This window comes from Rhizobacter sp. (genome assembly GCF_046595475.1).
GTDB lineage: Bacteria > Pseudomonadota > Gammaproteobacteria > Burkholderiales > Burkholderiaceae_C > Rhizobacter.
On the sequence record NZ_JBKJOQ010000010.1, the window covers coordinates 55,355 to 111,840 of the forward strand.

General features: G+C 66.0%; 51 protein-coding genes, 1 tRNA gene and 1 pseudogene (2 of these 53 running past the window's edge). 25 read left to right on the forward strand and 28 right to left on the reverse strand.

Annotated elements, in window-relative coordinates; translation table 11 throughout:
• The 4 genes from AC30QB_RS02140 to ubiA all read left to right on the forward strand — a co-directional run.
• Positions 1-671 carry the 3' portion of a 5'-methylthioadenosine/S-adenosylhomocysteine nucleosidase gene (locus AC30QB_RS02140; protein WP_489544542.1) on the forward strand. It extends 334 nt beyond the left edge of the window, so the window shows 671 of its 1,005 coding nt (coding positions 335-1,005); the start codon falls outside the window, past its left edge; the stop codon is at positions 669-671.
• Positions 668-1,696 carry a purine-nucleoside phosphorylase gene (locus tag AC30QB_RS02145; protein WP_489544543.1) on the forward strand — a complete coding sequence of 343 codons (1,029 nt, stop codon included), beginning with the start codon at positions 668-670 and terminating at the stop codon, positions 1,694-1,696. Before AC30QB_RS02140 ends, AC30QB_RS02145 begins: the two co-directional genes overlap by 4 nt.
• Before the next feature lie 66 nt (positions 1,697-1,762).
• Positions 1,763-4,054 (forward strand): TonB-dependent receptor, encoded by a 2,292-nt coding sequence (locus AC30QB_RS02150; protein WP_489544544.1) that lies wholly within the window; start codon positions 1,763-1,765, stop codon positions 4,052-4,054.
• 38 nt (positions 4,055-4,092) lie between these two features.
• Positions 4,093-4,989, forward strand: coding sequence for a 4-hydroxybenzoate octaprenyltransferase (gene ubiA, locus AC30QB_RS02155; RefSeq protein WP_489544545.1), 897 nt, complete (start codon positions 4,093-4,095; stop codon positions 4,987-4,989).
• Positions 4,990-5,025: 36 nt separating this feature from the next.
• On the opposite strand, the gene AC30QB_RS02160 is transcribed toward ubiA, so the two are convergent.
• The 4 genes from AC30QB_RS02160 to AC30QB_RS02175 form a co-directional block, all read right to left on the reverse strand.
• Complete coding sequence (locus AC30QB_RS02160; RefSeq protein WP_489544546.1) at positions 5,026-6,297, reverse strand: Glu/Leu/Phe/Val family dehydrogenase; 1,272 nt, start codon at positions 6,295-6,297, stop codon at positions 5,026-5,028.
• 172 nt (positions 6,298-6,469) lie between these two features.
• Positions 6,470-7,279 carry a pyrroline-5-carboxylate reductase gene (gene proC, locus AC30QB_RS02165; protein WP_489544547.1) on the reverse strand — a complete coding sequence of 270 codons (810 nt, stop codon included), beginning with the start codon at positions 7,277-7,279 and terminating at the stop codon, positions 6,470-6,472.
• Positions 7,280-7,299: 20 nt separating this feature from the next.
• Positions 7,300-10,296, reverse strand: a complete 2,997-nt coding sequence (locus AC30QB_RS02170) for an L-glutamate gamma-semialdehyde dehydrogenase (RefSeq protein ID WP_489544548.1) — start codon at positions 10,294-10,296, stop codon at positions 7,300-7,302.
• A gap of 101 nt (positions 10,297-10,397) precedes the next feature.
• Positions 10,398-11,072, reverse strand: coding sequence for a YggS family pyridoxal phosphate-dependent enzyme (locus tag AC30QB_RS02175; protein WP_489544549.1), 675 nt, complete (start codon positions 11,070-11,072; stop codon positions 10,398-10,400).
• A gap of 71 nt (positions 11,073-11,143) precedes the next feature.
• Between AC30QB_RS02175 and AC30QB_RS02180 the strand changes: the two genes are divergently transcribed.
• From AC30QB_RS02180 to AC30QB_RS02195, 4 genes are read left to right on the forward strand one after another with little or no spacing between them, the layout of a single operon-like run.
• Positions 11,144-12,187 (forward strand): type IV pilus twitching motility protein PilT, encoded by a 1,044-nt coding sequence (locus AC30QB_RS02180; protein ID WP_489544550.1) that lies wholly within the window; start codon positions 11,144-11,146, stop codon positions 12,185-12,187.
• Positions 12,188-12,224: 37 nt separating this feature from the next.
• Positions 12,225-12,872: a cyclic nucleotide-binding domain-containing protein gene (locus AC30QB_RS02185; protein ID WP_489544551.1), complete on the forward strand. Its 648-nt coding sequence runs from the start codon at positions 12,225-12,227 to the stop codon at positions 12,870-12,872.
• Positions 12,873-12,909: 37 nt separating this feature from the next.
• Positions 12,910-14,046, forward strand: coding sequence for a PilT/PilU family type 4a pilus ATPase (locus AC30QB_RS02190; protein ID WP_489544552.1), 1,137 nt, complete (start codon positions 12,910-12,912; stop codon positions 14,044-14,046).
• A 7-nt stretch (positions 14,047-14,053) separates the two neighbouring features.
• Entirely contained in the window at positions 14,054-14,947 is an 894-nt protein-coding gene (locus AC30QB_RS02195) for an NAD(P)-dependent oxidoreductase (RefSeq protein ID WP_489544553.1), read from the forward strand.
• 23 nt (positions 14,948-14,970) lie between these two features.
• On the opposite strand, the gene AC30QB_RS02200 is transcribed toward AC30QB_RS02195, so the two are convergent.
• From AC30QB_RS02200 to AC30QB_RS02210, 3 genes are all read right to left on the reverse strand, one after another.
• Positions 14,971-15,606 (reverse strand): BON domain-containing protein, encoded by a 636-nt coding sequence (locus tag AC30QB_RS02200; protein ID WP_489544554.1) that lies wholly within the window; start codon positions 15,604-15,606, stop codon positions 14,971-14,973.
• On the reverse strand, positions 15,603-16,199 hold the full coding sequence (locus AC30QB_RS02205) for a phosphoheptose isomerase (RefSeq protein ID WP_489544555.1): 597 nt from the start codon (positions 16,197-16,199) through the stop codon (positions 15,603-15,605). The genes AC30QB_RS02200 and AC30QB_RS02205 overlap by 4 nt, the downstream gene beginning before the upstream one ends.
• Positions 16,200-16,265: 66 nt before the next feature.
• Positions 16,266-16,655, reverse strand: coding sequence for a YraN family protein (locus tag AC30QB_RS02210; protein ID WP_489544556.1), 390 nt, complete (start codon positions 16,653-16,655; stop codon positions 16,266-16,268).
• Here AC30QB_RS02210 and rsmI point away from each other — a divergent pair.
• Entirely contained in the window at positions 16,648-17,559 is a 912-nt protein-coding gene (gene rsmI, locus AC30QB_RS02215; protein WP_489544557.1) for a 16S rRNA (cytidine(1402)-2'-O)-methyltransferase, read from the forward strand. The genes AC30QB_RS02210 and rsmI overlap by 8 nt on opposite strands.
• Here rsmI and AC30QB_RS02220 read toward each other — a convergent pair.
• On the reverse strand, positions 17,517-18,494 hold the full coding sequence (locus AC30QB_RS02220; protein WP_489544558.1) for an NmrA family NAD(P)-binding protein: 978 nt from the start codon (positions 18,492-18,494) through the stop codon (positions 17,517-17,519). The genes rsmI and AC30QB_RS02220 overlap by 43 nt on opposite strands.
• A 90-nt stretch (positions 18,495-18,584) precedes the next feature.
• Here AC30QB_RS02220 and AC30QB_RS02225 point away from each other — a divergent pair, with 90 nt between their 5' ends.
• Entirely contained in the window at positions 18,585-19,478 is an 894-nt protein-coding gene (locus AC30QB_RS02225) for a LysR family transcriptional regulator (RefSeq protein ID WP_489544559.1), read from the forward strand.
• Here the strand turns inward: AC30QB_RS02225 and AC30QB_RS02230 are convergent.
• Positions 19,468-19,806: a hypothetical protein gene (locus AC30QB_RS02230; RefSeq protein ID WP_489544560.1), complete on the reverse strand. Its 339-nt coding sequence runs from the start codon at positions 19,804-19,806 to the stop codon at positions 19,468-19,470. The genes AC30QB_RS02225 and AC30QB_RS02230 overlap by 11 nt on opposite strands.
• A gap of 163 nt (positions 19,807-19,969) precedes the next feature.
• Between AC30QB_RS02230 and tldD the strand changes: the two genes are divergently transcribed.
• On the forward strand, positions 19,970-21,445 hold the full coding sequence (gene tldD, locus AC30QB_RS02235; RefSeq protein ID WP_489544561.1) for a metalloprotease TldD: 1,476 nt from the start codon (positions 19,970-19,972) through the stop codon (positions 21,443-21,445).
• A 9-nt stretch (positions 21,446-21,454) separates the two neighbouring features.
• On the opposite strand, the gene AC30QB_RS02240 is transcribed toward tldD, so the two are convergent.
• Positions 21,455-21,889, reverse strand: a complete 435-nt coding sequence (locus AC30QB_RS02240; protein ID WP_489544562.1) for a hypothetical protein — start codon at positions 21,887-21,889, stop codon at positions 21,455-21,457.
• A gap of 489 nt (positions 21,890-22,378) precedes the next feature.
• On the opposite strand from AC30QB_RS02240, the pseudogene AC30QB_RS02245 reads away from it, so the two are divergent.
• Positions 22,379-23,405, forward strand: a pseudogene (locus AC30QB_RS02245) (3-deoxy-7-phosphoheptulonate synthase).
• Positions 23,406-23,407: 2 nt separating this feature from the next.
• Here AC30QB_RS02245 and AC30QB_RS02250 read toward each other — a convergent pair.
• The 10 genes from AC30QB_RS02250 to AC30QB_RS02295 form a co-directional block, all read right to left on the reverse strand.
• Positions 23,408-23,989: a cob(I)yrinic acid a,c-diamide adenosyltransferase gene (locus AC30QB_RS02250; protein ID WP_489544563.1), complete on the reverse strand. Its 582-nt coding sequence runs from the start codon at positions 23,987-23,989 to the stop codon at positions 23,408-23,410.
• A 12-nt stretch (positions 23,990-24,001) separates the two neighbouring features.
• Positions 24,002-24,574 (reverse strand): DUF805 domain-containing protein, encoded by a 573-nt coding sequence (locus tag AC30QB_RS02255; protein ID WP_489544564.1) that lies wholly within the window; start codon positions 24,572-24,574, stop codon positions 24,002-24,004.
• A gap of 77 nt (positions 24,575-24,651) precedes the next feature.
• Complete coding sequence (locus AC30QB_RS02260) at positions 24,652-26,007, reverse strand: DUF58 domain-containing protein (protein WP_489544565.1); 1,356 nt, start codon at positions 26,005-26,007, stop codon at positions 24,652-24,654.
• A 16-nt stretch (positions 26,008-26,023) separates the two neighbouring features.
• The gene (locus tag AC30QB_RS02265) at positions 26,024-27,016 is read right to left on the reverse strand and encodes an AAA family ATPase (RefSeq protein WP_489544566.1); all 993 of its coding nucleotides are present in this window, start codon (positions 27,014-27,016) and stop codon (positions 26,024-26,026) included.
• 38 nt (positions 27,017-27,054) lie between these two features.
• Positions 27,055-28,314, reverse strand: a complete 1,260-nt coding sequence (locus AC30QB_RS02270) for a DUF4350 domain-containing protein (RefSeq protein ID WP_489544567.1) — start codon at positions 28,312-28,314, stop codon at positions 27,055-27,057.
• On the reverse strand, positions 28,311-29,051 hold the full coding sequence (locus AC30QB_RS02275; protein WP_489544568.1) for a DUF4129 domain-containing protein: 741 nt from the start codon (positions 29,049-29,051) through the stop codon (positions 28,311-28,313). Before AC30QB_RS02275 ends, AC30QB_RS02270 begins: the two co-directional genes overlap by 4 nt.
• Positions 29,041-29,769 carry a hypothetical protein gene (locus tag AC30QB_RS02280; protein WP_489544569.1) on the reverse strand — a complete coding sequence of 243 codons (729 nt, stop codon included), beginning with the start codon at positions 29,767-29,769 and terminating at the stop codon, positions 29,041-29,043. Before AC30QB_RS02280 ends, AC30QB_RS02275 begins: the two co-directional genes overlap by 11 nt.
• Positions 29,759-30,793, reverse strand: coding sequence for a stage II sporulation protein M (locus AC30QB_RS02285; protein WP_489544570.1), 1,035 nt, complete (start codon positions 30,791-30,793; stop codon positions 29,759-29,761). The genes AC30QB_RS02280 and AC30QB_RS02285 overlap by 11 nt, the downstream gene beginning before the upstream one ends.
• Positions 30,790-31,503 (reverse strand): RDD family protein, encoded by a 714-nt coding sequence (locus tag AC30QB_RS02290; RefSeq protein WP_489544571.1) that lies wholly within the window; start codon positions 31,501-31,503, stop codon positions 30,790-30,792. Before AC30QB_RS02290 ends, AC30QB_RS02285 begins: the two co-directional genes overlap by 4 nt.
• An 11-nt stretch (positions 31,504-31,514) precedes the next feature.
• Entirely contained in the window at positions 31,515-32,027 is a 513-nt protein-coding gene (locus tag AC30QB_RS02295; RefSeq protein ID WP_489544572.1) for an RDD family protein, read from the reverse strand.
• An 88-nt stretch (positions 32,028-32,115) separates the two neighbouring features.
• On the opposite strand from AC30QB_RS02295, the gene AC30QB_RS02300 reads away from it, so the two are divergent.
• The 6 genes from AC30QB_RS02300 to AC30QB_RS02325 all read left to right on the forward strand — a co-directional run bounded on the left by AC30QB_RS02300 (position 32,116) and on the right by AC30QB_RS02325 (position 38,960).
• Entirely contained in the window at positions 32,116-33,543 is a 1,428-nt protein-coding gene (locus tag AC30QB_RS02300; RefSeq protein ID WP_489544573.1) for an FAD-binding oxidoreductase, read from the forward strand.
• Positions 33,544-33,798: 255 nt separating this feature from the next.
• Complete coding sequence (gene rsmB / locus AC30QB_RS02305; RefSeq protein WP_489544574.1) at positions 33,799-35,124, forward strand: 16S rRNA (cytosine(967)-C(5))-methyltransferase RsmB; 1,326 nt, start codon at positions 33,799-33,801, stop codon at positions 35,122-35,124.
• 7 nt (positions 35,125-35,131) lie between these two features.
• Positions 35,132-35,743: a DUF4390 domain-containing protein gene (locus tag AC30QB_RS02310; RefSeq protein WP_489544575.1), complete on the forward strand. Its 612-nt coding sequence runs from the start codon at positions 35,132-35,134 to the stop codon at positions 35,741-35,743.
• A gap of 100 nt (positions 35,744-35,843) precedes the next feature.
• Positions 35,844-38,126 carry a sensor histidine kinase gene (locus AC30QB_RS02315; protein WP_489544576.1) on the forward strand — a complete coding sequence of 761 codons (2,283 nt, stop codon included), beginning with the start codon at positions 35,844-35,846 and terminating at the stop codon, positions 38,124-38,126.
• 6 nt (positions 38,127-38,132) lie between these two features.
• Complete coding sequence (locus AC30QB_RS02320; RefSeq protein ID WP_489544577.1) at positions 38,133-38,825, forward strand: response regulator; 693 nt, start codon at positions 38,133-38,135, stop codon at positions 38,823-38,825.
• 59 nt (positions 38,826-38,884) lie between these two features.
• Positions 38,885-38,960, forward strand: a tRNA-Phe gene (locus AC30QB_RS02325).
• A gap of 113 nt (positions 38,961-39,073) precedes the next feature.
• Here AC30QB_RS02325 and AC30QB_RS02330 read toward each other — a convergent pair.
• The 4 genes from AC30QB_RS02330 to AC30QB_RS02345 form a co-directional block, all read right to left on the reverse strand.
• Positions 39,074-40,477 (reverse strand): HipA domain-containing protein, encoded by a 1,404-nt coding sequence (locus AC30QB_RS02330; protein WP_489544578.1) that lies wholly within the window; start codon positions 40,475-40,477, stop codon positions 39,074-39,076.
• On the reverse strand, positions 40,474-40,776 hold the full coding sequence (locus AC30QB_RS02335; RefSeq protein WP_489544579.1) for a helix-turn-helix domain-containing protein: 303 nt from the start codon (positions 40,774-40,776) through the stop codon (positions 40,474-40,476). The genes AC30QB_RS02330 and AC30QB_RS02335 overlap by 4 nt, the downstream gene beginning before the upstream one ends.
• Positions 40,777-41,063: 287 nt before the next feature.
• Positions 41,064-41,453: a response regulator gene (locus AC30QB_RS02340; protein ID WP_489544580.1), complete on the reverse strand. Its 390-nt coding sequence runs from the start codon at positions 41,451-41,453 to the stop codon at positions 41,064-41,066.
• A gap of 32 nt (positions 41,454-41,485) precedes the next feature.
• Positions 41,486-42,001: a pyridoxamine 5'-phosphate oxidase family protein gene (locus AC30QB_RS02345; RefSeq protein WP_489544581.1), complete on the reverse strand. Its 516-nt coding sequence runs from the start codon at positions 41,999-42,001 to the stop codon at positions 41,486-41,488.
• Between the two features lie 284 nt (positions 42,002-42,285).
• On the opposite strand from AC30QB_RS02345, the gene AC30QB_RS02350 reads away from it, so the two are divergent.
• The 5 genes from AC30QB_RS02350 (at position 42,286) to AC30QB_RS02370 (ending at position 50,217) form a co-directional block, all read left to right on the forward strand.
• On the forward strand, positions 42,286-43,629 hold the full coding sequence (locus tag AC30QB_RS02350; protein WP_489544582.1) for a histidine kinase: 1,344 nt from the start codon (positions 42,286-42,288) through the stop codon (positions 43,627-43,629).
• A gap of 40 nt (positions 43,630-43,669) precedes the next feature.
• The gene (locus AC30QB_RS02355) at positions 43,670-44,476 is read left to right on the forward strand and encodes a LytR/AlgR family response regulator transcription factor (protein ID WP_489544583.1); all 807 of its coding nucleotides are present in this window, start codon (positions 43,670-43,672) and stop codon (positions 44,474-44,476) included.
• 117 nt (positions 44,477-44,593) lie between these two features.
• The gene (locus AC30QB_RS02360) at positions 44,594-47,926 is read left to right on the forward strand and encodes a response regulator (protein WP_489544584.1); all 3,333 of its coding nucleotides are present in this window, start codon (positions 44,594-44,596) and stop codon (positions 47,924-47,926) included.
• Position 47,927: 1 nt separating this feature from the next.
• The gene (locus AC30QB_RS02365) at positions 47,928-48,515 is read left to right on the forward strand and encodes a response regulator (RefSeq protein ID WP_489544585.1); all 588 of its coding nucleotides are present in this window, start codon (positions 47,928-47,930) and stop codon (positions 48,513-48,515) included.
• Between the two features lie 148 nt (positions 48,516-48,663).
• Complete coding sequence (locus AC30QB_RS02370) at positions 48,664-50,217, forward strand: methyl-accepting chemotaxis protein (RefSeq protein WP_489544586.1); 1,554 nt, start codon at positions 48,664-48,666, stop codon at positions 50,215-50,217.
• On the opposite strand, the gene AC30QB_RS02375 is transcribed toward AC30QB_RS02370, so the two are convergent.
• The 3 genes from AC30QB_RS02375 to AC30QB_RS02385 are packed head-to-tail and all read right to left on the reverse strand — an operon-like array spanning position 50,207 to position 52,564.
• Positions 50,207-50,854 (reverse strand): lysoplasmalogenase, encoded by a 648-nt coding sequence (locus tag AC30QB_RS02375; protein ID WP_489544587.1) that lies wholly within the window; start codon positions 50,852-50,854, stop codon positions 50,207-50,209. The genes AC30QB_RS02370 and AC30QB_RS02375 overlap by 11 nt on opposite strands.
• A gap of 52 nt (positions 50,855-50,906) precedes the next feature.
• The gene (locus AC30QB_RS02380) at positions 50,907-51,698 is read right to left on the reverse strand and encodes a molybdopterin-binding protein (RefSeq protein ID WP_489544588.1); all 792 of its coding nucleotides are present in this window, start codon (positions 51,696-51,698) and stop codon (positions 50,907-50,909) included.
• A gap of 2 nt (positions 51,699-51,700) precedes the next feature.
• A complete protein-coding gene (locus tag AC30QB_RS02385; protein WP_489544589.1) occupies positions 51,701-52,564 on the reverse strand; it encodes a cytochrome b/b6 domain-containing protein in 864 nt (287 codons plus the stop codon).
• A gap of 186 nt (positions 52,565-52,750) precedes the next feature.
• On the opposite strand from AC30QB_RS02385, the gene AC30QB_RS02390 reads away from it, so the two are divergent.
• Entirely contained in the window at positions 52,751-53,485 is a 735-nt protein-coding gene (locus AC30QB_RS02390; protein WP_489544590.1) for a hypothetical protein, read from the forward strand.
• Between the two features lie 211 nt (positions 53,486-53,696).
• On the forward strand, positions 53,697-54,905 hold the full coding sequence (locus tag AC30QB_RS02395; protein ID WP_489544591.1) for a glycoside hydrolase family 5 protein: 1,209 nt from the start codon (positions 53,697-53,699) through the stop codon (positions 54,903-54,905).
• Positions 54,906-54,965: 60 nt separating this feature from the next.
• Here AC30QB_RS02395 and AC30QB_RS02400 read toward each other — a convergent pair whose 3' ends face one another.
• A protein-coding gene (locus AC30QB_RS02400; RefSeq protein WP_489544592.1) for an ATP-dependent helicase crosses the window boundary here: on the reverse strand, positions 54,966-56,486 show its 3' portion. The gene runs 534 nt beyond the window's last position; 1,521 of the gene's 2,055 nt are visible here — the last part of the coding sequence; its start codon lies off the right edge, out of view; it ends in the stop codon at positions 54,966-54,968.

The following is a 56,486-nucleotide window of genomic DNA, read 5'->3' on the forward strand; positions in this document are numbered from 1 at the left end:
TGGTGATGAGCGGCATCGCTGGCGGCATCAACCCGGCGCACCACGTGGGCGACGTGACGGTGCCCGACCGCTGGGCGATGCCCATGGAGGTCTACTGGAACGCCGACGGGCAGACACCCGCTCCCTGCGGTGCGGCCGGCGAGGTGGGTTGTCTCGGGCTCAAGCTGGCAGCGCAGCCGCCGTTTCGCGGTTGGTTCCTGCGCGAAAACCACGTGCTGAGCAGCGCCAGCGCGCCGCAAGGTGAATACAGGCTCGACTACCCGGTCGATGCCGAAATGCTGCAGGTCGTGCGTGCGTTGGCGCCAGCGCTCGCGCGTTGTGGGCCCAAGGGCGCCTGTGTGAGCGAGCAGCCGCGGCTGGTGGTGGGTGGGCGCGGCGTGTCGGGCACGGCCTTTCTCGCCAACCCGGAGTACCGCGCTTACCTGTTCGACACGCTGCAGGCCGAGACCGTCGACATGGAGACCGCGGCGCTGGCCCACGTGGCGCTGAGCAACGGCGTGCCCTACATCGCGTTTCGCAGCCTGAGCGACCTGGCGGGCGCCACCGAGTTCAACGCCGACGTCGGTGCCTTGTTCTCAAGCGGCCTGGCCGAGGCCAACGAAGCGGCCGTCACCCTCGCCTTCCTGGATGCATGGAAGAAGCGCACCGCCACCCGAAAGGCCAAGCCATGAAGTGCACACCTCTTCTTTTGGTCTCCTGCATGGTGGGCGCACTCGCAGCTGCGCCGGCCGTCGCCGCGCCACGCGAGATCAAGGCCCTCGTCATCACCATGTTCGGCCCCGAGGCCGAGCTCTGGACCAAGAGCTTCAATCTCTCGCAGGAGATCACCGTTGCGGGCCTCTCGCCCGACTACCCGGCGTTGCGTTGCAACGCCGATGACGTGTGCCTGGTCACCACCGGCATGGGCCACGCCAACGCAGCCGCGTCGACGCTCGCGGTCACGCTCGACCCGCGCTTCGACCTGCGCAAGACTTACTTTTTCATCACCGGCATCGCCGGCATCGACCCCGCGCAAGGAACGCTCGGCACTGCTGCCTGGGCGCGCTGGCTGGTCGATGTGGGCATTGCGCACGAGATCGACGCGCGCGAGATGCCCAAAGGCTGGAAGACGGGCTACTACGGACTGTTGACCAAGGGGCCAGGTGAGAAGCCCAAGCTCGAGTACCGCACCGAAGTGGCGCGTGTCGATGAGGCGCTGCTGCAGAAAGCGCTGGCCCTCAGCAAGAATGCCGTGCTGCAAGACAGTGACGCCGCCAAGGCTTACCGTGCCAAGTACCCGCAGGCCCCGGCCAACCAGCCGCCGCGCGTCACGCAATGCGACACGCTCGGGGGCGACACCTGGTGGCATGGCCATCGGCTCGGCGAGCACGCGCGCAGCTGGACCAAGCTGCTCACCGACGGCCAGGGCACCTACTGCACCACGCAGCAGGAAGACAACGCCACGCGCAACGCACTGGAGCGCGCCGCCGCCGCCGGCAAGGTCGACTTGAAGCGACTGGCCGTGCTGCGCACGGGTTCGAACTTCGATCGCCCCCATCCGGGGCAGAGCGCGCACGCTTCGCTGCTGGCGTCGACGACCGGCGGCACCGGCGGCTTCATGCCCGCGACGCAGAACCTGGCCATCGTGGGGGGCATGGTGGTGCGCGACATCGTGGCGAACTGGGCGCAGTGGCGCGAGGGCGTGCCTGCACCGTGATGTGAGCGTGCCCATGGCACGCTGATTGCGAAACGTGTTCCTCCGCAACCCCGGAAGGAACCGTCCATGCTCACCCGCCACGCCCACAAGGCCTTCGTGGTCCGCCCGCTCGTCATCGCGTTGGCCACTGCCTTTGCGACCTTGCAGCCGGCACTCGCGCAAACCACCGAGCCTGCCGCTCCCGCCGCAGCAACCGCCGCCCCGGCTAGTGCGCCCGATGCCGCCAAGCTGCCCACCGTCACCGTCACGGCCGAGCGTCGCAGCGAGAACGCGAAGGACGTGCCCATGGCCATTTCCACCCTCAGTGGCGAGAAGCTAGACGTGCTCAATTCGTCGGGCGAAGACGTGCGCATGCTGTCGGGCCGCGTGCCCAGCCTGAACATCGAGTCTTCATTCGGGCGCGCGTTTCCGCGCTTCTACATCCGGGGTTATGGCAACACCGACTTCCGCCTCAACGCCTCGCAGCCGGTGCTGCTGGTGTACGACGATGTGGTGCAGGAGAACCCCATCCTCAAGGGCTTCCCGGTATTTGACCTCGACCAAATCGAAGTGCTGGCCGGGCCGCAAGGCACGCTGTTCGGGCGCAACACGCCGGGCGGGGTGGTGAAGTTCGACTCGGCCAAGCCACGCAACAAGTTCGAGGGTTACGGCAGCCTCTCGTACGGCAGCTTCAACGCCATCAATGCCGAGGCTGCGATCAACGTGCCTTTGTCTGACACCGTGGCCGCGCGCGTGTCGCTGATCTCGCAGAACCGCGACGACTGGGTGGACAACACCAACCCGGCCGGCCCGACGAAGGAGTTCGAGGGCTATCACGACACCGCCGTGAGGGCGCAGCTGCTCTATGCGCCGCATAAAGACTTCAGCGCGCTCTTCAACCTGCATGCGCGCGACCTCGACGGCTCAGCGCGCCTGTTTCGCGCCAACATCATCAAGCCCGGCAGCAACGACCTCATCGGCGGCTTCGACGAGAAGAAGATCAGCCTGGACGGCGCGAACGAGTCCAAGCTCAAGACCCAGGGTGCCAACGCCAGGCTGAGCTGGAAGCTCGACGGCGTGACCCTGCATTCCATCACCGGCTACGAGTCGCTGGACACCTACAACCGGGGTGACATCGACGGCAGCGCAGGGCCCTACTTCGGCCCTGGCCAGATCCCCTTCCCGTCCGAGACAGCAGACGGCATCCCCAAGCACCGCCAGCTCTCGCAAGAGCTGCGGCTGGAGTCGAGCGACAGCGCCCCGCTGGGCTGGCAGGCCGGCGCGTACTACTTCGATGAGGACTACACGCTGGAGTCTTTCAGCTACGACTCTCTGGGCGGCGGCGCTCAGAATGCGTACTCCAAGTCACAGCAGAAGAACAAGGCCTATGCCGTGTTCGGCGCGCTGAAGTACGCGGTGACGCCCGCCTTCACCGCACGCGGTGGCTTGCGCTACACCCACGACGAGAAAGACTACGCGCTGCAGGAGTACAACAGCGCGGTGTTCGGCACGCCGGCCACCCTGGCCGATCTGCAGGCGGCTGGCCCCGTGACGGCTTCGCTGTCCAAGAGCAAGGTGAGCTGGGACCTGAGCGGTACCTACAAGCTCACGCCCGACCTGAACGCCTATGCGCGCCTGGCCAACGGCTTTCGCGCGGCCAGCGTGCAGGGCGCGGGGCAGTTCAACGGCCAGTCGGTGGCCGAACCCGAGACCAACACCTCGATCGAGGCTGGCATCAAGGCCGACCTGATGGACCACCGCGCACGAGTCAACTTCAACGTCTTCCACTACACCGTGAAAGACCAGCAGCTCACGGCCGTGGGGGGTGGCAACAACAGCGTTCGCCTGCTCAATGCCGAGAAGACGGTGGGCCAGGGCTTCGAGCTCGACTTCCAGGGCTACCTGGCCGAAAACCTGCTGGTCACGCTGACCGGCAGCTACAACGACACCAAGATCAAGGACGCAGGCCTGGGCGTCGGCGTGTGTGCCTCATGCACCGTCACCGACCCGATGTCGGGTGGCTTCGCCCTGATCGACGGCAACCCCTTGCCCCAGGCTCCCAAATGGACGGCCAACTTCACGCTGCGCTACGGCATGCCGATGGGCGAGGGCGGCGAGCTCTTCGTCTACACCGACTGGGCCTACCGCAGCAAGGTCAACTTCTTCCTCTACGAGTCGGTCGAGTTCACCGGCAAGCCCTTGACCGTTGGCGGCCTGCGCGTGGGCTACAACTGGGGCAACGGCAAGTACGAGGCCGCGCTGTTCGCACGCAACATCACCAACCAGATTCGCGTCACGGGCGGCATCGACTTCAACAACCTGACCGGCTTCATCAACGAGCCGCGCGTCTTGGGGGCGCAGTTCAAGGCCACGTTCTGAAGCGTGGGGGCGGTTCTACGCGGTTCTAAACTGCGGGCATGACCGCGCCGACCCCTTCAGCCCCTGCTCGCGCACCTACTCGCCTTTCGCTCTACCTCGACCTCATCCGCTGGGATCGCCCGGCCGGCAGCTACCTGCTGCTGTGGCCCACGCTGTCGGCGATGTGGATCGCGGCGGCGGGCTTTCCGGGCTGGCATTTGCTCATCGTGTTCGTGCTCGGCACCTTCCTGATGCGCAGCGCCGGGTGCGCCGTCAATGACGTGGCCGACCGCGATTTCGACAAGCACGTGAAGCGCACCGCACAGCGGCCCGTCACCAGCGGAGCGGTCAGCACGAAAGAGGCGCTGCTGCTCGGTGCCGCGCTCGCCTTCGTCGCCTTTTTGCTCGTGCTCACCACCAGCGCGGTCACCGTGGCCTGGAGCGTTGCCGCGCTGGCGGTGAGCATCTTCTACCCGTTCACCAAGCGCTTCTTCTCGATGCCGCAGGCGGTGCTGGGCGTGGCCTTCAGCTTCGGCATCCCGATGGCGTTTGCCGCGGTGCAAGGCGAGGTGCCGGCTGTGGGCTGGTGGCTGCTGCTGGGCAACCTGTGCTGGGTGATCGCCTACGACACCGAGTACGCCATGGTCGACCGCGACGACGACCTGAAGATCGGCATTCGCACATCGGGCATCACGCTCGGCCGCTTCGACGTGGCCGGCGTGATGGCTTTCTATAGTCTCTTCATCGCGATCTGGGGCGTGCTTGGCGCACAGCTGGGCCTGCACTGGCCTTTCTTCACCGGCCTCGCTGTCGCCGCGGGCGTCGCGGCCTGGCACTACACGCTGATCGGCACCCGCTCACGCGAGGGCTGCTTTCGTGCCTTTCGCCTCAACCACTGGCTGGGGTTTGCGGTGTTCATCGGCGTCGTGATCGACTTCATGATCGCCGGCCGATAAAGCGCCAACCTCGCGCGAGCGCTGCGTCTCAGAGCCTCACGGATACAAACCCCGCTCCTCACGCGCAGTCAAGATGCGCTCGCAGGCCACCGCGAAGGTCGCTGTGCGCAACGTGATCTTGTGGTGGTCGGCGGTGTCCCAGATGTGGCGCAGCGCGTCGACCATGATCTTGTCAAGCCGCACGTTGATCTCGTCTTCGCTCCAGAAGAAGCTGCTGAAGTCTTGCACCCACTCGAAGTAGCTCACCGTCACGCCGCCGGCGTTGCAGATCACGTCGGGCACCACCAGCACGCCGCGCTCTTTCAGCACATCGTCGGCCTCGGGCAGGGTGGGGCCGTTGGCGCCTTCCAGCACCAGCTTAGCCTTGATGCGCTGTGCGCGTGGCACGGTGATCTGGCCTTCGAGTGCGGCGGGGATCAGGATGTCGCAGTCGACGTTCCAGAACTCTTCGTTGTCCACTCGCTCGGCGTCCTTGTAGCCGGCGATGCCGCCTTCACGCTTGAGCACCTCCATGGTGTCGGCCATGTCGAAGCCCTTGGGGTTGACGAGGGTGCCGGTGTGGTCTTGCACCGCCACCAGGGTGGCGCCCGCGCCGACGAAGAGCTCGGCCGCGGCGCTGCCCACGTTGCCCATGCCTTGCACGGCGATGCGGGCGCCGTTGAGGTCGAGCCCGATGCGGCGCGCCGCTTCACGGCCGGTGACGAACACGCCGCGCCCGGTGGCCTTCACGCGGCCCAGTGAGCCGCCCAGGTGCAACGGCTTGCCGGTGACGACGCCGGTGGCCGCGGTGCCGGTGTTCATCGAATAGGTGTCCATCATCCAGGCCATGATCTGGCCGTTGGTGTTGACATCAGGCGCGGGGATGTCGCGCTGCGGGCCGATGATGATGCCGATCTCGCTGGTGTAGCGGCGCGTCATGCGCTCCAGCTCTTTCAACGACAGCTTCTTCGGGTCGACGCGTATGCCGCCCTTGGCGCCGCCATACGGCAGGTTGACCGCGGCGCATTTCACAGTCATCCAGGCGCTGAGTGCCATCACTTCTTCCAGCGTCACGTCGGGGTGGTAGCGCACGCCGCCCTTGCCGGGGCCGCGCGACAGGTTGTGCTGCACGCGGTAGCCCTCGAAGTGGGCCACGCTGCCATCGTCCATTTCGATCGGCACGTCAACAATCAGCGCGCGCTTGGGCCGCTTCAGGGTTTCAGACCAATGCGCCAGGTGGCCCAGGTAGGGCAGCACGCGGTCGACTTGCGACAGGTAGGTGTGCCAGGGGCTGGTGGCGCTGGGGGTGACGTAGGACAGGTAACTCATGGGAACAGTCTCCGTGGGTGGGTTCATGCTCGGATCAACGCGCACTCGTGATGCGCGGCACCGGCATGGGCCGAGACTGTAGGCGCGGCGATGGCCGATTTGCGCGCGTGGTCATGCTGCCTTTGCATGACCGCGCGCATAGCGCGGGGTTCGTTGCGCGTTTCGGTGCAGGCTAGCGGCCGAACTCGTCACCCAGCTCGGCAGCGCGGCGCTGCGCCGCCTTCAGCGCCTTGACGATGGCGGGCTTGATGCCGCTGGCTTCCATGGACGTGAGCGCGGCGTAGGTGGTGCCGCCCTTGGAGGTGACGCGCTCGCGCAGCAGCGAGGGTGGGTCGCTGGACGCTGAGGCCAGGGCTGCCGCGCCCGAGAAGGTGGCCAGCGCGAGGGCCTTGCCTTGCTCTTCGCTCAGGCCCATCTCGACCGCTGCCTGCACCATGGCTTCGACGAAATAGAAAACGTAGGCCGGGCCCGAGCCCGAGAGGGCGGTGACGGCATCGAGGTCGGTCTCGTTGGCCACCCACAGCGTGCGGCCGGTGGGTGCGAGCAAGCGCTCTATGTCCTTGCGCTCGTCGGCCGTCACGGCTTCTCGCGCATACAGCCCGGCGATGCCTTGGCCGATGAGCGCTGGCGTGTTGGGCATGGAACGCACGATGCGCTGCGTGCCGAGCAGCTTGGCCATGTCGTCGCTGCGTATGCCCGCCATCACGCTGAACTGCAGCGCCGTGCCGATGTGCTCCAGGTTGGCTTCTGCAGCGGCCTTGAAGCTTTGCGGCTTGATGGCCCACACCACGATGCCGGCGCGCTGCAGCACCGAGCCCGGCGCTTCGAGCGTGATGACTTGCAACTCGCGCTGCAGCTTGGAGCGCTGCTCGGCATTGGGCTCAAGCACCAGGATGTCCCCCGGCGCGCGGCCGCTCTTGAGCAGGCCGCCGATGATGGCGCTGGCCATGTTGCCGCCGCCGATGAATGCAATGGTGTTCATGCGGTCAGTGTAGAAGTTCCTCAGGTCTTCAGGCCCACCAGCAGCGCCGCGTTGCCGCCCGCCGCTGCGGTGTTGATGGTCACCACCTGTTCGCTGCAGAAGCGATACAGGTAGTGCGGGCCGCCGGCCTTCGGGCCTGTGCCGCTCAAGCCCTCGCCGCCGAAGGGCTGCACGCCGACCACCGCGCCGATCATGTTGCGGTTGACGTAAACATTGCCGATGCGCGCCGCTTGCGCGAGCCTCAACGCGCGGCTGTCGATGCGCGTCTGGATGCCCAGCGTGAGGCCGTAGCCAAGAGCATTGATCTGCGCAATGACCGAGTCGACCTCGCCACCCCAGCGCACCACGTGCAGCACCGGGCCGAAGATCTCTTGCGTCACATCGGCGATGCGTGGCAGCTCGAAGGCGATGGGCGCGATGAGGCGCGGCACCGCATGGCCGGCAGGCGCTTCGCCGATCAGCGTGGCCTCGCGGCGCAGTCGGGCGATGTGGCGGGTGATGGCGGCCCAGGCTTCGTCGTCGATCACCGGGCCCACGTCGGTTGCGAGCACCGATGGGTCGCCCACACTCAGCTCTTGCAGGGCGCCTCGGATCATCTCGATCACGCCGTCGGCCACCCCTTCATGCACGCACAGCAGGCGCAGCGCCGAGCAGCGTTGGCCGGCAGAGCGGAAGGCGCTCTGTACCACCGCGTCGACCACCTGCTCGGGCAGTGCGGTGCTGTCGACAATCATCGCGTTGATGCCGCCGGTCTCAGCGATCAGCGGCACGATGGCGCCGTCTTTCGCGGCGAGCGCGCGATTGATGTGCTGGGCCACGGCGGTCGAGCCAGTGAAGCACACGCCGGCGGTGCGCGCATCGGCCACCAGCGCCGCGCCGATGGTGGCCCCCGGGCCGTGCAGCAGGGCGAGCGCATCGGCGGGCACGCCGGCTTGGTGCAGCAGCGCGACCATGCGCTGTGCGACCGCGGGCGTCTGCTCGGCCGGCTTGGCGGCCACGCTGTTGCCGGCCACCAGTGCGGCCACCACCTGGCCCGCGAAGATGGCGAGCGGGAAATTCCAGGGGCTGATGCAGACGAACACGCCGCGGCCGTGTAGCTGCAGCTCGTTGGTCTCGCCGGTGGGGCCGGGGAGGGTTTGTGGCGCCAAGCGCTCCTCGGCTTGGTTGGCGTAGTAGCGGCAGAAGTCCACTGCTTCGCGCACCTCGGCCACGCAGTCGCCGAGCGTCTTGTGGGCTTCTTTTACCAGCAGGCCGCAGAACTCGGGCTGGCGCGCTTCGAGGGCATCGCCTGCACGGCGCAGCATGGCGGCGCGGTCGGCCAGGGGCGTGTGGTTCCAGGCGGCAAAGCCATGCTGCAGGCGCGCCATGGTGGTGGTCACGGAATCGACAGTGGCTTCGCTTACCGCGGCCAACTGCGTGGTGGCGATGGCCTGCTCCAAGGGGCTGCGCTGCTCCAGGCAGGCCAGGTCGGCGCCTGTCGAGTTGACGCGGCCCGGCCCGTACAGCGCCACCGGCATCGGCAGACCGGGCACCCTGGAGGGCGTGAGCGGCGAAGCCAACAAGGCGTCGACGTCCACCGCCTCATCGGTCAGTTGGTGCACAAAGGACGAGTTGGCGCCGTTCTCAAGCAGGCGGCGCACCAGGTAGGCGAGCAGGTCACGGTGCTCGCCCACCGGCGCGTAGACGCGCACCGGCACGCTCGTGTCTTTCATTACCTCGCGGTACACGCCTTCGCCCATGCCGTGCAGGCGCTGCATCTCGAAGGCGGCGCCCGCTTGCCGCGCCATCTGCAAAATGGCCGCAATGGTGCCGGCGTTGTGGGTGGCGAACTGCGGGTAGATCACGTCGGCATGGCTGATCAGCGCGCGGGCGCAGGCGAGGTAGGCGATGTCGGTGTGGTGCTTGTGGGTGAAGACGGGGTAGCCGGCCAGGCCCATCTCTTGCGCGCGCTTGATCTCGCCATCCCAGTACGCGCCCTTCACCAGCCGCACCATGAAGCGCAGGCCGTGTTGGCGCGCGATGCGGGCCACTTCGTCCACCACCTGCAAGGCACGCGTCTGGTAGGCCTGCACGGCCAGGCCGAAGCCGCGCCACTGCGGGTAGGTGCTGGCAATGCGCACGGCCAGCATGTCGAGCACGTCGAGCGACAGCTCCAGGCGGTCGCTCTCTTCGGCGTCGATGGTGAGGTTGAGGTTGGCGCGAGCAGCACGCTCGATCAATTGCCAGACACGCGGCAGCAACTCGGCGAACACGCGCTCGCGTTGGGCGTCTTCGTAGCGCGAGAAGAGCGCGCTCAGCTTGATCGAAATGCCGTCGGCGGCCATGGGTGCTGCGGCCACGCGGCTGGCCGCAATGGCGTCGACCGCGTTCAGGTATGACGCGAGGTAGCGCTGTGCATCGGCCTCGGTGCGTGAGCCTTCGCCCAGCATGTCGTAGCTGAAGCGCAGCGCGGGCTGGGCGCTGCGGGCCGAGGCCGCCTCGGCCATCGCCTCTTGAATCGAGCGGCCCAGCACGAACTGGCGGCCCAGCAGCTGAATGGCGCGCACCGTGGCGGCCACCACCGTTTGCGCGCCCAGGCGCTGGAGCAAGCCCGATTCGCCGGCCGCGTCGGGCAGGAATTTCTTCGACATGCTGATGGCGCTGGCCGACAGGCTGGCCAGCATCTTGTGCGGGCCTTTGTGAGACCCACTGGCGCTGGCTTCGAACGAGGCCTTGCCCAGTTGGTCGGCGGTGAGGGCGACGGCGGTTTCGGTGTCGGGCACCCTGAGCAGGGCTTCGGCCAGGCGCATCAGCGCCAGCCCTTCGGCGCTGGAGATGGGGTACTCGCGCAGCAGCGATTCCATGGCCCAGAAGGGCGCGGGCTTGTCGCGCACCGCCTGGACCCAGGGCCGGGCGGCAGCAGCAGCGGCGGGCCAGTTCAGCTGGCCCGAGAGGGCGGGCAACCAGTCGGCCAGCACCTGGGTTTCAGGGCGATACGGGGAGGGCAGGCGTGCGTGAGGTGGGGCGGTGGCTGGCATGGAAAGCCCGTTCGTTGGGATAAGTTGCTAAGGTATTCCCTTCGATGCGGAACTTTTCACCAAAAAATAAACTCGGCGCAGTTGAATCAACAGGTAACTGCCTATCGCAGGCCGAAGATGGCGGTGCCCACGCGTACCAGCGTGGCGCCCTCGGCGACAGCCGTCTCCAGGTCGGCGCTCATGCCCATCGAAAGGGTGTCCAGCGCCAAGCCCTCGCCTTGCAACTGCAGCAGCAACTCGCGCAGGGTGCGGTGCGGCGACGCGCCCGTGTCGGGCTCAGGAATGGCCATGAGGCCGCGCAGGCGCAGCCGCGGCAACGCTGCCACGGCGTGAGCGAGGGCTGGCACCTCGGCGGGGTCGGCGCCGCTCTTGCTGGCCTCGCGGCTGATGTTGACCTGCAGGCAGACCTGCAAGGGCGGCCAGTGGGGTGGCCGCTGCTCGCTCAGGCGCTCGGCAATCTTGAACCGGTCCACGCTGTGCACCCAGTCGAAGTGCTCGGCCACTACGCGTGTCTTGTTGCTCTGCAAAGGGCCGATCAGGTGCCACGCGATCTGATCACGCAAGTCGCTCAGTGCCGCAATCTTGTCGACACCTTCTTGCACATAGTTTTCACCAAAGGATCGCTCGCCGGCCAGGAAGGCTGCACGCACAGCATCGGGGCTGAAAGTTTTGCTTACGGTTAGCAACGTGACGCTTTGCACGGGCCGTTGCGCCGCTGCACAGGCCCGGGCGATGCGGTCGCGCACTTGTTGTATGTTCGCTGCAATCGTCGCCATAATCCCGCGAGCCTATATCAGCGGCGCTTGTCGACGGCGCATGCAGGCCCGCAACCCCCTCTAAGAGACACATGGACATCACTCAACTGCTGGCGTTCTCGGTCAAGAACAAAGCGTCTGACTTGCATTTGTCAGCTGGCCTGCCGCCCATGATCCGTGTGCACGGCGATGTGCGCCGCATCAACGTCGACCCTCTGGAGCACAAGCAAGTGCACGAGATGGTCTACGACATCATGAACGACTCGCAGCGCAAGGCGTATGAAGAAACGCTGGAGGTCGACTTCTCGTTTGAGATCCAGGGCCTGGCGCGTTTCCGCGTCAACGCCTTCAACCAGAACCGCGGCGCCGGTGCCGTGTTCCGGACCATTCCCTCGAAGATCCTGACGCTCGAGCAGCTCAATACGCCGAAGATCTTTGCCGAGCTGTCGCTGAAGCCGCGCGGTCTGGTGCTGTGCACCGGCCCCACAGGCTCGGGCAAGTCGACCACGCTCGCGGCCATGGTCAACCATCTGAACGAAAACGAATACGGCCACGTGCTCACGGTCGAAGACCCGATCGAGTTCGTGCACGAGTCCAAGAAGTGTCTGATCAACCAACGTGAAGTAGGCCCGCACACGCTGAGCTTTGCCAACGCCCTGCGCTCCGCCCTGCGCGAAGACCCTGACGCCATCCTGGTGGGCGAAATGCGCGACCTGGAGACCATTCGCCTCGCGCTCACCGCGGCCGAAACCGGCCACTTGGTGTTCGGTACGCTGCACACAAGCTCGGCCGCCAAGACCATCGACCGCGTGGTCGACGTGTTCCCTGCGGCCGAAAAAGAAATGGTCCGCTCGATGCTGTCTGAGTCACTGGTGGGCGTGATCTCGCAGACGCTGTGCAAGCTGAAAGATGGCAGCGGCCGGGTGGCGGCGCACGAGATCATGCTGGGCACTGCGGCCATTCGAAACCTGATCCGCGAAAACAAGATCGCGCAGATGTACTCGTCGATCCAGACCGGCAACACCATGGGCATGCAGACGCTAGACCAAAACCTGTCTGACCTGGTGCGGCGCAACATCATTGCGCCCGTCGAAGCGCGCGCCAAGGCCAAGTTCCCCGAAAACTTCCCAGGCTGATCCAGTCCATCCTCAAACGCGAGCGAGGGCTGCAGCCTTGAAAAAACTGTTTGATCGACTCAAGCGACCAGTCCCGGCCGAGCCCGCCGCCGAAGACAGCCACCCCGCCGATTCAGGCTTCTTTTCCACCCAGTTTTCCGAGCGCGGTGACGAGGTGCAGACCCTGGCCACCTGGGCCGTGCGCGCCGCTGAAGTGAGCGCGCAGCCGCTAGAGCGCAAGCAGGCCGAGCCGCTGTTTGCCAAGCTCTGGGGTGCCGACCGTTACGTGGCGGCGCTGAGCCCCGACGAGCTGCTGCGCATGAGCCAGTACCTGCAGTTCGTGACGGTGCCGGTCAACCAAGAGGTGATCGGGCAAGACGAGCAGGGCGACTACATGCTGATCGTGCTTGAAGGCACGCTGGCGGTCGACCGCGTGCAGCCCTGGGGCGGGCGCGCCCGCTTGGCCGAGGCCCGCGCGGGCGATATGCTGGGTGAGATGTCTCTGCTCGATGCGGGTGCGCGCTTTTCGGCCTGCACCACGCTCACGCCGTGCACGCTGGCGGTGATCGATGCGCAGCGACTCGATGAGATGATCATGTTCGAGCCGCGATTGGGCCTGGCCTTGTTGGCCTCGCTGTCGCGGCGCCTGTCACTGCGGTTGCGGCAGGTGAGTGCGCGCCTGAGTGCATTGCTGTCGAGCAACTAGTGTGAACAGGCCCTAGCCGCAGTCACGGAGAGAAATCATGGAAAGAGACCAGGCATCCAAGTTCGTCAACGACCTGCTGCGACTGATGGTGTCGCGCAATGGGTCCGACCTTTTCCTTACGGCCGACTTCCCACCTGCGATCAAGGTCGACGGCAAGGTAACCAAGGTGTCGCCGCAGCCGCTGACCAGCCAGCACACGCTGGCCCTCACGCGCTCGGTGATGAACGACAAGCAGGCCGCCGAGTTCGAGCGCACCAAAGAGTGCAACTTCGCGATTTCGCCGCAAGGCATCGGGCGCTTTCGCGTCAATGCCTTCGTGCAGCAAGGCCATGTGGGCCTGGTGTTGCGGACGATCCCGCAGACCTTGCCCACCATCGACACGCTCAACCTGCCGCAGGTGCTGAAAGACGTGACCATGACCAAGCGTGGCCTGGTCATCTTTGTGGGCGCCACCGGCTCGGGCAAGAGCACCTCGCTCGCGGCCATGGTCGACTACCGCAACGAAAACTCTTACGGCCACATCATCACCATCGAAGACCCGGTGGAGTTTGTGCACCCGCACAAGAACTGCATCATCACGCAGCGCGAAGTGGGCCTGGACACCGAAGGCTGGGGCCAGGCACTGAAGAACACATTGCGCCAGGCGCCTGATGTGATCCTGATGGGCGAAATACGCGACCGCGAAACCATGGAGCATGCGGTGGCCTTCGCCGAAACCGGCCACTTGTGCATGGCCACCTTGCACGCCAACAGCGCCAACCAGGCGCTAGACCGCATCATCAACTTCTTCCCTGAAGAGCGGCGCGCTCAGCTGCTGATGGACTTGTCGCTCAACCTGAAGAGCCTGGTGTCGCAGCGCCTGCTGCCGCGTCAGGAAGGCCGCGGCCGCATTGCCGCGGTTGAGGTCTTGCTCAACACGCCGCTGATATCCGATTTGATCTTCAAGGGCGAAGTGGCCGAGATCAAGGAAATCATGAAGAAGTCGCGCGAGCTCGGCATGCAGACCTTCGACCAGAGCCTGTTCGACCTCTACGAAAACCACATGGTCACGTACGAAGATGCGTTGCGCAACGCCGACTCGGTGAACGACCTGCGCCTGCAGATCAAGCTCAACAGCAACCGCGCGCGCAGCTCTGACTTGTCAGCTGGCACCGAGCACTTGACCATCGTTTGACGCCGCCATGAGCACCAAAGCCTACGAAAGCATTGCTGCAAGGCGTGTCGCCTTTCTCGGCCTGGGTGTGATGGGCTACCCGATGGCCGGGCACCTGCAGCGTGCGGGGCACCAGGTGACGGTTTACAACCGTACGGCCGCGAAAGCATCGCAGTGGGTGGGCGAATACGGTGGCGCGAGCGACGCCACGCCCGAGGCTGCGGTGCGCGATGCTGACATCGTGTTTGCCTGCGTCGGCAACGACGATGACCTTCGCGCCGTGACGCTCGGCGAGCGCGGGGCCTTCGAGGGCATGAAGCCGGGCGCCGTTTTCGTCGATCACACCACGGCGTCGGCCGAGATTGCGCGCGAGCTGGCTGCTGCGGCGACTCACCGCGGCCTGCACTTCATTGACGCCCCCGTGTCGGGCGGCAACCTCGGCGCCGTGAATGGTGCGCTCACCGTGATGTGTGGTGGCGAGGCAAAAGCGTTTGCCACCATTCAACCGGTAGCGATGGCGTTTTCGAAAGCCGTGACCTTGCTGGGCGAGAGCGGTGCGGGCCAGCTCGCCAAGATGGTCAACCAGATCTGCATTGCTGGCCTGGTGCAAGGCCTGGCCGAAGCGATCGCCTTTGGTGACAAGGCCGGGCTGGACATGAAAGCCGTGCTCGGCGTCATCGGCAAGGGCGCGGCCCAGAGCTGGCAAATGGACAACCGCGGCCCGACCATGGTCGAAGGCAAGTTTGATTTCGGCTTTGCAGTCGACTGGATGCGCAAAGACTTGGGCCTGGTGCTCGACGAGGCCAAGCGCAACGGCGCACGCCTGCCCGTGACGGCGCTGGTGGATCAGTTCTACGCCGACGTGCAAGCGCAAGGCGGCCAGCGATGGGACACGTCGAGCCTGATCACCCGACTGAAATAACTGATTCCCAGTCGCTGATCCGTTCAGGGCTTGGGTTTCGGTGCGTTGCGCGGGTCGATTTCGGCCAGTTCGGCCTCGCTGACCACTTCGAGTACGCGCACCACCTTCTGCACGCCGCCGATGCTGCGGGTGAGCTCGGAGGCACGCTCGGCTTCACGCTCTGTCACACGGCCCATCAGGTACACCGTGCCACGCTCGGTGACGACCTTGAAGGCGTTGGCCGAGATGTCACCCGCGTCGAGCAGCGTGGCTTTCACCTTGCTGGTGACCAGCGCGTCGTTCGAGCGGTTGCTCAAGGAGGTGGCGGTCATGGGGGCCAGCTCGTTGACAGTGGAGCGCACGCCGTCGACCTTGGCCACGCTTTGCTCGATGGCGGCCTTGTCGGCCTCGGTCGGCACCTCGCCGCTGATCAGTACCAAGCGGTTGTAGCTCGTGACGCTGACATGGCCACGGTCGCCTAGGATCTCGCGCACACGGGTCTTCGACTTCATCTCGATGGCCTGGTCTTCGATCTGAGCACCCGAGGTGCGGCGATCGGTGACGAGCAGCGAGCCACCCACCATGGCGCCACCCACCAGCAGGGCTGCGCAGCCCGTCAAGGCGGTGGTGGCCACCAGCGTGACCACCACGGCGGCACGGCGAAGGGTCATTCGGGTCATGTGTTTTCCTGTTCTCCGAGCAATTGCAGGTCAACGGCATCGCACAGGCAATGCAACGCCAGAATGTGCACCTCCTGAATGCGTGCCGTGCGTTCGTGAGGCACACAGATGTGCACATCTGTTTCGGTCAGCAGGTCATTCATCTTGCCGCCCCCGCGGCCGGTGAGCGCGACCACCGTCATCTCTTTGGCACGCGCCGCTTCAACCGCTGCCAATACGTTGGCCGAGTTGCCGCTGGTGGTGATGGCGATCAACACGTCACCGGGTTGGCCCAGTGCCTGCACCTGCTTCGAGAAAATCTCAGTGAAGCTGTAGTCGTTGCCGATGGCAGTGATGATGGAGGTGTCAGTGGTGAGCGCGATGGCCGCGAGGCCCGGGCGTTCGCGCTCGAAGCGACCAATGAACTCGGCGGCGAAATGTTGGGCGTCGCTGGCCGAGCCGCCGTTGCCGCAGGCGAGCACCTTGCCCCCGGCGGTGATGCTGCCCACCACGGCGCTCACGGCGTCGGCAATCGGGCGTGAAAGGATTTCAGCGGCCGCGTACTTGAGGTCGGCGCTGTCGAAAAACTGTTGTTGTATGCGTTGTTCAAGCATGGGCATGGATCATATGACACGGTCTTGTGGCAGCGGGTTCCCAGCGTGGGTACTTACTCGGCGCTGTCATTCGGTGTTGAACGCCGCGCGTAACCACTGCAGGCTTTCAGCCTCGATCGCCACCACATCGAAGCGGCACGGCGGGGGCGAGGCGAACTGCATCAGGTAATGCTGCGCTGCATAAATGACACGCCGTTGCTTGGTGAGGGTCACGCTGCCAGCCGCGCCGCCATGGCTGGCCGTTCTGCGGGCGCGCACTTCCACGAAGACGAGGGTGCCGTCACGCTCGCGCACAATCAGGTCGACCTCGCCGCCGCGGGCGTTCGGGCCGGCCGCCACCCGATAATTGCGCTGCACCAGCTTGAGGCCGTGCTGCGTCAGGTGGGCCAGGGCCTGCGCTTCGGCCTCGTCCCCTGCCCCTTTTGTGGATTTCGTGGACTGCACCACCGTGACCATCGCTTCCTCATTGATGCTGCAGGCGGCCCTTGCGGCCGCTGGCACACAGCAGTATCCCGCAGGGGCGCTCTACGTCGTGGCCACGCCCATTGGCAATTTGGCCGACATGAGCTTGCGCGCCATCTACGTGCTGTCGCTGGTTGACGCCGTGGCCTGCGAAGACACGCGCCACAGCGCACCTTTGCTGCGCCACCTGGGTATCGACAAACCGCTGCTCGCCGTGCACGAACACAACGAGCGTGAAGCGGCGGGCAACGTGCTCGCGCGTCTGGCGCGAGGCGAGCGTGTGGCCTACATCAGCGATGCCGGCACGCCAGCGGTCAGCGATCCCGGTGCGGCCCTGGTTGCGGCGGCGCAGGCGGCGGGCTACCGCTGCATTCCGCTGCCCGGTGCCAGCAGTGCGCTGGCGGCGTTGAGCGTGGCCGGCGATGTGGTTGGCGCGGGCTTCGTGTTCACTGGGTTCTTGCCCACGCGCGGGGCCGAGCGCGCCCAGGCCTTGAAGGCGCTTGCCGCGCGCGATGACACGCAGGTGCTCTTCGAGGCGCCGCACCGCATTGAGTCGCTGCTGCAAGGCCTGGCCGAAGTGTGTGGTGAGCGCGCTGTCACGCTGTGCCGCGAACTGACCAAGCAGTTCGAGACGGTGCACACCTTGCCGGCCTCGCAGCTGCCGGGCTGGCTGGCGGCTGACGCGAATCGCTTGCGCGGTGAGTTCGTTCTGGTGGTGCATGCCCTCAAACCGTCTGCCGGTGACGACGGCCTGGCCGCGCACGATGCCGCGTTGCGCACCCTGATGGCCGAGCTGCCCCTCAAGCAGGCCGTGGCCCTGGCAGCTGAGTTGACGGGTGCGCCGCGCAATGCGCTTTACGCGCGCGCCTTGGCGCTGAAAGCCGACACCGAGGGCTGAGTCCGCAGGCCCAGTTCGGCCAGCGAGGCATTCACCGCCTGCTGCAATGGCGTGTGCGGCAGTGTGCCCACCAGGGCTTGCAGCGCGCTGCCGTCGATCTGGTGCGCGCGCTGCCAGAGGTAGCGCATGGTCAGCATCTCTCGCCACATGGGCATCACCAAGGCACCCACCCGCATCACGCCCCATGGCAGGGTGGACGGGCGCAGTGAGCGGCCGGCGCCAGCTTCCATCGCTGCGCGCATCTGCTGGCCGGTGAGCGTGTGGCCGGCAAAGTGCAGGCGGTGGTGGCCCCGCAGCTGCGCATGCTGCTCGGCCACACGCACGAAGGCCTGCGCCAGATCGGGCAGGTAGGCCCAGGCGTGCAGCGTGTCGAGCTCGGCGGGGTAGACGAAGCGGCCCTTGGCCACACCCGAGGCCAGGCCCATGTCGAACCACGAGCCGCGGCCCGGGCCGCCGAAGAAGTCGCCGGCACGGATCACCACGCTGTTCAGCCCTGGCTCCGCGGCCATGCGCGCTTCGGTTTCGATGCGAATCCGGGCCTTGGGCGTGTCACCACGCTCGGGCGTGCTGGTCTTCAGCAATGTGGGCAACTCGCGGCCGAAGTTGTAGACGTTGCCGGGCAGCATCAGCAGAGCGCCACTCTTGCGTGCCACCGAGATGGCGATGTCGGCCAGCGGCAGTGCGAGCTTGTTCCACTCGGTGTAGGGCGGGTTGAGTGCGTGAATCACGACCTGCGCGCCGCGTGCCGCTTCGTGCAAGGCCTCGCGATCGTGGGCCTCGCAGTGAATGGTCTGCACCCGCGGGTGGGCGCGGAGCGCCGCAGGCATTGCCTTGCGTGCCTGGGCCCGCACGGTCCAGCCGGCATCGGCGAAGGCGTGGGCCAGGGCTTGCCCGATGCGCCCTGCGGCGCCGAGGATGAGGACAGTGTTGTTCATGAATCTGCGCCAGTGGTGAAGGAATGAATGAATTCTTGGGCCTGGGCTGTTTCATCGGAAGACGTATGAATGCATGGTTATCATCCAAATATGAATAGCAGAGTGGCGCAACCCGAACCCGATTGGTCCTTGCTGCGCGCCTTTCTGGCGGTGGCCGAAGCCGGCTCGCTCAGCCGGGCGGCCGTAGAGCTGGGCAGCAGCCAGCCCACGCTCAGCCGGCAGATGAACGAGCTGGAAACGCAGATCGGCCACGCCTTGTTCGAGCGCACGCGGCGCGGCGTGCGCCTTACAGAGGCAGGCGAGGCCTTGCGCCTGCCGGCGCAGCGCATGCGTGAGCACGCGCGTGAATGGTCACTGGCGGCGGCGGGGCGGGTGACGTCATTGGCCGGCACCGTGCGTGTCACGGCCAGCGAAATGGTCAGCGCCTACTTGTTGCCCGTGGTGTTGCGCGACCTGCGAGCGGCGCACCCCGAAATTCAGATTGAGCTGGTGCCCAGCGACAAGGTGGAGAACCTGCTGGAGCGCGAGGCCGACATTGCCTTGCGCATGGTGCGGCCGACGCAGGCGGCCCTGGTGGCGCGCAAGCTGGTGGACTTGCCCATGCATGCCTATGCCCACCGTGACTACCTGAAGGCCCACGGCAAGCCGACGATGGCCAATTTTCAGTCACACCAGTGGGTGGGCTTTGACCGATCCGACCAGATGCTGCGTGGCTTTCACGCGGCGGGTTACCGGGGGGTGACGCGAGAGTTCTTTGGCTTTCGCTGCGACAACCAGATCGTGGCCTGGCAAGCCGTGCGCGCCGGAATTGGCCTGGGCGTTGGCTTGGATGTCGTGGCGCGGCAGATGCCTGAGTTGGTGCGTGTCTTGCCGGAGATCCAGATCCCGGCCCTGCCCATGTGGATCACGGCGCACCGCGAACTGCGCGGTACGCCGAGGCTCAAGCTGGTGTTTGAAGCGCTGGTCTCAGCGTTCAAGGCTTAGCGGTTTGGGCATCGTGCTTCTGGGCATGGATGTCTTTGCTGGCGGCGTCCTGCATTTTGTGCAGCTTGCGGCGCTCATGCTTGGTCACCTTGCCGTCGGCCTTGGCCTTGGTTTCGGCCTTGTTGATAGCGGCTTGTTCCTTTTCGAGGCGGTAGGTTTCCTTGGCGTTCAACTGGCCCGAGGCCACGCCTTGCTGAATGCGCTTGTCCTGGTTCACTTCACGCTGGTCGACGCGCGGGGTCGCCGGCGCCGTTGCGACTTGGGCAAAGGCGCCAAGGCTGGAGATGGCCAGGGTGGCGGTAACCGCCAGGGTCTTGAGGTTCATCATGGTGTGGTCCTTGAAAGGTGTCTGTTGTGAGGTGGTGTGCGGCACCCTCCCACAACGAGAACCGGCTGGCCGCAGCCGACAAGGCGAAGGTAAAGATCTGTGAAACGGCACAGCAGGGTCTTTGCCCCGCCTGCCGGCGCATCGCCACTCCTACAATGGTTTGATGATCTCCCGCGAACCCACCCTCGAGCGTCTGGCGGTCGCCAGATCGCTGTTGCTTGAACCCTTCGGCCTGACCGATGCCACGCTGTCTCGCGCGCTGGCCACGATCGCTGAGCACCGGATCGACGACGCCGACCTGTACTTTCAGTACACGCGCAGCGAAGGCTGGAGCCTCGAAGAGGGCATCGTCAAGTCGGGCAGCTTCGGCATCGACCAGGGCGTGGGCGTGCGGGCGGTGGCGGGTGAGAAGACGGCCTTTGCCTACTCTGACGACATCTCTGAAGCGGCTCTGCTCGACGCCGCGCAAACCGTGCGCACCATCGCTGCGGCCGGCCAGAGCAAGAGCGTGAAGATCACCGGCAAGCATCGCGTGGCAGGCAGTCGCGTGTTGTATGCACCCATGGACCCGATCGCCACGCTCGACAGCACGCAAAAGGTGGCTCTGCTCGAAAAGGTGGAGAAGCTCGCACGTGCCAAAGATCCGCGCGTGAAGCAGGTGATGGCCGGCGTGGCCGCCGAGTACGACGTGGTGCTGGTGGCGCGTGCCGATGGCACCCTGGCCGCCGACGTGCGCCCGCTGGTGCGCTTGTCGGTCACCGTGATCGCCGAGCAGACCATCAACGGCGAAGTGCGGCGTGAGGTCGGCAGCGGCGGCGGCGGCGGGCGCTTCGGCCTCGGCTACTTTCACGACAGCATGATCGAGAGCTATGTGCAAGACGCGGTCAATGCGGCCCTGACCAACCTCGATTCACGCCCGGCCAAGGCTGGCGAGATGAGCGTGGTGCTTGGCCCGGGCTGGCCCGGCGTGCTGCTGCACGAAGCCATCGGCCACGGCCTGGAAGGCGACTTCAACCGCAAGGGTTCCAGTGCTTTCAGCGGGCGCATCGGCCAGCGCGTGGCGGCCAAGGGTGTGACGGTGCTCGACGATGGCACCATCCCCGACCGCCGCGGCTCGCTCAACGTCGACGACGAAGGCAACGCCAGCCAGCGCAACGTGCTGATCGAAGACGGCATCTTGAAGGGCTACATACAAGATTCGATGAACGCCCGCTTGATGGGCGTGGCACCCACCGGCAACGGCCGGCGCGAAAGCTACGCCGCCGTGCCCATGCCGCGCATGACCAACACCTACATGCTGGGCGGCGACAAGGCCAAGGAAGAAATCATTGCCGGCCTCAAGCGCGGCCTCTACGCCACCAACTTCGGCGGCGGCCAGGTCGACATCACCAGCGGCAAGTTCGTGTTTTCCGCCTCAGAGGCGTTCTGGGTGGAAAACGGCAAGATTCAGTACCCGGTGAAGGGCGCCACCATCATCGGCAACGGCCCCGACGCACTCACGCGCGTCAGCATGATCGGCAACGACATGAAGCTCGACACCGGCGTGGGTGTGTGCGGCAAAGAAGGCCAGAGCGTGCCCGTGGGTGTGGGCCAGCCGACGCTGCGCATCGACCGGCTGACCGTGGGTGGAACGGCTTAACGCGCTCTGTTAGCGCGCCTTGGCCACCAGCACTGCGCCTGGGTTGCGCGTGGCAGGCTGCGACTCGGGGGTGCTGGTCGTGGCTTCATAGCTGTCGACCACCAGGCCATCGGCGGCGGCAATGCGCGACACGATCTGCATGCCAACCCGCTCGTTCAGCTGTGCACTGATCAGGCCGTCAGCTTCCACGAGCATGGCGACTGCATATTGCTGTGCGTCGGCGCGCATGTCGTTGGTGATGAGGCCATCGGCTTGGGCCAGCAGGGCCACGTCGCGCATGTCGCTCCACGCTTGCAGGTGGGTGGCGACCAGGGCATCGGTCGAGGCCAGGCTTTGCGCGGCGCGCAGGTCGTCGTCGCTCGCGGTGCCGGCCAGGCTGGCGCCGGAGACGACCAACGATGCAAAGCTCAGGCTCAGGGTGCGAAACAGGTGGCTGCGGTTCATGGTGGAGTCCCTCGTATGTGTTTGGTGCCGGTTGTGGGGCGGACGGCGCCCCCTCGGGTGAGGGGGTGTCATCAGGTGAAACCATCCTAGGCAACGCCGTCTGCGCCGAATAGGAACAAGCGCACGGTTCACATCTTGTAACGACGTGGAGTTCCCCATTCAGTCGCGCAAGTCGTTGAAAAGTGCGCGCTTGACGACCGCGTGAGGGCCCGTGCTACATTCGCGGCCATGCGTTTCGCCAGCTTTTTCTTTGCCTACTTTTGGTTCTCGCACCGCACCGGCGGCGGAGAGACGAGCGCGTAGGCTAAAGAAAACGCACCGAACTCACCCAACCGCCGGAACACCCGGCGGTTTTTTTTTTGCCATCCAGAAATCAACGCCAACGCGAGGAGAGCCGCCATGAATGCCAAGTCCACCAGCGCCGCCGAGGGTTGGTCTGCACCTGTCGACAAGACCGGACAGACCGACGACGAAAGGATCAAGGACGTGATGCCTCTGCCCCCCCCTGAGCACCTGGTGCGCTTCTTCCCGATACGCGGCACCGCCGCCGAGACGCTGATCGCCGAGACCCGCCAGCGCATCAAGCACATCATGTCGGGCAAGGACGACCGCCTGCTGGTCATCATCGGCCCCTGCTCCATCCACGACCCTGCTGCCGCCGTCGAATACGCCCGCCGCCTGCGTGAGCAGCGCGAGAAGCACGCCGACACGCTCGAGATCGTGATGCGCGTCTACTTCGAGAAGCCACGCACCACCGTCGGCTGGAAGGGTCTGATCAACGACCCCTACCTCGACGAGAGCTTCCGCATTGACGAAGGCCTGCGCATCGCGCGCCAGCTGCTCACCGAGATCAACAAACTGGGCGTGCCGGCGGGCAGCGAGTTTCTTGACGTGATCTCGCCGCAGTACATCGGCGACCTCATCAGCTGGGGCGCGATCGGCGCACGCACCACCGAAAGCCAGGTGCACCGCGAGCTGGCCTCGGGCTTGTCGGCGCCCATCGGCTTCAAGAACGGTACCGACGGCAACATCCGCATCGCAACAGACGCCATCCAAGCCGCAGCCCGGCCGCACCACTTCTTGTCGGTGCACAAGAATGGCCAAGTCGCCATCGTCGAAACCAAGGGCAACAAAGACTGCCACGTTCCTGCGCGGCGGCAAGGCGCCCAACTACGACGCCACCCATGTCGAAGCCGCTTGCAAGGACCTCGACGCCGCCAAGCTGCCCACCACGCTGATGGTCGACTGCTCGCATGCCAACAGCAGCAAGCAGCACGAGCGCCAGATCGACGTGGCGCGCGACGTGGCGGCCCAGCTCAAGGCCGGTTCGCGCCGCATTTTTGGCGTGATGGTCGAAAGCCACTTGAAGGCGGGCGCGCAGAAGTTCAGCGCCGGTAAGGACGACCCCGCCAAGCTCACCTATGGCCAAAGCATCACCGACGCCTGCATAGGCTGGGACGACTCGCTCACCGTGCTCGACGTGCTGAGCGAAGCGGTGAAGGCCCGCAGGGGCTGAGCTCAGTCGGCGGCGTTGTCGCGGGCCAGCTTTTCGCTGTGCCAATACACGTCGTCACCGCCCAAGCCGTCGAGGTTGGCGCGGTTGAGCACCCGGGCCAGCACGAACAGCAGGTCACTCAGGCGGTTGAGGTACTGGCGCGGCTCGGCCCGTACTGCGTCCACTGCGGCCAGCGCCACCACCGCACGCTCGGCGCGGCGCGCCACGGTGCGGCCCACATGGGCGAGCGCCGCACTGCGGGTGCCGGCCGGAAGAATGAATTCCTTCAGCCGCGGCAGCGTGGCGTTGTGCTGCGCCAGGGCCTCATCGAGGCGCAGCACGGCCGCCTCTTTCAGCAGCTCGTAGCCCGGGATCGACAGCTCCCCGCCCAAGTTGAAGAGCTCGTGCTGGATGACGACCAACAGTTCGCGCACGTCGTCAGGCAAAGGCTCGGCCAGCAACACGCCGAGCTGCGAGTTCAGCTCGTCGACGTCGCCCATGGCTTGAACACGCAGGTGGTCTTTGGGGACGCGCGTGCCGTCGCCCAGGCCGGTGGTGCCATCGTCGCCGGTGCGGGTGGCGATCTGTGTGAGTCGGTTGGCCACGGGCAGTGATCCTTACTGCTGCGAAGGTGGTGTGGCCTGCGGTTGTTGTTGCAGCTGTGTCTGCATCGCCTTTGCGCGAACGGTGTACTGCTGGTACGCCGGCAGCGCGATGGCCGCCAGGATGCCGATCACGGGGATGATCGCCGCAGCCCAGGCGCCGATGACAACGCCTGTGCCGTTGGGCGGTGGCGGTGGACCAAAGCGGTTTTCACCGGGCGTGCCGCCTTTGATCAGCCAGATCAAAGACAGGAAAGGGATCAGCAGCAAGAAGATCGACCAGCCGGTCCAGTCCATGTCGTGTGCGCGCTGAATGGCGCACAGCACCGACAGCACGCCATAGGGGATGAGACCCACCACGGCCGCAACGCCGATGAGCGCAGGGCTGTTGGACGCGACCCCCAGGCCGGCGACGACGGCGATGGCCACCACCAAGGCGAGGTAGCCCACCATCATGTAGGCCAGGTAGCGCACGCGCCCGATGCGCCCGCTGGCCGACCACACCTTGGGTTGCGAAAATTCGGTCGTCTCGCTCTGAACGTCGGACACTTGAGCGCGCGGCGGGGTGTATGGATTGACTGCTGACATGGGAAACCTCCTCCAATTTTGTTTAATGACGGTGCGCCGCTGCATGAGCGACGCTGCATGTTAGCCAGCAGCTTGTGCTACAGCAACCCGGCACGCTTGACCGCGTGATAGCGGTTCACCAGCGCCACCGCCAGCGCATCGGGCTCCACATCCACCGATAGCGCATCGTGCCCCACCACACGCGCAAACGCATCGCTGCGTGCTTGCGAGAAGAGGTGCGCCCCGGCCACCTCGATCGCATGCCGGTCTTGCGTGATCGCCTGCTCGCCGATCTGGCGCAGCACGCGCTCGCGCAGGCTGGCCACCAGCACCAGGTGGCGGGTGCGCAGCAGCTTCAGCGCAGGCGCGAGCTCGGCGGCGTCTTCGTCGCGAAAGTTGGTGATGACGATCACCAGCGCACGCTTGTGTTGTGCGCGCAGCAGGTCTTGCGCGGCCACCAAATAGTCGGAATGCGTGGCACTGGGCTCGATGTCGTAGAGCCGCGCCATCAGCGCGTTCAGCGTGGCGCCGCCCTTGCGCGGTGCAAAGCGGCGCTGCTGGCCCGAGGGGTTTCCGAAGGTGAGGGCCCCTACCTCATCGCCTTCTTTCAGCGCCACATAGCTCAGCAGCATCAGCGCGTTGAGGGCTTGGTCGAAGTGGCTGCCGTCGGGGCTTTGCACACCCTCGTCGGCGCGCATGCGCCGCCCGCAGTCGAGCAGAAAGATCACGCACTGGTCGCGCTCGTCTTGAAACTCGCGCACGATGGGCCGCTGGTGGCGCAGCGTGGCCTTCCAGTCGATGTGGCGTATCGGGTCGCCCTGTTTGTATTCCGACAGCTGCTTGAAGTCGGTGCCCATGCCGCGCTTCGGGTAGGTCTTGATGCCGATCTGCGCGAGGCGGCGGTCACCGGCCAGCCAGGCATAGCGCGCCACCGCGGCGAAGTTGGGGTAGACGTGCAGGCGCTGCCCAGCGCCTATGGTGCGCAGCAGCTCGAAGCAGCCGCCGAGCGAGCGCAGCCGCAGCTGCGTGGCACCCATCTGCACCGGCCCACGCTGGCGCGGTGTCACGGTGTAGCGCAGCTCCAGCTTCTTGCCGGCGGGCAAGTGCAGGTGTTGCGGCAGGCCTTCGAAATCGAGACGCGGGTCGACTTCGTCGAACACGTCGACCGCCCAGGCCACGGGCCCATCGTTCACCAGCGTGAGCGGCAGCGCGCGTGGCACGCCCAGCGCCAGTGCGTCGGGCAGGGCGCGCTCGGTGCGCAACGGGTGGCGCTGCCAGGCGCGCAGGCTGCGCCACAGGTCGGCCACCGCCCAAGCCGCACCCAATCCCAAGGCCACGCCACCTGCCTGCGCCACGGCCTGCAGCGGCGCGCCCGCGCCCAGCGCGGCGGCGCACACCGCGGCACTGGCCGTCAGGGCCAGCACCGTTGCGCGGCTGGGGATGATCTGGCGCATGCGCAACGCGGCCGGTTTACAGCCGTGGCGCTTCGACGCTGTCGAGCGCCGACGCCAGCAGCTCGCCCACCGCGCGCCCTTCAAGCTGCGCGTCGGGTGCCAGCATCACGCGGTGGCGCAGCGCGGGCAGGGCGTGCTGCTTGACGTCGTCGGGCGTCACGAAGTCACGGCTTTGCATCAGCGCGGTGGCGCGGGCGGCACGCACCAGCGCGATTGCACCGCGCGGCCCCGCGCCCGACGAGAGGCCGGGCCAGCTGCGTGTGCTGCGCACGATGCGCACCGCGTAGTCGAGCACCTTGTCGTCGACGCGTATGAACGCTGCCATGCGCTGCAGCGCCAGCACCGAGCGCTCGTCCAGCCGCGGCGTGAGCGCGTCTAGCGGGAACTGGTCACCGGCCTGCATGTCGGTGGTGCGCTTGACGATGGCGGTTTCTTCGTCATGCGGCGGGTAGCCGATGTCAATCTTCAGCAAGAAGCGGTCGAGCTGCGCCTCGGGCAGCGGGTAAGTGCCTTCGGTGTCGATGGGGTTCTGCGTGGCCAGCACCATGAAGGGCCGTGGCAGCGCGAGCGTCTGGCCTTCCAGCGTGACCTGGTACTCCTGCATCACTTCGAGCAGCGAGCTTTGCGTCTTGGCTGGTGCGCGGTTGATTTCATCGGCCAGCAGCAGGTTGGTGAACACCGGCCCGCGGTGCACGCGCAGGGCGCCTATGGGCGTGCCTGCATCGCCTCTTGCCTCCAGCACGGTGTGGCCCGTGATGTCAGACGGCATCAGGTCGGGCGTGAACTGCACCCGTGCGTAGGTGAGCGACATGGCCTTGGCCAGCGAGCGCGCCAGCAGCGTCTTGCCCAGGCCCGGCACGCCTTCGATCAGCACATGGCCCGAGGCGACCAGCGCCACCAAGATCTGGTCGACCGCCTGCTGCTGGCCGACCACCGCTTTGCCTACCTCGGTGCGCAGCTCATGAAGCAGCTCTGCGGCGCGTGTCAGGTCTGTGGGTTTGATCTGCATGGGTGTCGTCCTTTACGTGCTTGCGTAGCTTGTGTGGTTTATGTGCGAGGGCTGGGCTTGCGCTGCACCAGCAGCCGGCGCGCGGTTTCGAGCAATTCAAGGGTGGCCGGCAGGTTCACGCGTTGCCGTGCCAAGCCCTTGTCGAGTGCCAGGCCAAGTGCTCGGGCGTCTTGGCCGGTCATGTGGGCGATGGCTGCTGCGCGCTGGCTGCGGTCGAGCTTGTCGTAGTGGCGCACGTGGTTGCGCGCGGCCGCTTCGAGCGCGCGAATCTGCGCCGACAGCAACGCCTCTGGCCCTTGGCGCTGCAGAAATTGAGAGGTGCCGGTGATCTGCTCGACCATCGAGCGGCGGCCCGGCGGGCGCGTCGCCATCAGCGGGCCGAAGCGCCGCGCGCCACGCCACAGGGCAAGCACCAGCGCGAGCGCCCCCAGCACCACCACCACCCAGGCTTCGCGCCACAGCCAGGCGTGTAGGGGCGGGCGCGATTCTTCTGTCACGAACCAGATCTGCGCACCGGGCCGCGCCTGCAGTGCCGCCACCACGGCGAGGCCGTTGTCACCTTTGAGCACACTGTCGTTGTCGAGCAGGCCTAAGGACCGGATGACGGTGACCTGCCCCTGGCCGCGCGACGCGCGCAGCAGCAGCGGGCCGCCGGGCCCTTCGAGCGACCACAAGGGCGCCTCGGTCGCCTTTAGCTTGCCGCGTGAATAGAGGTAGGTGCAGACCTTGAAGTGCCGCCCGCCGTCGGCATAAGTGGCGGGCACACTGTCGGGCTCGACGGCGTCGTGACAGGGTGGCCCCAGGTGCCGCGCGACAGCCGAGGCGGCTTGCGCCGCGGGCGTGGGGGTGTCGCTGTCCTCGTCGTCTTCATCGTCTTCGTCACTCTGGCCGTCTTTCTTCTTCGCCTTGGGCGGTTCCTCCTGCTTGATGGGCAGCCAGCCCTTGAGTTGCTCGTGGTCGAGGTTGTGCGCATAGAGCACCAGGTGGCCGCCGCTCTCCACCCAGGCCTTGAGACGCTGTGCGCGCTCAGGGAAGAGATCCCAGTACCACGAGGTCAGCAGCAGCGTGGCGCGCGGGGGCGGCAGTTGGGCCAGGTTGTCTGGCATGGCCACCGTGGCGCCGAGCCGCTTCAGCAGCTGTTGCGTCGCATAGAGATCGTTCTTGGCGGCTTCGCCGCGTGCCGGCAGCGGCACGTCCACATCAACCCACTCGGTGGCGGATGCGAGCCACACGCCGATGCCGACCAACACGGCCGCGATCAGCCCGCGTACCAGCCAATCCTGGCGTGTCGAGCTCATGTTGCGGCGGGCGCAGCGGGTGCGGCGCGAAACTGGCTGTCGAACTCGGCGCACAGGGCCAGCACGCTGGCAGATTCGGGCAAGCGCGCACCGTAGACCGCGAGCTGCCAGGCCTGCACCAGCCGGCCAAAGAAGGCGCTGGGCGCAGGTGGCAGGCGCAGGGCCGCGAGCGCCACGCACTCGCCTTCGGTGCTGGCCGCGCGTATGGGCACGGCGTGCTCATGCACCAACCGCGACAGCGCGCCGCGGTACAGCAATGACAGCGCGGCCCGGTGCTCGCCGCGCTGCCACAGCGCCGCCGCTGCCGCGCCGATCTGCTCGGGCAGGCTCTCTGGGCGTATGTCGAGGTCGCGCACATGGCTGGGCAGCGCGGCGCCCTTGCCCGTCACGCTGCCCGCGCGCACGCGCACCCAGTAGCGCAGGCTCACGAGAAAGAGCGCAATGGCCAGTGCGGCCGCTGCCCACACGGCCACGCGGCCGATGTCGGTGACCCAGCGGGCAAAGCCTTTCAGCCACTCGGGCAGGCCATTGGGGCTTTCTTTTTTGGCCTTCTTGGATTCGTCTTTCTTGAAGCGCAGCGTCTTTTGCTTGTGTGTGCTGCCGAGGTCAGGGTCGGCGCGCAGCTTTTCCAGCTCGGCGTTGACCTGTGTACGGGTAGGCGCAGACGCTGCCGGTTCGGCAGCACCCGCCGCCGTTGTCAACAGGGCGATGAACAGCAGCAGGGCGCTAGAACGCACGACGAAACTCCTGCTCGATGTCCCAGGCTTCGAGCTGCACGCGGCGGTTGAGGTACATCGCGAAGCCCGCGGCGACATAGAAGGGTTCCAGCAAAACCACGGCCATGCCGTAGGTGCTTGCCAGACACAGCGTGGCCAAAACGCTGTCGTTGCTGGTGAGCCAGGTGTAGACGCCGCCACGCAGATCGGCCGGCGCGAACCACAGGCTGATGGCGAGCAGGCCGAAGGTGAACACAGCCTCGATGTTGGCAAAGGCAAAGTGCATGCCGCCAGCCGCGCCGCGCTGCCCGCGCAGCAACTGCTTGCGCCGCTGGCTGCGCGCCGCCCCGCGTTGGCCTTCGAGCTGGTAGACGGGCTGTGTGAACGAGCGCCACGGTGACAGCCTGCGCCAGGTGAGCGCGCCCAGCAGCGATCGCCACCACACGCCGCGCTGCGCCTGCCACAGGTCGCCAAAGCGCGTGCTCTGCCCGAACACCGCACGCGACAGCACGAAGAGCACGCTGCGGTCCAGCCAGGGCTTGAGCCAGAAGATGAGCAGGCTGGGCAGCCAGGGTGCGATCTCCACCGTGGCCAGCGCGAGCAGCACCACCGCCGCAAACACCGGCCCGCAGGTCAGCCACACCGAGCGCGCATTCGCCTGCACCAGCCGCACGCCCAGGTCGGCCGCCTCCCACATGGGGCGCGGCCGCAGCTCGACGGCAATCGCGTCAACTTGCATCGGGCACCTTGCGCGGCCGGCCCTGCCAGCCCAGATAGGCGATGACGAGCGCCCAGCACGCAGCGCCCACGCCGTACTTCACGACCGGCTCCACCCAGCGCGCCGACGACCAGAAGGCCTCGATGGCGGCCGCGGCCACCAGCATGCCGATCACGCCGTAGATCACAACGCTGGTGTCGTTGGCCGCATGCACCAGCGCCTGCAGCCGCGTGCGCCGCCCGGGTGCGAGCAGCGCATGGCCCAGGCGCAGGCCGGCGGCGCCCGAGAGCACGATGGCCGTCAGCTCGAAAGCGCCGTGTGTGATGACGAAGGAATAGAAGTTTTCACTGTGCCCGCGCGCCGTGAGGTAGCCCGCGACGCCGCCGAACAGCACGCCGTTGAACACCAGGTAGTACACGCTGCCGATGCCGGCGAAGAGGCCACCCGCGAAGCACTGGAAGCCGATGCCGATGTTGTGCATCACGTAGTGGCCGAACATCTGCCAGTCGGTGGAGGCGTCGCGCTCGCGGCCCAGCGCACGCGAGCTGTCGTCGTACATGCGGTCGAACTGCTGCGCCTGCTGTGCATCGGCCAGGTGAAGAATGAAGCCCGGGTCTTGGTAGGTGGCCCAGCCCACCACGAAGATCGGCAGGCTGAACATCAGCGTGGCGGCCAGCAGGTACCAGCGGTGCGCCCGCACGCTCTGCGGGAAGTCGATCAGCACCAGCTGCTTGAAGCGCGCGAAGCCGTAGTCGTGGCGGCGGTAAATGAGGCGGTGGGCGCGCTGGGTGAGCGATTCGAGCCGCTGTGTCAGGTGGATCGGGTAGGCCCGCGCCTGCGCCAGGGCCAGGTGCTCGCAGCTGCGGCGGTAGAGCGCGGCCAGGCGGGCACCGTCTAGCGGCGTGGCCTTTGTCTTGGACTTGGACTTGGGGTCAGAGGTCTTGTCTCGCGTCTTGGGCGAGAGCTTTTTCTCGGCGCGGTCTAGCGCCACCTCCAGCTCATGCCAGAGCGCGGCGTTGCTCGTTTCGAACTGCAGCGGCGTCATGGCTTGTTGCGGTGGCCGACCAGCCATTGCGCCACACCCAGCAGCTGGCGCGTGGCGTCTTCTGGCGACTGCCCGTGCTGTGGCGCGACTTGCGGTGTGACCGAACGGGCCAGCACCGCCAACTCGTCGAGCCGTGCGGGCGTGAGGCGCGAGGCGCGCCCGGCCCAGGCCACGATGGCCGCCTGCTCCTTCGGGGCCAGCGCGCGGGTGGGGGCCATGGCAGGCGCTGAAGGCAGCTCGCCGTGCAGCGCCACGGTGTCGCGGTAGACCACCAGCGTGCCCGCGGCCAAGTCGCCCAGGCGCTTGAAATCACGCCGCGTGAGCATTGATGCCAGCCCAAAACCATAGAGAAACGGGAAGAAATCGGCCGCGCGCAGCAGGTTGCGGGTGATGGCGGCGGCGGGCGTGACCGGCAGACCCGAATCCATCACCACCTGCAGGCCGAACATGCGCTTGCCCGGCGTGGCGCCGGCGCGCATCAGCTCGAACACAACCGGGTAGAACCACTCCAGCAAAAAAACGCTCACGAGCATCACTGCCTTGCCGACGCCACCGAAAGGGATGACCATGATCGACAGCGCCATGAGAATGCCTCCGCGCACGCACAGGTCGACGCCGTAGGCCAGCAGCCGCGGCACCGCACCGGCCGGCCGCAGCGACAAGGCAATGCCTTCGGGCGTCTCGGCGGTGTAAAGCGTATCGAGCGACACGAGCGCTGGCGTCAGGCCTTGATCACGACGGTGTCGGCAATGTCGTCGTGCAGGCAGCGCCGCGACGCGCGAAAGATGCACAGCCCATCGGCTACACCGAACAGCATGCCCACCAAGGGAACGGTGTTGAGCAGGCTGAGCACGCCGTAGCGCATGCCCACCAGCCGGGCGAATGAAGCCGCCGAGCCGTCGGGCCGCACGATGCGCAGGCCCACGGCGAGCTTGCCGATGGTCTGCCCGCGCTTGGCCAGCAGGTAGCCATGGGCCAGCACAAACAGCGCAAAGCCCCAAGTGGCGCCAAGAATTTGCAGGTGCCACATGTTCGGGTCGACGTCGGCCCATGGGCGCCAGACACCGATCCATGTGGCGACACCCGCGAGCGCTATCGCCACGACCACGTCGATGATGGCGGCCCCCAAGCGGCTGCCCCGGCTGGCCAGCACCAGCCCATCGGTTGCCTCCGGCATGTCGTTGACGGCTGCGCGCGGCGGCGCAAAGCGGTCATCGTTGTCCACGCTGTTCATAGGCTCCCCCCGGGGCACTGTTTTGTTCAAACCATTCTAGGGTGAGAGCGCAAAATCCGCCCCTGCGCCTGCTGCTGGAGACCGCCCCATGAATGCCGCTCTGCCCTCCCATGTGTTGCCGACCTTCGAGCGCCGACCTGTGCCCGCTGCCATGCGAGACGCCTTGAAAGCGCGCTTCGGCGAGCGCTGCTCCACTGCCCTGGCCGTGCGCGAACAGCATGGCCGCGACGAGTCGCCCTTTGATGTGGCGCCGCCTGAGCTGGTGGTGTTCTGCGAGAGCACCGAAGACGTGGCCTTCGTGGTGCAGCAGGCCGACGCGCATGCCGTGCCGGTCATTCCGTTCGGCGTGGGCTCGTCGCTAGAAGGCCATTTGCTCGCCGTGCAAGGCGGCGTGAGCATCGACCTGAGCCGCATGAAAGCCATCGTGTCGCTGCACGCTGAAGATCTGACCGTCACGGTGCAGGCGGGTGTCACCCGCACCCAGCTCAACAACGAGATTCGCCACAGCGGGCTCTTCTTTCCCATAGACCCCGGCGCCGATGCGAGCCTGGGCGGCATGGCCGCCACCCGCGCCAGCGGCACCAACGCCGTGCGCTACGGCACCATGCGCGAGAACGTGCTGGGCCTTACCGTGGTCACGCCGCAGGGCGAGGTCATACACACCGGCACGCGGGCGCGCAAGTCATCGGCCGGCTACGACCTCACGCGGCTGATGGTGGGCAGCGAGGGCACGCTGGGCGTGATGACCGAGATCACGCTCAAGCTCTACCCGCTGCCCGAGGCCATCTCGGCCGCCACCTGCACCTTCCCGAGCGTAGACGCCGCGGTGCGCACCACCATCCAGATCATTCAGATGGGCGTGCCCATTGCGCGCTGCGAGCTGCTCGATGCGCACGCGGTGCGCGCGGTCAACCGCCACGACAAGCTGGGCCTGACCGAAGCGCCCATGCTGTTGATGGAGTTCCACGGCAGCGAAGCCAGCGTGGCCGAGCAGGCCGCCACGGTGCAGGTCATCGCGGCAGAGTTTGGTGGCCAAGGCTTCGAGTGGGCCACCACGCCCGAGGCGCGCACCAAGCTATGGACTGCTCGCCACCACGCCTACTTCGCCGCCTTGCAAATGAAGCCCGGTTGCCGCTGCGTTACGACAGACACCTGCGTGCCCATCTCGCGCCTGGCCGAGTGCATCAACCAGAGCGTGGCCGAGGTCGATGCCTCGGGCCTGCCGTACTTCATCGTCGGCCACGTGGGCGACGGCAACTTCCACCTGGGGTACCTGGTCGACCCCGCCATTCCTGCCGAGCGCGACATGGCTGAGCAGCTCAACCTGCAACTGGTGCAGCGCGCCCTGGGCATGGACGGCACCTGCACCGGCGAACACGGTGTGGGCCTGCACAAAATGGGCTTTCTGGTCGACGAGGCCGGCGCCGGCGCGGTGGCCATGATGCGCAGCGTGAAGCGCGCGCTGGACCCGAAGAACATCATGAACCCGGGCAAGATCTTTGAGGCTGCTGATTAGCGACGAACCTCAGCTCCCAATGTTGTTCGCTTAGCTCCGTTCGGCCTGAGGTATCGGAGGCCAGCGCAGTGCACGGGCGCACCCTTCGATACCTCAGGGCGAACGGAACTTGGCTGAGGCATGTCGCTGATCAGGTCGAGGCTTGAGGGGATCTGCGGCCGGGCCGAGTGCCGGGCCGCTCCCAAGCCGGCCCGCATCCCCTCGGGGGATCGGCTGGCGTATTCGCTGGACGAGGGGTAGACATAGACTCAAGCGGTGAATCAACCGTCTCTTCCACTTTCTCGCCTCATCTCCCACACGGCTGACGCCGTGCAAGCCGTGCGCGCCGGCCAGTCGCTCACCGAAGCCCTGGCCCGTTGCCCCGCTGAAGCCCGCCCCGGCACGCAGGCCCTGGCCTTCCAGGCCATGCGCCTGCTCGGCAGTGCGCAGGCCGCCCGCCAGCAGCTCGCCCCCAAAGCACCCCCGCCTGCCGTCGATGCCTTGTTGCTCACCGCGCTGGCCCTGCTGTGGCCCGATGTGAGCGAAGGCGCGAGCTTCACGCCGCACACCGTGGTCAACCAGGCCGTCGAGGCAGCCAAGCAACGTGCCAAGGCCAGCGCCTCGTTTGTCAACGCCGTGCTGCGCCGCTTTCTTCGGGAGCGCGACGCGATCGTCGCCACCGTGCAGGCCGACGAGGCGGCCCGCCACAACCACCCGCGCTGGTGGATCGACCGCCTGCAAGCCGATTGGCCCGCTCAGTGGCAAGCCGTGCTGGCCGCCGACAACCAGCGCCCGCCGATGACCTTGCGTGTCAACGCCCGCCGCGACACCCCCGCGGGCTATGTGCAGCGGCTCGCCGAGGCTGGCATTGAAGCCTGCGTGGCCGGCCCTCAGGCCGTGATGCTGGCCGAGCCCCAGCCGGTGCAGCGCCTGCCCGGTTTCGCTGACGGCGACGTGTCAGTGCAAGACGCCGCCGCCCAGCTTGCCGCCCCCTTGCTCATCGGCGCCGGACTGCCTGCCGGCGCCCGCGTGCTCGACGCCTGCGCCGCACCCGGCGGCAAGACAGCCCATCTGCTGGAACTGGCCGACCTCGACGTGCTGGCGCTCGACAGCGACGCCACCCGCCTGCTGCGCGTGCAGGAAACGCTGTCGCGCCTGGGCTTGTGCGCCCGCAGCCTGGCCGCCGACGCCCGCGAGCCCGCCGCCTGGTGGGACGGCCAAGCCTTCCACGCCATCCTGCTCGACGCCCCTTGCAGCGCCTCGGGCATCGTGCGCCGCCACCCCGACGTGCGCTGGCTGCGCCGCGCCACCGACATCGCCACCCTGGCACAGACCCAGGCCCGGCTGCTCGACGCACTCTGGCCGCTGCTGATGCCGGGCGGGCGCCTGCTGTATTGCACCTGTTCGGTCTTCAAGGCCGAAGGCCAAGCCGTGATCGACGCTTTTTTGCAACGCCAGAGCGGTGCCGCCCTCGCGCCACAACCGGCTTCTCCCGGTCACCTGCTGCCCCTGGCCGACAATCCAGACAACGGCGCCTCGCCCCTTTTCGGTGCATCGCCCGACTTCTTTTTCTACGCTTTGCTGGCCAAGGCCCCCACCTGACCCGCCCGTGCCCCGCACATACCAGACAAGCCTCATCACCACCTGCTTTGCCTTGCTCACCCGGTCACTGTTCACCTGGGTGCGCGCCTGGGCAGGGTTGAGCCTGTGCGTGCTGATGTTGGCCGCCAGCGCAGGTGTGCGGGCCGAGCCCATCAGCTTCGACAGCTTCGAGCTGTCGCGCAACGACGAAGGGCTGTTGCTCAGCTTCTCGGTGCGTTTCGAGCTGTCGCGCGCGGTCGAAGACGCGCTGCAAAAGGGCGTGCCGTTGTTCTTCGTGGCACAGGCCGATGTGTTTGGCGACCGCTGGTACTGGCGCGACAAGAGCATCAACAGCGTCAGCCGCACCTGGCGCCTCGCCTACCAGCCGCTCACGCGCAAGTACCGCGTCACCTTCGGCGGCCTGAGCCAGCACTACGACAACCTGGTTGACGCCATGGCGGCGCTCAGCCGCAGCGTTGACTGGAAGCTCGCAGACGCGTCCTTGCTTGACGACGGGCGGCACTACGTCGAATTCAGCTATCAGCTCGACACCACCCAGATGCCGCGCCCCATGCAAATCGGCATCGGCGGCCAGCCTGACTGGTCGCTGCGCATCGAGCGCTTTCGCCGCTTGAACTGAAGGCATGACAGCCCCCACGTCGCTTCACTCCGGCCCCCCGAGGGGTCGCTCAGCCGCCTTGGGGCGGCCCGGCGCAGGCTGAGATGCGCCGGGCGACGCCATGACCAAAGCCTCCCGCTGGGCCTGGATCGTTTCGCTGGTGGCCGTTACGGGCGCCGGTCTGGTGCTGGTGTTCCTGCTCTCGCTGGCCACCAACAGCCGCGGCCTCTACGAGCAGCACTACGTGTGGTTGTTCTGGGTCAACGTGGTGGTAGCCGGCCTTTTGGTGCTGGTGATCGGCATTGCCGGCGTGCGCCTGCTGCTGCGCGTGCGGCGTGGCAAGTTCGGCAGCCGTTTGCTGCTGCGTCTGGCGGCGGTGTTTGCGATGGTGGGGGTGGTGCCGGGCTTGCTGATCTACACCGTGTCATACCAGTTCGTATCGCGCAGCATCGAGACCTGGTTCGACGTGAAGGTCGAAGGTGCGCTCGACGCGGGCCTGAGCCTCGGCCGTGGCACGCTAGACGCGCAAGTCAACGACCTCGCCACCAAGACGCGCCTTGCCGCCGAGCGCTTGAGCGAGACCGCCAACCCAGTGCCCCCGCTGGCGCTGGAGCGCCTGCGCGAGCAGCTGTCGGCGCAAGAGATCACGCTGCTCGGTGCCAACGGCCAGGTGCTGCTCACGGCGGGGCGCGTCACCAGCTCGTTTGCCCCCGAGCGCGCCAGCATGGGCCAGCTGCGACAGGCGCGCAGTGCGCGCGTGTTTGGCCAGCTCGAAGGGCTGGACGAAGACAGCGTGGCGGCGTCGGGCGCAGCCCGCGTCCGTGCGCTGGCCTACATGCCCAGCAGCAGCTTCTCGTTGGGCGCGCAAGACCGTTTTCTCATGGTCACGCAGCTCCTGCCCAGCGCCATGGTGAGCAATGCCCTGGCAGTGCAGGCCGCCTACCGCGAGTACCAGCAGCGCGCACTGGCGCGCGATGGTCTGCGCCGCATGTACATAGGCACGCTCACGCTCACGCTGATCCTGGCGGTGTTCGGCGCCTTGCTGCTGGCCGTCACCTTGGGCAACCAGCTCGCGCGGCCGCTGCTCGTGCTCGCCGAAGGCGTGCGCCAAGTGGCGCGCGGCGACCTCACGCGCAAGCAGGTGTTTGCCTCGCGCGACGAGCTGAGCGGCCTGACCCGCTCATTTGCCGACATGACCGAGCAGCTCTCCGAGGCCCGCTCGCTGGTGCAGCGCAGCCTGGCCCAGCTCGAATCGGCGCGCACCAACCTGCAGACCATCCTCGACAACCTCACCGCTGGCGTGATCGTGTTCGACCGCGAAGGCCACATCGACACCGTCAACCCCGGCGCCACGCGCATTCTTCGCCTGCCCGTCTCGGCCTATCGCGGCCGCCGCCTCGACGAAGTGCCCGGGTTGCATGAATTTGCGACCGCCGTGGCGCAGCGCTTTGAGCTGCACCGCGGCAGCCCCGAAGCCGGCGAGCGCGACCATTGGCAAGATGCCTTCGACCTGCAGACCACCACCGCGCAAGGCCGCGAGAACGACAAAATCACCCTGCTCGTGCGCGGCGCGTCGATGCCGCATGCGGGCCAGCTGATGGTGTTCGATGACATCACCGAAGTGGTCTCGGCCCAGCGCGCCGAAGCCTGGAGCGAAGTGGCGCGCCGCCTGGCACATGAGATCAAAAACCCGCTCACTCCGATTCAGCTCTCGGCCGAGCGGCTGCAACACAAGCTCGAATCGAAACTCGAGGGCCTAGACCAGGCCATGCTCGTGCGCTCGGTAGGCACCATCGTCAACCAGGTGCAGGCGATGAAGACCTTGGTCAACGAGTTTCGCGACTACGCGCGCCTGCCGGCCGCCAAGCCGCAAGCACTCGACCTCAACGCCCTGGTCGCCGAGGTGCTCACGCTCTACGCCACGGCGCAAGAGTCGGGCCGCTTGCGCCCCGAGCTCACACCCGAGCTGCCCGCCATCATGGGCGACACCAGCCAGCTGCGCCAGGTCATTCACAACCTCGTTCAGAACGCGCTAGACGCCGTGGCTGAGCGCCCCGAGGGCTGCGTGCGTGTGCGCACTGAGATCGCCCGCACCGAGCAAGGCGAGCTGCGCGCCGTGCGCCTGCAGGTGATCGACAATGGCCCCGGTTTTTCCGAGAAGGTGCTCAAGCGCGCCTTCGAGCCGTATGTCACCACCAAGACCAAAGGCACTGGCCTGGGCTTGGCGGTGGTCAAGAAAATCGCCGACGAACACGGCGCCCGCATCCGCCTCGCCAACCTCGGTGCCAGCACCGCCGAGGGAGCCGAAGTGGCGGGCGCGCAAGTTTCGTTATCATTTTCTAAATTTGCGCCGGCAGACAGCACCCCCGCTGTCGTGGCAAACGCCGAAGCACGGGCGCACTGAGGATTCATGGCCACCATTCTTGTTGTAGACGACGAACTGGGCATACGCGCCCTGCTGTCAGAGATCCTGACCGATGAAGGCCACAGCGTCGAGCTGGCTGAAAACGCGGCCCAGGCGCGGGCGGCTCGCGAGCGTGTGCGACCCGACCTGGTGCTGCTCGACATCTGGATGCCCGATGTCGACGGCATCACCTTGCTCAAGGAGTGGGGCACTGCGTCGCTGCTCACCATGCCCGTGATCATGATGTCGGGCCACGGCACCATCGACACCGCCGTCGAGGCCACCAAGGTCGGCGCCATCGCCTTTCTGGAAAAGCCCATCACGCTGCAAAAGCTGCTGCGCGCCGTGGAGCAGGCGCTGGCCAAGCCTGCCTCACGCAGCGCCGCGCCTGCGGCCATGCTCACCCGCGTCGACTCCAACGTCACCATTGAAACGGTGATGACAGGCGGCAGCATGCTGCCGGTGGCGCCGCTGGTGTTGGGGCCGCAACCCGAGCAGATGTTCGAGCTCGACCGCCCGCTGCGCGAGGCGCGCGACGCCTTCGAGAAGAGCTACTTCGAGTTTCACCTCGCCAAGGAAAACGGCAGCATGACCCGTGTCGCCGAAAAGACCGGCCTGGAGCGCACCCATCTCTACCGCAAGCTCAAGCAGCTGGGCGTGGACTTGAGCCGAAACAAGCGGGGCGCGGGAGGCAACTGAAGACCCTGCGCAAATGGCTATAATCGCCGGCTCACGTTTGGTACCCCACACGTGACCTAGGCCTGGTAGCTCAGTTGGTAGAGCAGCGGATTGAAAATCCGCGTGTCGGTGGTTCGATTCCGCCCCAGGCCACCAAAGTTTTCATAGGAAGCCCCGTGCAGTCTGCTGCTCGGGGCTTTCTACGTTTAAGGCCTTCCTTCTACAAAAGGCGGTAGAGCGCTGGCTTGCGGGAAGTGCGCTTCAAGGCGTCACAGAAACTCCGCCTTTATCTTGGCCGCCTCGCCCGCCAGCCGGGTCAGCCGGGTCGCCTGTCCCACTACAAAATCTCGAAGCTGGCCCGCAAAGGCGCGCTCACCATCGTCGATGTAGTCATCCGCCAAGGCCTGTGCCGGCGCGTGCTCCACCGCTAGCTTGGCCAGCCGCGTGGCCTCGCGTTTGAGCAGGTTCCTGTCGACCCCGCATCGCTGCGCAAAGTCGGCGAGCTGAAACGCCCCCACCTCGTCCACCGAGAACGCATCGCCCCAGGCCATAGCCAACTCGTGGTCGATGCCTGGGTACTGCGCCAGGCTGACCAGGTCGTACCAAGGCGCCGGGTCGAGCCCCTCGCGACGGACGAAGAACGAGAAGTTCTTGCCGTGCGCGTCGGAGTTGCCGATGAGGAACTGGAACAAGGCCCATCGGAGCAGGGTCATGCGCGCCACGGCTTTGTCGACGGTCTGCTCTACGCGCTCGAACAGCATTTCGAAGCTCACGCCCTCCCGGATGTTGCGGACGTGCTCGCCACTCCCCAGGTTCCGCTCGTACTTGTAGCTCTCGGGCAGGTCTGAAGCCTGGCAGGCGTCGATGATGTGCAGGCGTTGCACTGAGGGCTCGTTGGCGCCATCCCCGGCGCCTGGCACCACAACCCGGTCGAAGCGGCGGACGACGAGCACCGGCGTCGGCGTTCGATAGATGCCGACCTCCGCAACGGGCAGCTTCATGCGCCGCGCCAAGGACATGCAGAAGTGTTCGTTGACGACCAGATGCGGCGTCAACAGACGCGCCGGGTCGGGCTTGAGAATGTGCGTCGATGCCAAGGGCGGCTCGACCAGGAACACATGGCCTCCGTCGCCGAGAGGGCGGTCCAGGTAGACCATCAGCTTGTCCTGCACGCCCGCAATCGACATGCGGACCTTGCCATCCCAGACGGCCAGAGGAATCTGGTCGCGCTCGGCAATTCGTCGGTCCAGTTCTTCGCGGGTCACTTCACGCGGCGGCTGGGCGGCGACAACGGGTGGCACTTCATCCGAGCGCCAGAACCGGAACGCCCCGGTGGTCTCGGTCCCCAGTGCGCTGATGAGCGCGTAGATGTTCGACTTTGAGACTCGGTAGGTCGTGGCCGCGATGTCGAGTGCGCGGCCCTCAGGCAGCAGGTTCTCCACGAACCGCTTTACGGCGCCGACCGCATAGCCGTTGGCTGCGGGTTGGAAGGGCAGCGCGGGCGAAAGGGGGAACGCGCCCGGCTTCGCGACCCAGTCCGCGTCGTAGCCCAGCGACCACCGGTCGTTCAAAGCCTCGTAGCCCAGCGTCGCGACCTTCTGACCATCGGCCCAGAGGTTGAGCGAGTGCGGTGCAACTGCGGCGCCAGAGGCCGTGCCGGTGGCCGAGTTCATGGCCGTTTCGGAAGCTCGACGGCGGCACGCGAGACGGACTGCATCGTCGGATGGCCCTTGGGCCCGAGCAGGAGTGCGAGCCCCAGGCCGTCCAACACCGCCAGCAGCTTGTCCAGTCGCACGGAGCCCTTGCCGTTCTCGAGGCGAGAGAGCAGGTCGACCGAGACGCCACTCAAAGAGGCTGCGTCGTCAATGCGTAGCGACTGCGCCCGACGACGGGCTCGGATGGCCGGGCCCAAGGCGCCGGTGTCCGTGATGCGCAGGAGTTCGGGCGGTGGGGATGGAGGGTTGAAAGTCATTTCGGAATTCCAGGGGTGAGGGCCTTCGGCTGGCTGTCAAAGGCGTTATTTCTTGAATTCCGAAATCATGCCACACCCATCCTCCTGCTGTTGAGGAATTCATTGAATTCCGAAATTAATGCCACATCTCCGGTCAGACATCATCGTCAACTTAAATTCCGAAACGTGCTGGCATGTCGCGGGCAGGTAGAAGCTGTCGGGACGGACATTTGCGAGGGCCCGCAACGAAAACGGCTCCCTTGCGGGAGCCGTTTTCGGTTGACAGTAGAAAGTGCCGTCTTGCGCGCTCAGTTCACCGTTTCAGAATCTGCCAGCCGAGTGCAATAGTGCAGCAACTCGTCAATCTCGTTCGACTTGTCGAACACGCAATCGGCACCCAACTCTAAACAGCGTGTGCGCATTTCGGGCGTGGCATGGTTGCTGAACACGACCCACTTCGCCGGCTTGTTGAACACCCCGGCCCCGGCTTTTAGTATGCCGAGGCCAGAGCCGCCCTTGAGGTAGATGTCTACGATGATGAGATCGCAGTTGCGGTGGTCTTCGATCCAACTCAGGGCCGTCAACTCGTCTTCGGCGGTGCCGACCACTTCTACTGGCACCGACTCTTCCAGCAACTCGATCAAGCTTTCGCGGATGACCGCGCTGTCTTCGATGATGTAGGTCTTGAGTGTGTGCATGCCCGTCTCTCCCTGGGGGGTGGCGGGCTGCATCAACGCATGCGCACTTCGCCGTGCGTCCCCATGTCCTTGGGGGGCTTGCCCGTCACGACAGCCTTGGCCATCGCAAAGAGCTGCACCAGCTTGCTCGACTTCACGTCCCAGTAGTTGGCGTGGGTGATCTGCACCTGCACCAGGGCCAGGTCGGGGTCGGTGGCGCCGCCCGGGAACCATGCTTCGTTGAATTTGTTCCAGAGCTGTTCTTTTTTGGCCAGGTTTTCCACCACACGCGCAGTTCCCGAGACGGAGACATAACTGTCCTTGCCCGGGTCGGAATAGACCACGTTGACGGTGGACTCAGTTTCAAGGTCGGCCACCGGCTCACCGGCGCGTGACATGAAGAACCACAGGCTACCGTCTTCATCGACTTTCTTGTTTTGCGTCGTCATGGGCCGCGAATGCAGGTGTCCGTTGCTGTGGCGAGTGGTGAACATGGCGAACTTGATGTTCTTGATCAGGTCCCACAGCTGCTCACGGGAAGAGCTTTCTTGGGTGTCGTACTGCGTCATAAGAATGTCCTTTAAAAAAGGGGTGGGTTGAGGGCCATTGAACTCCCCACGCGGCCTTGCCGCGATCAGCGATGAACGCCTATCTGTGTAGGAGGTGTCTGGTCTTGGCCTGAGGCCTTGCGCGGGCATCGGGCTGCCGCCGGGCGCCAATGGCTCCCCACCTGCACGGCTATTGAAGCCAGACGTGCGACGTTCGTCGGCCTGGCCGGCAGCCTGTCAGGGCGTTCTTTCGGCCTGTCGCCTGGCGCTGGCCGTGACTCTGCGGTGCGGCTTACAGTGGCTCCATGGCTACATCCCCTGCTTCCTCCCCCGGTCTGCCGGGGCTCTTTGCCGCCCTGCTGCGCGGTTTCGGCGCGTACGCGCGCTGGCTCGACAGCATCAGTTGGATTCGCTTCTTCGTGCTGGCGTTGCTGACGCTCATCGTCTCGGGCATTGCGGCCGAACTCCCCCCGTTCAACATCCGCTGGGGCGAAGACACGGTCATCTACAAGCCGGCGCGGACCGTGGTGCCGCCCAAGGCACCCAAGGCGCCAGAGCCTCCGAACCCGCCCGGGAGCGAGAAGGCCATGTTCGACCTCAAGGGCAAGAGTTACTCGGTCACCATCGACAAGAACGGGGTGCGCGTGGCGCCTGCTGCTGCCAGTGCACCCGCATCGGCAGCCAGCGGCACCGCCAACGTGCACATCGACCTCCCCGGCGTGAAGGTCGACATGCCCGATGCCGCCGCCAACGACGACGTGCGTGAGGCCATCGAAGAAGCCAAAGACGCCATCAAAGAGGCCATCGCCGACGCCAAGCAGGCCGTCGCAGACGCCGAAGAGGCCGCCAGCGAGCACCCCGGCATGCGCGAGATCCGCATCAAGGCTTTCCGACCGGGCGACCACATGCCCGGCTTTGCGTTTCTGCTGATCGTGATCTCGGGCATCACCAAGCTGATGGCGGCTGGCCGCTTCAAGGCCGAGGCGCAGGCCGTGGTCGCCACCGAGATGGCCGAGAGCGAGGCTCTCAAGCGCCAGGTGATCGAGGCCCGCATGGCCGCCATGCAAGCGCAGGTGGAGCCGCACTTTCTCTTCAACACGCTCGCCAGCATCGACCACCTGATCGAGACCGACCCGCCGCGCGCCAGCAAGATGCAAAAGAACCTGATCGCGCTCTTGCGCGCCAGCATGCCCACCATGCGCGAGGCCAATGCGCAGGGCGCTCGTGACCTGGGGCGAGAGCTCGCGGTGATACGGCCTTACCTCGAAATCTTGAAGGTGCGCATGGAAGACCGCCTCGCGACCGACATTCGCGTGAGCGATGGCCTGCTGTCGGCCGAGTTCCCGCCGATGATGTTGCAAAGCCTGGTCGAAAACGCCATCAAGCATGGCCTGGAGCCCAAGCCCGAAGGCGGCGCGCTGACGGTCAGCGCCGAGATCGTGCATGGCAAGCTGGCCGTGACCGTGGCCGACACCGGCCTTGGGTTCGGCAAGGCAGCCACCGCCGGCACCGGCATCGGCCTGCCCAACATTCGCGAGCGCTTGCAGCTGCTCTACGGCACCAGAGGCAGCCTCACGGTGGCGGAGAATCCGGGCGGCGGCACGTCGGTGACGATCACCGTGCCTTACAGCGCGCAATCAAACAGTTGAGGTCACTCGCGTTTTCGCGGGAATGACAAGGGAGACAGCGATGAGCATTCGAGCAGTCATTGCAGACGATGAACGGTTGATGCGCGAGCAGTTGCGCGCACGCCTCGCCGAGGCCTGGCCCGAGCTTGAGGTCGTGGCCGAGGCCAAGAACGGCCTCGAAGCCGTGGAGCTCACGCGAGCGCACCTGCCCGACATCGTGTTTCTCGACATCCGCATGCCCGGCCTCACCGGCGTGGAGGCCGCGCGCCAGATCGCGCAGATCCCCGACGAGCAGGAAGACTGGCCCGGCTGCGAAATCGTCTTCATCACCGCTTACGACCAGTACGCGGTCGAGGCCTTCGAGCAAGGCGTGGTCGACTACGTGCTGAAGCCCGCCGAGCGCGAGCGTTTGCAGCTCACCGTCGAGCGCATCAAGAATCGCCTCACCCAGCGAGCTGCCACGCAAGAGCCGCCGCCCTCGGCCGGCGCCGACATGCAGCAGCTGCTGCGCAAACTGGCGGGCCAGCTCACGCCTGGTACGCAGCGCCTCAAGTGGATTCAGGCGACGGTGGGCCAGAGCATCCAGATGATTCCGGTGGAAGAGGTGCTTTTCTTCATCTCCGACGAGAAGTACACCCGCGTGCAGACGGCCGCGGTCGAAGCGCTCATCCGCAAGCCCATCAAGGAGCTGATCGACGAGCTCGACCCCGAGCTCTTCTGGCAGATCCACCGCTCCACGCTCGTCAACACCAAGGCCATTGCCGGCGTGAGCCGCGACATGCGCGGCCGCCAACTGGTGAGCGTGAAAGGCCACAACGAAAAGCTTGAGGTGAGCCGCAGCTTCACCGGCCTGTTCAAGGGCATGTAGGCGGCTGTGAGACCAGGCACTGCGCGCTGGCTTGGCGTGTGCGCAGGTGTTTGCGCTGGTGCCTGAGGGCCAGGGTGCGTGGCATGATCATTCGCACCCCGTCTCGCCCCTGCACCCATGCTGGAACCGGCCAATTCCAAGCCAGAGCCCAAGCTCGCGCCCAAGCCCAAGCGCACTTCTCTGCGCCGCAGTCTGGTCATCGCAGCCTTCACGCTGGTCTTCGGTGCGCTGTCGGCATTCATCATTGCGCTGTACGCCTTGGTGGTGGTGCCTGTCAGCGACGAGCGGGCCACCTCGCAGCTGCGGGTGGCATCCGGGCAGGTCGTGGCGCGCATGCGTACCCTGGTCGACCGTGTCGAGGCCATTGCAAGGCTCAACCACGACTGGGGCCAGGCCGGGCTGATCAACATCGACCAACCCGAGCAATTCAACGCCCTCCTGCAGCCCTTGCTTGAGCGCGGGCCGCAGCTCTCGTCGATGGTGGTGGCCAACACGTCGGGACGCGAGCTGCTGCTGCTGCGCACTGAGCGCGATGGCTGGGTCAACCGCCTTACCGACCCGGCCAAGAGCCCGGGGCGTGCGCGCTTTCTCACCTGGCGCGGCGGCAAATTGTTGTCCGACCAGACGCAGGCCTTCGACTACGACGCGCGCAGCCGGCCCTGGTTCAAGGGCGGCATGGGCCTCACGAGCGAGCAAGACATCTACTGGAGTGAGCCCTATACCTTCCGCTCGTCGCTAGAGCCCGGCCTGTCGGCTGTGGTGCGCTGGACAACGCCCGCCGGCGAGCGCTACGCCATGACCAGCGACATCAAGCTGATCGACCTGTCGCGCTTCACCCGCAACATCGTGGCCGGCCGGCGCGGCTTCGTCACGGTGCTCACCCAAGACGGCAAGGTCGTTGGCGTGCCGCGCGTGCCAGCGTTCTCGAACGACGAGGCGATGAAATCGGCCGTGCTCAAGGTGGCTGACGCGATCGAGGTGGCGCCGCTGTCCGAAGGCTACCGGCGCTGGCGCAGCCAAGGCGCACAAGAAAGCGGGCTGCTGCGCTTTCGCTCGGGCGGCGAGGTCTGGCTGGCCACCTTCACCCGCAGCGATTTGGGCACGCAGACCTTCTGGGTGGCGACCATGGCGCCGCTGGCCGACTTTGCCCCGGCCACCTCGCAGCAGGCGTTGCTCGTGATCGCGCTCGCGCTGGCCAGCCTGCTGCTCGCCTGGCTGGCCGCCACCTGGCAGGCCCAGCGCTTTGCGCGGCCGCTGGGCGAGCTCGCGCGCCAGAGCGAGCGCATCGGCCAGTTGCAGCTAGACCAACCGGTGCGCGTGCTGACGCCTTGGGCCGAGCTAGACGACCTGGCCCAGGCGCACGAGGTCATGCGCGCCAAGCTCTTGCAGGCCACCAACGCGCTGGCGCAATCCAACGATTCGCTGGAAGAAAAGGTGGCGGTGCGCACCCAGCAGCTGGCCGAGGCGAAAGACACGGCCGATGCTGCCGTGCTCGCCAAGGCCGAGTTCCTGGCCAACATGAGCCACGAGATCCGCACGCCGATGAACGCCATCCTCGGCATGACCGACCTGGCCTTGCGCAGTGAGCTCGCGCCGCGCCAGCGCGGCTACCTGCAAAAAACACGCTCGGCTGCCAGCGCGTTGCTGAGCATCCTCAACGACATACTTGATTTCTCCAAGGTCGAAGCCGGCAAGCTCGACCTGGAGCTGCGCGAGTTCTCGCTGCAAGGCGTGTTCGATCACGTGACCGCGGTGGTCGGCCTGAAGGCTCAACAAAAGGGCCTGGAGCTGTTGCTCAACACCTCGCCCGACGTGCCCGCGCGGCTGATCGGCGACCCGCTGCGGCTGGAGCAGGTGCTGGTCAACCTGTGCAGCAACGCCGTCAAGTTCACCGAGAGCGGCGAGATCGTGGTGGTGACGGTGCGGGCGGTGCTGTCAGCGCAGGACCGTGTGACCCTGCGCTTTTCGGTACGTGACACCGGCATAGGCATGAGCGAGGCGCAGATGAGCGGCCTGTTTCAGCCCTTCGCGCAGGTCGACACCACTGCCACGCGCCAGTACGGTGGCACCGGCCTGGGCTTGGCCATCTGCAAGAAGCTCGTGGAGCTGATGGGGGGCGAGATCGGGGTGCGCAGCCAGCCGGGGCGCGGCAGCGATTTCTTCTTTACTGTCAGCTTCGGCCTGCCGGCCATGGCCGAAGCTGCTGCACAAGCCGCACGCGAAGAAGACTCACCGCACGCGGGTCTGCGCGTGCTGGTGGCCGATGACAGCGCCAACTCGCGCGAGATCTTCAACGACCTGCTGACAGGCCTGCACTACCGTCCCACCCTGGTCGACTCGGGCGCGCTGGCGCTGGCCGAGCTCAAGCGCGCGCAGGCTGCGGGCGAACCCTATAGCCTGCTGCTGCTCGACTGGAAGATGCCCGAGATGGACGGCTTCGAGGTCATCCAACGCCTGCGCGCCGATGCATCGCACGCGCCGGCCGCTGCCCTCAAAGTGATCCTCATCACCGCCTATGGCGACGAAGACCTGCCGCGCCGCGCCGCGCGCGAGGGCTTGAGCGCTTGCCTGAGCAAGCCGGTGAGCAGCTCCACGCTGCAAGACAGCATCGTCACCGCCCTCGGCGCGCAGGCCGCCACCGTGGCCGCTGCGGCGCTCGCCCAGGTGGGGCCGCCCAAGAGCCTGGTCGGGCGCAGCGTGCTGCTGGTCGAAGACAACGACTTCAATCAACTGGTGGCCAGCGAGCTGCTGCGCGACGTGGCGGGTATGCAGGTGAGCGTGGCTTTGAATGGGCAGGCGGCCGTTGAGCAGGTGCGCGCGGGCCAGTTTGAACTGGTGCTGATGGACGTGCAGATGCCGGTGATGGACGGCCACGAGGCCACCTTGCGCATACGCCAAGACCCGGCCTTTGCCCTGCTGCCCATCATCGCGATGACCGCACACGCCATGCAGCGCGACCGCGACAAGTGTTACGCGGTGGGCATGAACGACTACATCACCAAGCCCTTCGACCCTGACCAGCTCTTTGCAGTGGTGGCCAAGTGGCTGCCATCTTTGGCGCCGCCTGGAGAGGCGGTGTCGTTCGAGCGCGGGCTGAAGAACTGCATGGGCCGGCAGGCGTTCTACGACAAGATCTTGCGCCAGTTTTTCGACGCACGGCGCGATGACGTGGCCCAGCTGCGCTCGGCGCTGGCGGCGGGCGATACCGCGACCATTGCCACACTTGCTCACGGTTTGGTGGCAAATGCCGGAACCATTGGGGCGCTGGCTTTGTCCGACGCTGCACGCCGACTGCAAGTGGCGGCCGATGCCGACGAGCGCGCCCTGTGGCCGGCACTGGCCGACGAGTTCGCACGCCGGCATGCCGAGGTGCTGGCCGCGCTGAGCGAGCGTTTCAAGGCTTCGCCTTCCCTGAATCTGTCTCCTGATACTTCCACCGATACTCCCTGACGTGTCTGAACCCATAACGCCTGGCAGCCGCCCCCGCTCCTACTCCACCGCCTACGTTGCGAAACGGCTGGGCATCTCCATCCCTACTGTGCAGCGATGGGTCGACGCTGGCCAGCTCAAGGCCTGGAAGACGCCCGGCGGGCACCGCCGCATTGACGCCGACAGCGCCGAGCAGATGTTCGAAAACCAGGCGCGTGATGCGCCCACGGTCTTTCAGCAGCCCGAGCCGTCGGTGATGCTGGTGGAAGACGACGCCAGTGACCGCGACCTGCTCACCCTGCTGATCCGCGAGGCCCTGCCCACGGCGCGCGTGGTCGCGTTCGAGAGCGGCATACAGGCGCTGGTGGCCATAGGCCAGAACGCCCCCGACATCGTGGTCACCGACATCGTCATGCCCCACATGAATGGCGTAGAGATGCTGCGCCAGTTGTCCACCCAGTGCGTGGTGCGGCCGCGGCTGATCATCGCGGTGTCCAGTCTCACGCCGCGCCAGATGGCGCGCATGGGCGACCTGCCGCCCGAGGTGGTCTACATCGCCAAGCCGGTCGACCCGCAGCCCTTCATCGACACGCTTCAGTCGGTGATGTGAGGGGGCCTCGTTCGGGGGAATGACGGCTAATCCTTGTTTAATTTGGATGATTCATTTGTTTCGTTCAAATTAAAGTTAGGCCGTGGGCGCTCCGATAACCGCATGAGCAGCAGCCAGCGCCCGCAGGCTGCCTCAGTGGGAAACCGAAGTGAACGCTCTGAACAACCTGAAGATCGGCACCCGCCTCACCTTGGTGTTGGCCTGTGTGCTGGCCGCCCTGGCCGCCGTCACTGGCACCGGCCTGTGGGGAATCAATTCGCTCTCGACCACCAGCCAGCGCGTGCTGGCGCAAGACGTGCAACTGGCGCAGCAGTCGTCCGGCATTCAGGGCTTGGTGCTGCAGGAACGCCGCTACGAGAAAGACGCGCTGATCAACATGGCCGACGAGCACAAGCGCGGCGAATACATGAAGAAGTGGCATGCCGCGCGGGTGAAGCTCACTGAGGCCCTGGCCCGCGTGCGCCAGCTCGACCTCTCGCCCGAAGACGCCAAGGCCGTAGACGCCATGGGCAAGCATTTCGCCACCTACGTGGCCGGCATCGGGGTCGTGGTCGAGATGGTCAAGCGTGGCGAACTTGCGTCTACGCAGGCCGCCAACGCCGAGGTTGGCAAGTACAAAGAGGCAGTGCAAGGCCTGGAGGCCACCAGCGACCAGATCAGCGAACGCGCGATGAAGCGCGCCGAGGGTGTGAGCGCCGAAATCGCGTCGATGCAGGCCCGTCTTACCGCCATGCAGTTGGTGTTTTCTGCACTGGCCCTGGTGCTGGCGGTGAGCCTGTGCTCGTGGGTCACGCGCTCGATCACCCGGCCTCTGGGTGAGGCTGTGCGGGTGGCCGAAACGGTGGCCCAGGGCGACTTGAGCTCACGCATAGGCGTCACCAGCAAAGACGAGATCGGCCAGCTGCTTGCCGCGCTCAAGCGCATGAACCAAAGCCTGGTCGGCATCGTGAGCGAAGTGCGCAATGCGTCTGACTCCATTGCCACCGGCTCGGCCGAAATTGCCACCGGCAACGCCGACCTGAGCCAGCGAACCGAAGAGCAGGCGAGCAACCTGCAGCAGACGGCAGCCTCGATGGAGCAGCTGACCGTCACCGTGAAGAACAATGCCGACACGGCGCAGCAGGCTGCGCAGCTCGCATCCAACGCAGCGACTGCCGCGGCCGAAGGCGGCAACGTGGTGGGCCAGGTGGTCAGCACCATGCAAGCCATCAGCGCCAGCTCGAAAAAGATCTCCGACATCATCGGCGTGATCGACGGCATTGCCTTTCAGACCAACATCCTCGCGCTCAACGCGGCGGTGGAAGCAGCACGTGCCGGCGAGCAAGGCCGCGGGTTTGCCGTGGTGGCCGCCGAAGTGCGCAACCTGGCTCAGCGCAGTGCGCAGGCGGCCAAGGAGATCAAGGCCTTGATCGGCGAAAGCGTCGACAAGGTGGAAGCCGGCACCCGGCTGGTCGACGATGCGGGCCGCTCCATGGACGACATCGTGGCGCAGGTGCAGAAGGTCAACGACCTCATCGGCGAGATCAGCAGCGCGAGCCTGCAGCAGACGAGTGGCATCGGCCAGATCGGCGATGCGGTCACGCAGCTCGACCAGGTGACACAGCAAAACGCCGCATTGGTAGAAGAGAGCGCGGCCGCCGCCGAGAGTTTGAAGCACCAGGCCGCCGCGCTGGCGCAAACGGTCTCGGTGTTCAAGCTCTAAGCGGTGTTGCACCTTTGAGCGTGCTGGCAATGCACCACTGCGCAGCCCAGTAGGTGGCCAGAATCCAAAGTGCCGACAGCGGCAGCGGGGCCGAAAACTTGTTGAACGCCAGCAGCGTGTCAGAGGCCATGAACAAGACACCGCCCGCCGCTGCCCAGCGCGCAGGGCGTTCGGCGCTGCGGCTGAACCACCATGTGGCTGCCTGCGCGGCCATGGTCGCGAGGCACAGCACGTAGGCGACCACCGGCGCGCGCAAGGCCGGCGGCACGCCACTCCACAGCTGGCTCAAGATGAGCGCGGCGATCACACCATAGGCTGCGAAAACGAGTGGCTTCGCGGCCAGGCGAACCGGCATGCAAAAGGCGGCGATGTAGGCCAGGTGTGCGAGAAGAAACGACACCAGGCCAGGCAGAAAGCCTTGCTTGGGCCAGAGCAGAAACACGTCGCCTGCAAGCGAGAGCGCAAGACCGATCAGCACCAGCCGCCGCTGCCGCGGCTCACCACCCCCACGCGGCCATGCGTACGCGATAACCAGCAGCGTGGTGAGCGGCTTGAAGACGAAGGCGAGCGCGGGTGCCAACAGGCCCAGCGCAGCTGCGATGCACAGCGCGGCGCTAAGGGCCACCAGCCAGGGCAAGATGGGCTGCAGCCTTGAAACTGAAGTGCGCACTGTCAGGGCGCGGCCCGCTTCAGATGCCTGCGTACCACTGGTAGCCCTGGTCTTCCCAGAAGCCACCGTTTCCGCCGCCAATGCCGGCGAGGCTGTCGACCAGCTCCAGCCGCATCACGTACTTGGCTTGCTTGTAGCCGAGCTGGCGCTCCACCCGCAGGCGCAGCGGCGCGCCGTTGGTGATGGGCAGCGTCTTGTCGTTCAGCGTGTAGGCCAGCAGCGTTTGCGGGTGATAGGCATCGTCCATGGCAATGCTCTCGTAGTAACGCTCGCTGCCAAACGAGTCAGCGCAATGGAATACCACGTAGCGTGCCTGCGGTTTGGGTTTGGCGGTGGCGAGCACCTGCGCAAGCGGCACACCGGTCCATTTGCCTATGGCGCTCCAGCCTTCCACGCAATCGTGGCGCGTGATCTGCGTGCGGCTGGGCATGGCGCGCAGCTGGGCCAAAGACCATGCGCCGGGCTGCTCGACCAGGCCGTCGACGACCAGCTTCCAGTCGACAAACCCGTTGGCGGCCATCGCCTTGTACTCGGCGCTGTCGGGGTTGGTGTTGCCGTTGCCGCGAAAGCTGGGCGACATGTCTTCGGGCGCAAACTCTTGCGCCATCGACACCCTTCCCCCCAGCGTACGGTGCAGGCTCTCGCTGAGCACCTCGCCGCTGGACAAAACATTCTTGAAGACTGCGCTGTCATTCAGCTTGTCGCAGCCGCCCAGCAGCAGCGCGCCGGTGCCGCCGACCGCGCGTGTCAGGAAGCGCCGCTTGGCGAGGGCCTCGGGGGTGATGCCGAGGCGGTGCAGTGGCTTGGCCATGGTCAGTTCCTCTCTTCAGTGGTGCTTTCGGTGATGCGATAGCGACCGGTGATCATGGAGCGCAGGTGGTTCCACAGCCCGCTCACGATCACCTCGAACACGTGGACCAGCACGAAGGCCACCAGCAGCCACGCGACGATGAAGTGGATGGTGCGCGCCGACTGCCGCCCGCCGAGCAGGTCGACCCAGCCCGGCAGCAGCGAGTTGAGCCACGGCGACATCGCCCAGCCCGCCAGGATGATGAGCGGCAGCAACACGAAGATCACCGCCAGGTAGCTGAGCTTTTGCAGCACGTTGTAGTGCTTGGCCGCTTCGCCTTGCGGGTGCTTGAAGCGCAGGTGGTCGCGTATGGATTGGGCGATGCCGCGCCAATCGGGCCGCGTGGGCAGCAGGTCGCGCTGCAGGTGGCGGCTCCAGAGGGCGTGGCCCACGTAAAAGAGGCCATTCAGCACCAGCAGCCAGGCGAAGAAGAAGTGCCACAAGCGCCCTGCGGCCAGCGAGTAGCTGCTGGGGATGGTGAGCCACGACGGAAATGCGAGGACGGCCGGCTGCCCGTTCGCCCCGGCCGACACGCCTAGCACCCCGGTGGTGTCGAACTGGTGGCCGAATACACGCGTGACCCCCATCAGCTGGCCGCTGCTCGTGCGCAGGGCGGTGATCTCGAACACTGAGGGCCGGCCGGTGTAAGACGACTTGCCCCAGTCGAGCGACGGGTGGGCGTTGAAGATCATCAAGCCGCTCATCAGCAGCACGGTCAACGACACCACGTTGAGCCAATGCATCACGCGCACCGGCAACGAGTGGCGCTTGTAGAGGTAGCTGTGGAGCCTGGCGCGGGGCGAGGCTGCTGCTTCGGGGTTTGACATGTGGGCTCCTCCGTCCAGGCCAGTGTGTCGCACGGTACACCTATCTTCTTACCTGCCTTGTGGCGCTGGCGGCGCGGTGCGGCGCCAGCGCGTCCATTTGGGCTATGGCTCGTAGTCAGCGGACTACGAACCCCGCGTGTGAAGCAGTCACACTTTCTTCATAAAGTGGTACCAACCGAGTGCCGTGTGGATGCGCCGGTGGCCCAGGCCGGGGCTACCCGCCGCTGCATCGAGGGGATATTCATGAAACGCAGTCATCTTTTGCTTGCCGCCTTGGCGCTGCCAAGCCTGTGGGCCGGCTCGGCTGAGGCCGCAATGGTGAGTTACTACCTGAACCAGGTCAACGTGAACCCGACACTGGCCGACAACGTGAACTACGCGCGAGTCACGATAGACGACAACACGGCCAACCGGCTCACCTTCACCGTGACCTTGCTCGCGCCGCTGACGTCGATCGCAGCCAGCAACTTCGGCATCCAGGAGTTTGCTTTCAACGTCGTGGGCAACACCAACCCGTTGCAGGATGCCGCCGGCAGCAACGCGCAATGGGTTTTGCCGACCCAGTGGACCGCGTCTGTCGCGCCACCACCGAATCAACTGGACGGCTTTGGCCGCTTTGAAGTGGCCGTTGGAACCACCGGCTCGGCACGACTGACCCCGTTGATTTTTCAACTGGTGAATTCCGGGCTCGGGCTCTCGAGCTTCACCGAAAACTCCACCAATAACGCGGCCGAGGGCAACAGGTTTTTCGCAGCACACATTGCAGGTTTCAATGTGAGTGGGGTGACCAGCGCCTACTTTGGCGGCTCAGATAGCGTGCCAACGGCCGTGCCGGTGCCTGCGGCGATTTGGCTGCTCTCATCGGGTTTGCTCGGCGGCTTGGGCTGGGTGCGCCGGCGCGTCGGGGCTGCCAGCGCATAAGGCAATGCAGCGCGTTATGGCTTGAGCGACTCAGGCCGGCCCGGCCTTGTCCCTGAGCGCGCAACGCGGGCAGCTTTACAGGCACAGCCGCCTGCTCGCAGCCCCAAGAGAATCGCAGGCGAGCCGGCTCTGCCATTGTCGAAAGGCGCGTTTACACGCCCTTCACATCGAGGAAACATCGGAGCAACCCGTGCCGCTCAGTCTTGCGGGCATGAACACACCATCCGACTCCAACGCCGTACCGCGTCTACCCGGCCGCAGGGCCACGCTGATCGCGCTGGCGAGCGCCGTTGCCGTCGCAGCATGCGGCGGCGGTGGCGGTAGCAGCTCGTCGCCCACACCACCGCCACCTCCGCCACCACCACCTCCCCCTGGCCCACAACCGGCGCGGCTCTCGCTGAGCGGCTCGACCATGCGCGCGCCGGACGGGAGCACCGTGCAGCTTCGCGGCATCAACGAGGGCACCTGGGGCGAGATGCGCAGCTACGACGCCACCACCATTGCGGCCCAGGGCGCCAACGTGGTGCGCGTGCTGATCCGTTGGTGGGGCCTATATGGCACCGCGGACATCGAAAGCCGGTCCGATGCGCTATCCGATGCGTCGTCGGGGCATTTCAAACCGGACCACTTGGCCCAGTTCCTGACGGAGATCCAGTGGTGCATCGATGCCGGGCTGTGGGTGGTGCCGGTCATCGACTCAAACTGCGGCCAGAGCGGCCTGCAAAGCGCCGACATGATCAGCTACTGCGACGCCACCGGCAGCTACCCCGGCGGCCACAACTTCTGGACTGACCTGACGCAGCGCCAGCTGTTCAAAGAGGCCTGGGTCTACCTTGCGGGCATCCTCAAAGACACGCCGAAGATCGCGTTCTACGAACTGCTGCCGGAGCCGCTGCAAGGCAGAGACGCGTCGTATGGCGACGACGTGTCGGCCTTCTACCAGGAGCTGATGACCGCCATCGAGGACGTGGCGGGAGACAAGCGCACGCCCTTCCTCGTTGGTGCGCGCGACTCCTACAACATCAGCCTTTGCGATGAGGCCTACATTCCGGCCGCGCGCTGGGTTAATCGCGTCGTCTACACCGGCAACCTGTTCATCCACACCAGCAAAACTCAGGCGGAAAACATCGCGACGCTCGAGTCGCGGCTGGGCGCCTTGTCGGCGATGAAGACTTCGCGCAACGTGCCGGTGTTCATCCAGCAGTTCGGCGTGCGAAGCGCAGACGACCCCGACCAGTTTTACCTCGATGCGGGCCTCAGCCGCATGAACGCCGCGGGCATAGGCTACACCGGGTGGCAATGGCGGCAAAACACGGTGAACCCCGGCGAATACGCAGTCGTCCTCATCAACTCGACCACCGGTGCCGACATCGTGAAGGCTCCCGTTCTCGCGACCTATTCGAGGTACTGGACTGCGTGAGCGGGGCGATGCCCCGCGTACCGGCAGCAATGGCGCGGGCGCGCGTGGCCTGGGTGGCGCTCAGGCCGGGCCGGCCTTGCGGGGCTCCGCCAGCTTGGCTTGCTCGGCCCGCAGGGCCGCCGCTGCCCGCAGGGCCTTGAGCTTTTCGCGCGGGTCTTCCTGAGCTTTGGCTTCGTGCAGCTTCATCTCCTTGATGAAACGGCTCGGCACGCCTTGAATGGTGTCGCGCCCCTTTTTGCGACGGCGCAGCACGTTCACCGCTAGCGTGCGTCGTGCGCGCGTAATCCCCACGTACATCAGTCGGCGCTCTTCTTCCAGGCGCTCGGGCGTCATCTCGTCGTCTTCGCTGCGAAAGGGAAGCAGGCCTTCATTCACGCCGGCCAGCACCACATGCGGCCACTCCAGGCCTTTGCTGGCGTGCAGGGTGGAGAGCGTCACCACGTCTTGCTCGTCGCCGCGCTCGGCCAGGCTGATGATGACCGAGATGGTCTGCGCCACGTCGAGCACGCTCTTCTTCTCGGTCTCTACGCTGACGCCACCGTCGTTTTCAATCTCGCCTCCGCAGCGCTTGGCGATCCAGTCGACGAAGTCGGTTACGTTGCTCCAGCGGCTGGCGGCGAGCTTCTCGCTGTCTTCGCCTTCGTAGAGGTGCTTCTCGTAATCGATGTCTTTCAACCAGCCCATCAGCAGCAGCTTGGCGTCTTCGGCACCCACGGTGTGGCGCGCGCGGTACTCCAGGTCGTTCACGTAGCGGCCGAACTCGTGCAGTGAGCCGACGGCGGCAGCCTTGAGCGCGGTGCCCAGGCTCTCGGCGAACAAGGCTTCAAAGAGGCTGGTCTTCCATCTGCCCGAGAACTCGCCGAGCGACGAAAGCGTCTGGTGCCCGATGCCGCGCTTGGGCGTGGTCACGGCGCGCAAAAACGCAGGGTCGTCGTCGTTGTTGACCAAGAGGCGCAGCCAGGCGCACAGGTCTTTGATCTCGGCACGGTCAAAGAAGCTCTGCCCGCCCGACACCTTGTACGGAATGTTGGCGCGGCGCAGTGATTTCTCAAACACACGCGCCTGGTGGTTGGCGCGGTAGAGCACGGCGAAGTCTTTGAACTGCACCTCACCCCCTTGGCCACGCAGGGATTGAATGCGTGCCACCGCACGCTCGGCTTCGTGCTCTTCGTTGTCGCACTCGACCACCAGCACCGGCTCGCCGTCGCCCAGGTCGCTCCACAGCTTCTTGTCGAAGAGCTTGGGGTTGTGGCCGATGACCGCATTGGCTGCGCGAAGAATGTGGCCGGTGGAGCGGTAGTTTTGCTCCAGCGGTATCACCCTCAGCTGCGGGTACTCGGCCGGCAGTCGGCGCAGGTTGTCGATGGTGGCGCCGCGCCAGCCGTAGATGCTCTGGTCGTCGTCGCCCACCGCGGTGAACATGGCACGCTCGCCCGCCAGCAGCTTGAGCATTTCGTACTGGATGGCGTTGGTGTCTTGATACTCGTCGACCAGCAAGTAGCGCAGCGTGTCTTGCCACTTGGCGCGCGCCTCGGCGTCGCGCTGCAAGAGCTTGTGCGGCAGGCCGATCAGGTCGTCGAA

What these genes read in the sequence shown, in the direction of transcription:
- AC30QB_RS02145 (WP_489544543.1), top strand. Translation starts at nt 668, where the DNA reads ATGAAGTGCACACCTCTTCTTTTGGTCTCCTGCATGGTGGGCGCACTC.
- AC30QB_RS02150 (WP_489544544.1), top strand. Translation starts at nt 1,763, where the DNA reads ATGCTCACCCGCCACGCCCACAAGGCCTTCGTGGTCCGCCCGCTCGTC.
- ubiA (WP_489544545.1), top strand. Translation starts at nt 4,093, where the DNA reads ATGACCGCGCCGACCCCTTCAGCCCCTGCTCGCGCACCTACTCGCCTT.
- AC30QB_RS02160 (WP_489544546.1), bottom strand. Translation starts at nt 6,297, where the DNA reads ATGAGTTACCTGTCCTACGTCACCCCCAGCGCCACCAGCCCCTGGCAC.
- proC (WP_489544547.1), bottom strand. Translation starts at nt 7,279, where the DNA reads ATGAACACCATTGCATTCATCGGCGGCGGCAACATGGCCAGCGCCATC.
- AC30QB_RS02170 (WP_489544548.1), bottom strand. Translation starts at nt 10,296, where the DNA reads ATGCCAGCCACCGCCCCACCTCACGCACGCCTGCCCTCCCCGTATCGC.
- AC30QB_RS02175 (WP_489544549.1), bottom strand. Translation starts at nt 11,072, where the DNA reads ATGGCGACGATTGCAGCGAACATACAACAAGTGCGCGACCGCATCGCC.
- AC30QB_RS02180 (WP_489544550.1), top strand. Translation starts at nt 11,144, where the DNA reads ATGGACATCACTCAACTGCTGGCGTTCTCGGTCAAGAACAAAGCGTCT.
- AC30QB_RS02190 (WP_489544552.1), top strand. Translation starts at nt 12,910, where the DNA reads ATGGAAAGAGACCAGGCATCCAAGTTCGTCAACGACCTGCTGCGACTG.
- AC30QB_RS02195 (WP_489544553.1), top strand. Translation starts at nt 14,054, where the DNA reads ATGAGCACCAAAGCCTACGAAAGCATTGCTGCAAGGCGTGTCGCCTTT.
- AC30QB_RS02200 (WP_489544554.1), bottom strand. Translation starts at nt 15,606, where the DNA reads ATGACCCGAATGACCCTTCGCCGTGCCGCCGTGGTGGTCACGCTGGTG.
- AC30QB_RS02205 (WP_489544555.1), bottom strand. Translation starts at nt 16,199, where the DNA reads ATGCTTGAACAACGCATACAACAACAGTTTTTCGACAGCGCCGACCTC.
- AC30QB_RS02210 (WP_489544556.1), bottom strand. Translation starts at nt 16,655, where the DNA reads ATGGTCACGGTGGTGCAGTCCACGAAATCCACAAAAGGGGCAGGGGAC.
- AC30QB_RS02220 (WP_489544558.1), bottom strand. Translation starts at nt 18,494, where the DNA reads ATGAACAACACTGTCCTCATCCTCGGCGCCGCAGGGCGCATCGGGCAA.
- AC30QB_RS02225 (WP_489544559.1), top strand. Translation starts at nt 18,585, where the DNA reads ATGAATAGCAGAGTGGCGCAACCCGAACCCGATTGGTCCTTGCTGCGC.
- AC30QB_RS02230 (WP_489544560.1), bottom strand. Translation starts at nt 19,806, where the DNA reads ATGATGAACCTCAAGACCCTGGCGGTTACCGCCACCCTGGCCATCTCC.
- tldD (WP_489544561.1), top strand. Translation starts at nt 19,970, where the DNA reads ATGATCTCCCGCGAACCCACCCTCGAGCGTCTGGCGGTCGCCAGATCG.
- AC30QB_RS02240 (WP_489544562.1), bottom strand. Translation starts at nt 21,889, where the DNA reads ATGAACCGCAGCCACCTGTTTCGCACCCTGAGCCTGAGCTTTGCATCG.
- AC30QB_RS02255 (WP_489544564.1), bottom strand. Translation starts at nt 24,574, where the DNA reads ATGTCAGCAGTCAATCCATACACCCCGCCGCGCGCTCAAGTGTCCGAC.
- AC30QB_RS02260 (WP_489544565.1), bottom strand. Translation starts at nt 26,007, where the DNA reads ATGCGCCAGATCATCCCCAGCCGCGCAACGGTGCTGGCCCTGACGGCC.
- AC30QB_RS02265 (WP_489544566.1), bottom strand. Translation starts at nt 27,016, where the DNA reads ATGCAGATCAAACCCACAGACCTGACACGCGCCGCAGAGCTGCTTCAT.
- AC30QB_RS02270 (WP_489544567.1), bottom strand. Translation starts at nt 28,314, where the DNA reads ATGAGCTCGACACGCCAGGATTGGCTGGTACGCGGGCTGATCGCGGCC.
- AC30QB_RS02280 (WP_489544569.1), bottom strand. Translation starts at nt 29,769, where the DNA reads ATGCAAGTTGACGCGATTGCCGTCGAGCTGCGGCCGCGCCCCATGTGG.
- AC30QB_RS02285 (WP_489544570.1), bottom strand. Translation starts at nt 30,793, where the DNA reads ATGACGCCGCTGCAGTTCGAAACGAGCAACGCCGCGCTCTGGCATGAG.
- AC30QB_RS02295 (WP_489544572.1), bottom strand. Translation starts at nt 32,027, where the DNA reads ATGAACAGCGTGGACAACGATGACCGCTTTGCGCCGCCGCGCGCAGCC.
- AC30QB_RS02300 (WP_489544573.1), top strand. Translation starts at nt 32,116, where the DNA reads ATGAATGCCGCTCTGCCCTCCCATGTGTTGCCGACCTTCGAGCGCCGA.
- AC30QB_RS02315 (WP_489544576.1), top strand. Translation starts at nt 35,844, where the DNA reads ATGACCAAAGCCTCCCGCTGGGCCTGGATCGTTTCGCTGGTGGCCGTT.
- AC30QB_RS02320 (WP_489544577.1), top strand. Translation starts at nt 38,133, where the DNA reads ATGGCCACCATTCTTGTTGTAGACGACGAACTGGGCATACGCGCCCTG.
- AC30QB_RS02330 (WP_489544578.1), bottom strand. Translation starts at nt 40,477, where the DNA reads ATGAACTCGGCCACCGGCACGGCCTCTGGCGCCGCAGTTGCACCGCAC.
- AC30QB_RS02335 (WP_489544579.1), bottom strand. Translation starts at nt 40,776, where the DNA reads ATGACTTTCAACCCTCCATCCCCACCGCCCGAACTCCTGCGCATCACG.
- AC30QB_RS02340 (WP_489544580.1), bottom strand. Translation starts at nt 41,453, where the DNA reads ATGCACACACTCAAGACCTACATCATCGAAGACAGCGCGGTCATCCGC.
- AC30QB_RS02345 (WP_489544581.1), bottom strand. Translation starts at nt 42,001, where the DNA reads ATGACGCAGTACGACACCCAAGAAAGCTCTTCCCGTGAGCAGCTGTGG.
- AC30QB_RS02350 (WP_489544582.1), top strand. Translation starts at nt 42,286, where the DNA reads ATGGCTACATCCCCTGCTTCCTCCCCCGGTCTGCCGGGGCTCTTTGCC.
- AC30QB_RS02355 (WP_489544583.1), top strand. Translation starts at nt 43,670, where the DNA reads ATGAGCATTCGAGCAGTCATTGCAGACGATGAACGGTTGATGCGCGAG.
- AC30QB_RS02360 (WP_489544584.1), top strand. Translation starts at nt 44,594, where the DNA reads ATGCTGGAACCGGCCAATTCCAAGCCAGAGCCCAAGCTCGCGCCCAAG.
- AC30QB_RS02380 (WP_489544588.1), bottom strand. Translation starts at nt 51,698, where the DNA reads ATGGCCAAGCCACTGCACCGCCTCGGCATCACCCCCGAGGCCCTCGCC.
- AC30QB_RS02385 (WP_489544589.1), bottom strand. Translation starts at nt 52,564, where the DNA reads ATGTCAAACCCCGAAGCAGCAGCCTCGCCCCGCGCCAGGCTCCACAGC.
- AC30QB_RS02395 (WP_489544591.1), top strand. Translation starts at nt 53,697, where the DNA reads ATGAACACACCATCCGACTCCAACGCCGTACCGCGTCTACCCGGCCGC.